The sequence below is a fragment of the Paractinoplanes ferrugineus genome (genome assembly GCF_016862195.1).
Classification (GTDB): Bacteria; Actinomycetota; Actinomycetes; order Mycobacteriales; family Micromonosporaceae; genus Actinoplanes; species Actinoplanes ferrugineus.
The window spans coordinates 55,830-110,661 of sequence record NZ_BOMM01000057.1; the positions used below are offsets into that span (position 1 = coordinate 55,830).

The 54,832-nt window shown below is 71.7% G+C and carries 58 protein-coding genes, 1 pseudogene and 1 riboswitch (2 of these 60 only partly in view); of the genes and pseudogenes, 25 read left to right on the forward strand and 34 right to left on the reverse strand.

Going from position 1 to position 54,832, the window contains the following annotated elements; genetic code table 11:
• The 5 genes in view from Afe05nite_RS32500 to Afe05nite_RS32520 are tightly spaced (at most 54 nt apart) and all read left to right on the forward strand, a layout consistent with a single transcriptional unit that may run on beyond the window.
• On the forward strand, positions 1-275 hold the final stretch of the coding sequence (locus Afe05nite_RS32500; RefSeq protein WP_203821096.1) for a metal ABC transporter ATP-binding protein. It extends 508 nt beyond the left edge of the window; 275 of the gene's 783 nt are visible here — the last part of the coding sequence; its start codon lies beyond the left edge, outside the window; the stop codon is at positions 273-275.
• Position 276: 1 nt separating this feature from the next.
• Positions 277-1,143 carry a metal ABC transporter permease gene (locus Afe05nite_RS32505; protein ID WP_203821097.1) on the forward strand — a complete coding sequence of 289 codons (867 nt, stop codon included), beginning with the start codon at positions 277-279 and terminating at the stop codon, positions 1,141-1,143.
• A 54-nt stretch (positions 1,144-1,197) separates the two neighbouring features.
• Positions 1,198-1,500 (forward strand): ArsR/SmtB family transcription factor, encoded by a 303-nt coding sequence (locus Afe05nite_RS32510; RefSeq protein WP_203821098.1) that lies wholly within the window; start codon positions 1,198-1,200, stop codon positions 1,498-1,500.
• Positions 1,497-1,901 (forward strand): Fur family transcriptional regulator, encoded by a 405-nt coding sequence (locus Afe05nite_RS32515; protein ID WP_203821099.1) that lies wholly within the window; start codon positions 1,497-1,499, stop codon positions 1,899-1,901. The genes Afe05nite_RS32510 and Afe05nite_RS32515 overlap by 4 nt, the downstream gene beginning before the upstream one ends.
• A gap of 27 nt (positions 1,902-1,928) precedes the next feature.
• Positions 1,929-2,543: a hypothetical protein gene (locus tag Afe05nite_RS32520; protein WP_203821100.1), complete on the forward strand. Its 615-nt coding sequence runs from the start codon at positions 1,929-1,931 to the stop codon at positions 2,541-2,543.
• Positions 2,544-2,664: 121 nt separating this feature from the next.
• On the opposite strand, the pseudogene Afe05nite_RS32525 reads toward Afe05nite_RS32520, so the two are convergent.
• Positions 2,665-3,477 (reverse strand): annotated as a pseudogene (locus tag Afe05nite_RS32525) (alpha/beta fold hydrolase); the annotation flags it as partial.
• Between the two features lie 157 nt (positions 3,478-3,634).
• Positions 3,635-3,739, forward strand: a riboswitch (TPP riboswitch).
• A gap of 77 nt (positions 3,740-3,816) precedes the next feature.
• Between Afe05nite_RS32525 and Afe05nite_RS32530 the strand changes: the two are divergent.
• The 3 genes from Afe05nite_RS32530 to Afe05nite_RS32540 are packed head-to-tail and all read left to right on the forward strand — an operon-like array spanning position 3,817 to position 6,634.
• A complete protein-coding gene (locus tag Afe05nite_RS32530; RefSeq protein WP_203821102.1) occupies positions 3,817-4,398 on the forward strand; it encodes an ECF transporter S component in 582 nt (193 codons plus the stop codon).
• Between the two features lie 20 nt (positions 4,399-4,418).
• Positions 4,419-5,852: an ABC transporter ATP-binding protein gene (locus Afe05nite_RS32535; RefSeq protein WP_203821103.1), complete on the forward strand. Its 1,434-nt coding sequence runs from the start codon at positions 4,419-4,421 to the stop codon at positions 5,850-5,852.
• Entirely contained in the window at positions 5,849-6,634 is a 786-nt protein-coding gene (locus Afe05nite_RS32540) for an energy-coupling factor transporter transmembrane component T family protein (protein WP_203821104.1), read from the forward strand. Before Afe05nite_RS32535 ends, Afe05nite_RS32540 begins: the two co-directional genes overlap by 4 nt.
• A gap of 10 nt (positions 6,635-6,644) precedes the next feature.
• Here Afe05nite_RS32540 and Afe05nite_RS32545 read toward each other — a convergent pair whose 3' ends face one another.
• A complete protein-coding gene (locus tag Afe05nite_RS32545; protein ID WP_203821105.1) occupies positions 6,645-7,601 on the reverse strand; it encodes an aldo/keto reductase in 957 nt (318 codons plus the stop codon).
• Between the two features lie 70 nt (positions 7,602-7,671).
• On the opposite strand from Afe05nite_RS32545, the gene Afe05nite_RS32550 reads away from it, so the two are divergent.
• Positions 7,672-8,559 (forward strand): LysR family transcriptional regulator, encoded by an 888-nt coding sequence (locus Afe05nite_RS32550; protein ID WP_239118350.1) that lies wholly within the window; start codon positions 7,672-7,674, stop codon positions 8,557-8,559.
• A gap of 28 nt (positions 8,560-8,587) precedes the next feature.
• Here Afe05nite_RS32550 and Afe05nite_RS32555 read toward each other — a convergent pair whose 3' ends face one another.
• From Afe05nite_RS32555 to Afe05nite_RS32580, 6 genes are all read right to left on the reverse strand, one after another.
• On the reverse strand, positions 8,588-9,931 hold the full coding sequence (locus Afe05nite_RS32555) for an HNH endonuclease signature motif containing protein (RefSeq protein ID WP_239118351.1): 1,344 nt from the start codon (positions 9,929-9,931) through the stop codon (positions 8,588-8,590).
• 160 nt (positions 9,932-10,091) lie between these two features.
• Entirely contained in the window at positions 10,092-11,018 is a 927-nt protein-coding gene (locus Afe05nite_RS32560; protein WP_239118352.1) for a methylenetetrahydrofolate reductase, read from the reverse strand.
• A 28-nt stretch (positions 11,019-11,046) separates the two neighbouring features.
• Positions 11,047-11,547: a hypothetical protein gene (locus tag Afe05nite_RS32565; RefSeq protein ID WP_203821106.1), complete on the reverse strand. Its 501-nt coding sequence runs from the start codon at positions 11,545-11,547 to the stop codon at positions 11,047-11,049.
• Positions 11,544-13,256 carry a CehA/McbA family metallohydrolase domain-containing protein gene (locus tag Afe05nite_RS32570; RefSeq protein WP_203821107.1) on the reverse strand — a complete coding sequence of 571 codons (1,713 nt, stop codon included), beginning with the start codon at positions 13,254-13,256 and terminating at the stop codon, positions 11,544-11,546. The genes Afe05nite_RS32565 and Afe05nite_RS32570 overlap by 4 nt, the downstream gene beginning before the upstream one ends.
• A 111-nt stretch (positions 13,257-13,367) precedes the next feature.
• Complete coding sequence (locus Afe05nite_RS32575) at positions 13,368-14,264, reverse strand: aldo/keto reductase (RefSeq protein WP_239118353.1); 897 nt, start codon at positions 14,262-14,264, stop codon at positions 13,368-13,370.
• 9 nt (positions 14,265-14,273) lie between these two features.
• Positions 14,274-15,008 carry a TetR/AcrR family transcriptional regulator gene (locus tag Afe05nite_RS32580; RefSeq protein ID WP_203821108.1) on the reverse strand — a complete coding sequence of 245 codons (735 nt, stop codon included), beginning with the start codon at positions 15,006-15,008 and terminating at the stop codon, positions 14,274-14,276.
• A 198-nt stretch (positions 15,009-15,206) separates the two neighbouring features.
• On the opposite strand from Afe05nite_RS32580, the gene Afe05nite_RS32585 reads away from it, so the two are divergent.
• Positions 15,207-15,509 (forward strand): MTH1187 family thiamine-binding protein, encoded by a 303-nt coding sequence (locus Afe05nite_RS32585; protein WP_203821109.1) that lies wholly within the window; start codon positions 15,207-15,209, stop codon positions 15,507-15,509.
• The gene (locus Afe05nite_RS32590) at positions 15,506-16,180 is read left to right on the forward strand and encodes an HAD family hydrolase (RefSeq protein WP_239118354.1); all 675 of its coding nucleotides are present in this window, start codon (positions 15,506-15,508) and stop codon (positions 16,178-16,180) included. Before Afe05nite_RS32585 ends, Afe05nite_RS32590 begins: the two co-directional genes overlap by 4 nt.
• 3 nt (positions 16,181-16,183) lie before the next feature.
• Here the strand turns inward: Afe05nite_RS32590 and Afe05nite_RS32595 are convergent, their stop codons facing one another.
• Both Afe05nite_RS32595 and recO read right to left on the reverse strand, forming a co-directional pair.
• Positions 16,184-16,969 carry an isoprenyl transferase gene (locus Afe05nite_RS32595; RefSeq protein ID WP_203821110.1) on the reverse strand — a complete coding sequence of 262 codons (786 nt, stop codon included), beginning with the start codon at positions 16,967-16,969 and terminating at the stop codon, positions 16,184-16,186.
• Entirely contained in the window at positions 16,969-17,748 is a 780-nt protein-coding gene (gene recO, locus Afe05nite_RS32600) for a DNA repair protein RecO (RefSeq protein ID WP_203821111.1), read from the reverse strand. Before recO ends, Afe05nite_RS32595 begins: the two co-directional genes overlap by 1 nt.
• Before the next feature lie 130 nt (positions 17,749-17,878).
• Here recO and Afe05nite_RS32605 point away from each other — a divergent pair, with 130 nt between their 5' ends.
• Together Afe05nite_RS32605 and Afe05nite_RS32610 are read left to right on the forward strand one after the other, a co-directional pair.
• A complete protein-coding gene (locus Afe05nite_RS32605) occupies positions 17,879-18,664 on the forward strand; it encodes a DUF4097 family beta strand repeat-containing protein (RefSeq protein WP_203821112.1) in 786 nt (261 codons plus the stop codon).
• Complete coding sequence (locus tag Afe05nite_RS32610; protein WP_203821113.1) at positions 18,661-19,425, forward strand: thioesterase family protein; 765 nt, start codon at positions 18,661-18,663, stop codon at positions 19,423-19,425. Before Afe05nite_RS32605 ends, Afe05nite_RS32610 begins: the two co-directional genes overlap by 4 nt.
• 48 nt (positions 19,426-19,473) lie before the next feature.
• Here the strand turns inward: Afe05nite_RS32610 and Afe05nite_RS32615 are convergent, their stop codons facing one another.
• The 8 genes from Afe05nite_RS32615 to Afe05nite_RS32650 all read right to left on the reverse strand — a co-directional run bounded on the left by Afe05nite_RS32615 (position 19,474) and on the right by Afe05nite_RS32650 (position 27,606).
• Positions 19,474-20,493, reverse strand: a complete 1,020-nt coding sequence (locus tag Afe05nite_RS32615) for an acyltransferase family protein (protein WP_203821114.1) — start codon at positions 20,491-20,493, stop codon at positions 19,474-19,476.
• A 69-nt stretch (positions 20,494-20,562) separates the two neighbouring features.
• Positions 20,563-21,450, reverse strand: a complete 888-nt coding sequence (gene era / locus Afe05nite_RS32620; RefSeq protein WP_203821182.1) for a GTPase Era — start codon at positions 21,448-21,450, stop codon at positions 20,563-20,565.
• Positions 21,451-22,420: 970 nt separating this feature from the next.
• A complete protein-coding gene (locus Afe05nite_RS32625) occupies positions 22,421-22,804 on the reverse strand; it encodes a cytidine deaminase-like protein (protein WP_203821115.1) in 384 nt (127 codons plus the stop codon).
• Positions 22,797-24,191 (reverse strand): hemolysin family protein, encoded by a 1,395-nt coding sequence (locus tag Afe05nite_RS32630; protein ID WP_203821183.1) that lies wholly within the window; start codon positions 24,189-24,191, stop codon positions 22,797-22,799. The genes Afe05nite_RS32625 and Afe05nite_RS32630 overlap by 8 nt, the downstream gene beginning before the upstream one ends.
• Positions 24,191-24,661, reverse strand: a complete 471-nt coding sequence (ybeY, locus tag Afe05nite_RS32635) for an rRNA maturation RNase YbeY (RefSeq protein ID WP_203821116.1) — start codon at positions 24,659-24,661, stop codon at positions 24,191-24,193. Before ybeY ends, Afe05nite_RS32630 begins: the two co-directional genes overlap by 1 nt.
• 23 nt (positions 24,662-24,684) lie before the next feature.
• A complete protein-coding gene (locus tag Afe05nite_RS32640) occupies positions 24,685-25,761 on the reverse strand; it encodes a PhoH family protein (RefSeq protein ID WP_203821117.1) in 1,077 nt (358 codons plus the stop codon).
• A gap of 115 nt (positions 25,762-25,876) precedes the next feature.
• Complete coding sequence (locus Afe05nite_RS32645; protein ID WP_203821118.1) at positions 25,877-27,256, reverse strand: serine hydrolase domain-containing protein; 1,380 nt, start codon at positions 27,254-27,256, stop codon at positions 25,877-25,879.
• The gene (locus Afe05nite_RS32650) at positions 27,253-27,606 is read right to left on the reverse strand and encodes an HIT domain-containing protein (RefSeq protein WP_203821119.1); all 354 of its coding nucleotides are present in this window, start codon (positions 27,604-27,606) and stop codon (positions 27,253-27,255) included. Before Afe05nite_RS32650 ends, Afe05nite_RS32645 begins: the two co-directional genes overlap by 4 nt.
• 23 nt (positions 27,607-27,629) lie before the next feature.
• Here Afe05nite_RS32650 and Afe05nite_RS32655 point away from each other — a divergent pair, with 23 nt between their 5' ends.
• Positions 27,630-30,011, forward strand: a complete 2,382-nt coding sequence (locus Afe05nite_RS32655) for a beta-glucosidase H (RefSeq protein WP_239118355.1) — start codon at positions 27,630-27,632, stop codon at positions 30,009-30,011.
• Positions 30,012-30,048: 37 nt separating this feature from the next.
• On the opposite strand, the gene Afe05nite_RS32660 is transcribed toward Afe05nite_RS32655, so the two are convergent.
• On the reverse strand, positions 30,049-31,773 hold the full coding sequence (locus Afe05nite_RS32660) for an ABC transporter ATP-binding protein (RefSeq protein WP_203821120.1): 1,725 nt from the start codon (positions 31,771-31,773) through the stop codon (positions 30,049-30,051).
• Entirely contained in the window at positions 31,770-33,305 is a 1,536-nt protein-coding gene (locus Afe05nite_RS32665; protein ID WP_239118356.1) for an ABC transporter transmembrane domain-containing protein, read from the reverse strand. Before Afe05nite_RS32665 ends, Afe05nite_RS32660 begins: the two co-directional genes overlap by 4 nt.
• A 275-nt stretch (positions 33,306-33,580) precedes the next feature.
• Here Afe05nite_RS32665 and Afe05nite_RS32670 point away from each other — a divergent pair, with 275 nt between their 5' ends.
• On the forward strand, positions 33,581-33,988 hold the full coding sequence (locus Afe05nite_RS32670; RefSeq protein WP_203821121.1) for an S-adenosylmethionine decarboxylase: 408 nt from the start codon (positions 33,581-33,583) through the stop codon (positions 33,986-33,988).
• Positions 33,989-33,990: 2 nt separating this feature from the next.
• Positions 33,991-34,815 carry a hypothetical protein gene (locus tag Afe05nite_RS32675; protein ID WP_203821122.1) on the forward strand — a complete coding sequence of 275 codons (825 nt, stop codon included), beginning with the start codon at positions 33,991-33,993 and terminating at the stop codon, positions 34,813-34,815.
• Between the two features lie 68 nt (positions 34,816-34,883).
• Here the strand turns inward: Afe05nite_RS32675 and Afe05nite_RS32680 are convergent, their stop codons facing one another.
• From Afe05nite_RS32680 to Afe05nite_RS32695, 4 genes are all read right to left on the reverse strand, one after another.
• On the reverse strand, positions 34,884-35,612 hold the full coding sequence (locus Afe05nite_RS32680) for a 16S rRNA (uracil(1498)-N(3))-methyltransferase (RefSeq protein ID WP_203821123.1): 729 nt from the start codon (positions 35,610-35,612) through the stop codon (positions 34,884-34,886).
• 15 nt (positions 35,613-35,627) lie between these two features.
• Positions 35,628-37,055 (reverse strand): serine/threonine-protein kinase, encoded by a 1,428-nt coding sequence (locus Afe05nite_RS32685; RefSeq protein ID WP_203821124.1) that lies wholly within the window; start codon positions 37,053-37,055, stop codon positions 35,628-35,630.
• Positions 37,056-37,166: 111 nt separating this feature from the next.
• A complete protein-coding gene (locus tag Afe05nite_RS32690) occupies positions 37,167-37,832 on the reverse strand; it encodes a hypothetical protein (protein WP_203821125.1) in 666 nt (221 codons plus the stop codon).
• Between the two features lie 33 nt (positions 37,833-37,865).
• Positions 37,866-38,324, reverse strand: a complete 459-nt coding sequence (locus Afe05nite_RS32695; RefSeq protein WP_203821126.1) for a carboxymuconolactone decarboxylase family protein — start codon at positions 38,322-38,324, stop codon at positions 37,866-37,868.
• A gap of 81 nt (positions 38,325-38,405) precedes the next feature.
• Here Afe05nite_RS32695 and Afe05nite_RS32700 point away from each other — a divergent pair, with 81 nt between their 5' ends.
• Complete coding sequence (locus Afe05nite_RS32700; protein WP_203821127.1) at positions 38,406-39,254, forward strand: sigma-70 family RNA polymerase sigma factor; 849 nt, start codon at positions 38,406-38,408, stop codon at positions 39,252-39,254.
• A 154-nt stretch (positions 39,255-39,408) separates the two neighbouring features.
• On the opposite strand, the gene Afe05nite_RS32705 is transcribed toward Afe05nite_RS32700, so the two are convergent.
• The 5 genes from Afe05nite_RS32705 to Afe05nite_RS32725 are packed head-to-tail and all read right to left on the reverse strand — an operon-like array spanning position 39,409 to position 43,409.
• Positions 39,409-40,272 carry a quinone oxidoreductase family protein gene (locus Afe05nite_RS32705; RefSeq protein WP_239118357.1) on the reverse strand — a complete coding sequence of 288 codons (864 nt, stop codon included), beginning with the start codon at positions 40,270-40,272 and terminating at the stop codon, positions 39,409-39,411.
• Positions 40,269-40,631 carry a hypothetical protein gene (locus tag Afe05nite_RS32710; protein WP_203821128.1) on the reverse strand — a complete coding sequence of 121 codons (363 nt, stop codon included), beginning with the start codon at positions 40,629-40,631 and terminating at the stop codon, positions 40,269-40,271. Before Afe05nite_RS32710 ends, Afe05nite_RS32705 begins: the two co-directional genes overlap by 4 nt.
• Positions 40,628-41,491 carry a DODA-type extradiol aromatic ring-opening family dioxygenase gene (locus Afe05nite_RS32715; protein WP_203821129.1) on the reverse strand — a complete coding sequence of 288 codons (864 nt, stop codon included), beginning with the start codon at positions 41,489-41,491 and terminating at the stop codon, positions 40,628-40,630. Before Afe05nite_RS32715 ends, Afe05nite_RS32710 begins: the two co-directional genes overlap by 4 nt.
• Positions 41,492-41,493: 2 nt before the next feature.
• Positions 41,494-42,273: a citryl-CoA lyase gene (locus Afe05nite_RS32720; RefSeq protein ID WP_203821130.1), complete on the reverse strand. Its 780-nt coding sequence runs from the start codon at positions 42,271-42,273 to the stop codon at positions 41,494-41,496.
• Entirely contained in the window at positions 42,258-43,409 is a 1,152-nt protein-coding gene (locus Afe05nite_RS32725) for a CaiB/BaiF CoA transferase family protein (protein WP_239118358.1), read from the reverse strand. The genes Afe05nite_RS32720 and Afe05nite_RS32725 overlap by 16 nt, the downstream gene beginning before the upstream one ends.
• Positions 43,410-43,574: 165 nt before the next feature.
• Between Afe05nite_RS32725 and Afe05nite_RS32730 the strand changes: the two genes are divergently transcribed.
• From Afe05nite_RS32730 to Afe05nite_RS32740, 3 genes are read left to right on the forward strand one after another with little or no spacing between them, the layout of a single operon-like run.
• Positions 43,575-44,981 carry an amidohydrolase family protein gene (locus tag Afe05nite_RS32730; RefSeq protein WP_203821131.1) on the forward strand — a complete coding sequence of 469 codons (1,407 nt, stop codon included), beginning with the start codon at positions 43,575-43,577 and terminating at the stop codon, positions 44,979-44,981.
• 20 nt (positions 44,982-45,001) lie between these two features.
• On the forward strand, positions 45,002-45,805 hold the full coding sequence (locus tag Afe05nite_RS32735; RefSeq protein ID WP_203821132.1) for an IclR family transcriptional regulator domain-containing protein: 804 nt from the start codon (positions 45,002-45,004) through the stop codon (positions 45,803-45,805).
• A 53-nt stretch (positions 45,806-45,858) separates the two neighbouring features.
• Positions 45,859-46,179 carry a hypothetical protein gene (locus tag Afe05nite_RS32740; RefSeq protein ID WP_203821133.1) on the forward strand — a complete coding sequence of 107 codons (321 nt, stop codon included), beginning with the start codon at positions 45,859-45,861 and terminating at the stop codon, positions 46,177-46,179.
• A gap of 18 nt (positions 46,180-46,197) precedes the next feature.
• Here Afe05nite_RS32740 and Afe05nite_RS32745 read toward each other — a convergent pair whose 3' ends face one another.
• Positions 46,198-46,584, reverse strand: coding sequence for a nitroreductase/quinone reductase family protein (locus Afe05nite_RS32745; protein WP_239118359.1), 387 nt, complete (start codon positions 46,582-46,584; stop codon positions 46,198-46,200).
• A complete protein-coding gene (locus tag Afe05nite_RS32750) occupies positions 46,581-47,108 on the reverse strand; it encodes a MarR family winged helix-turn-helix transcriptional regulator (protein WP_203821134.1) in 528 nt (175 codons plus the stop codon). The genes Afe05nite_RS32745 and Afe05nite_RS32750 overlap by 4 nt, the downstream gene beginning before the upstream one ends.
• Before the next feature lie 94 nt (positions 47,109-47,202).
• Here Afe05nite_RS32750 and Afe05nite_RS32755 point away from each other — a divergent pair, with 94 nt between their 5' ends.
• A complete protein-coding gene (locus Afe05nite_RS32755; protein ID WP_203821135.1) occupies positions 47,203-47,835 on the forward strand; it encodes an FMN-dependent NADH-azoreductase in 633 nt (210 codons plus the stop codon).
• 439 nt (positions 47,836-48,274) lie between these two features.
• On the opposite strand, the gene dnaJ is transcribed toward Afe05nite_RS32755, so the two are convergent.
• Entirely contained in the window at positions 48,275-49,417 is a 1,143-nt protein-coding gene (dnaJ, locus tag Afe05nite_RS32760) for a molecular chaperone DnaJ (RefSeq protein WP_203821136.1), read from the reverse strand.
• Positions 49,418-49,451: 34 nt separating this feature from the next.
• Positions 49,452-50,474: a heat-inducible transcriptional repressor HrcA gene (hrcA, locus tag Afe05nite_RS32765; RefSeq protein WP_203821137.1), complete on the reverse strand. Its 1,023-nt coding sequence runs from the start codon at positions 50,472-50,474 to the stop codon at positions 49,452-49,454.
• Between the two features lie 199 nt (positions 50,475-50,673).
• Here hrcA and Afe05nite_RS32770 point away from each other — a divergent pair, with 199 nt between their 5' ends.
• Positions 50,674-51,348 carry a DUF4870 domain-containing protein gene (locus Afe05nite_RS32770; protein WP_203821138.1) on the forward strand — a complete coding sequence of 225 codons (675 nt, stop codon included), beginning with the start codon at positions 50,674-50,676 and terminating at the stop codon, positions 51,346-51,348.
• A gap of 31 nt (positions 51,349-51,379) precedes the next feature.
• Here Afe05nite_RS32770 and hemW read toward each other — a convergent pair whose 3' ends face one another.
• Entirely contained in the window at positions 51,380-52,582 is a 1,203-nt protein-coding gene (hemW, locus tag Afe05nite_RS32775; RefSeq protein ID WP_203821139.1) for a radical SAM family heme chaperone HemW, read from the reverse strand.
• Positions 52,583-52,613: 31 nt separating this feature from the next.
• Here hemW and Afe05nite_RS32780 point away from each other — a divergent pair, with 31 nt between their 5' ends.
• The 3 genes from Afe05nite_RS32780 to Afe05nite_RS32790 form a co-directional block, all read left to right on the forward strand.
• Entirely contained in the window at positions 52,614-53,381 is a 768-nt protein-coding gene (locus tag Afe05nite_RS32780) for an enoyl-CoA hydratase-related protein (RefSeq protein ID WP_203821140.1), read from the forward strand.
• A 60-nt stretch (positions 53,382-53,441) separates the two neighbouring features.
• The gene (locus Afe05nite_RS32785) at positions 53,442-54,308 is read left to right on the forward strand and encodes a hypothetical protein (protein WP_203821188.1); all 867 of its coding nucleotides are present in this window, start codon (positions 53,442-53,444) and stop codon (positions 54,306-54,308) included.
• A gap of 141 nt (positions 54,309-54,449) precedes the next feature.
• On the forward strand, positions 54,450-54,832 hold the start of the coding sequence (locus Afe05nite_RS32790) for a PAS domain-containing protein (RefSeq protein WP_203821141.1). The gene runs 1,312 nt beyond the window's last position; the window shows 383 of its 1,695 coding nt (coding positions 1-383); its start codon is at positions 54,450-54,452; its stop codon lies beyond the right edge, outside the window.

Below are 54,832 nucleotides of genomic sequence, written 5' to 3' on the forward strand. Positions count from 1 at the left end.
ACGCGGCCAGCCAGGAGGCGTTCGCGGCGGCGCTGGGCCGGTTCGCGACCGACGGCGGCACGATCGTGCTGGTGCTGCACGAGCTGGGCCCGCTGCGCCCGCTGATCGGCCGCACCGTGGTGGTGCACGAGGGGGCGATCGCCCACGAGGGCGCGCCACCGGAACCGGCCGGCCACCACGCCGACCCCGGCCACGACCACGTGCACCCGCACGCCGACCTGGCGAAGGCCGGCATCTGCGAGTGGGCGCCGGCCGACCGGACGGCGGCCCCCTGACGTGGACCTTTTCCAGTACGACTTCATGCTCCGGGCGCTGACCGGCGCGCTGGTGATCGGCCTGGCCGCCCCGGCCCTCGGCATCTACCTGGTGCAGCGGCGGCTGTCGCTGATCGGCGACGGCATCGGCCACGTGGCGCTGACCGGGGTCGGGGTGGGACTGCTGCTGCACCACTCCCCGGTGATCAGCGCGGTGCTCGTGTCGGCGGCCGGCGCGGTCGGCATCGAGCTGATCCGCCAGCGCGGCCGCACCTCCGGCGACCTGGCCCTGGCGTTGCTGTTCTACGGCGGCATCGCGGGCGGCGTGGTGCTCGTCGGGCTCTCCGACGACAGCAGCAACGCCAACCTGATGCAATACCTGTTCGGCTCGCTGATCACCACGTCACCGCAGGACGTGGTGGTGATCGTGGTGCTCGGCGTCGCGGTGCTGCTCGCCATGACGATCTTCCGGCCGGCGCTGTTCGCGGTCTGCAACGACGAGGAGTACGCCAAGGTCAGTGGCCTTCCGGTGCGTACCCTCAATCTCCTGATGGCGGTGACGACCGCGGTGACCGTGACCATCGCCATGCGGACCGTAGGTCTGCTGCTCGTCTCCGCGCTGATGGTGGTCCCGGTCGCCGCCGCCCAGCAGGTCACCCGCGGTTTCGTCAAGACGATGGTGCTGGCGATGGTGATCGGGCTGGCCGCCGCCGGCGCCGGGGTCGCCGTCTCCGCCGAGATCAACACCGCCCCCGGCGCCACCACGGTGATCCTCGCCCTGGTCGCCTTCGTGGCCATCGCCCTGGGCAGCGGTGCCGCCCGAGTCCTGCGCCGCCGCGCCCATCAGCCCCGAGAGGTGGAGCCGCCAGATGTCGTCCTCCAGAGTTGAGTCGTCCGCCGGAGTTGGCCGGGCGGGCGGGACCCGGCCGGCGCGGGCACCGCGATGACCACGACAACCGGTTACGAGGCGTACGAATCGGCCGGGGAACTCCTGCGCGCCCTGTCCGCGCCGATCCGGGTCGCGATCGTCGCCGAGCTCGGGGTGGGGGAACGCTGCGTGCACGAGTTGGTGGAGAAGCTGGGCGCGCCCCAGCCGCTGGTGTCGCAGCACCTGCGCGTGCTGCGCGGAGCCGGCGTGGTGCGGGGTGCCCGCCGTGGCCGGGAGATCGCATACTCGCTGGTGGACGATCACGTCGCGCACATCGTCGCCGACGCCGTCAGTCACGCGAGGGAGGTCCGATCGTGAACGCCGAGTCGCCGGCGCAGCGAACCACCAAACAGCGCAGCGCGGTGAGCGCCGTGCTCAACGAGACCGAGGGCTTCAACAGCGCCCAGGATCTGCACGCCATCCTGCGCGAACGGGGCGAGAGCGTCGGCCTGACCACGGTCTACCGCACCTTGCAGGGCCTGGCCGACGCCGGCGAGATCGACGTGATGCGGCCGCCGGACGGCGACTACCTCTACCGCCGGTGCAGCCAGGGCCACCACCATCACCTGGTCTGCCGCTCGTGCGGACGGGCCGTCGAGGTGGAGGGCCCGGCCGTGGAGTCCTGGGCCGAGAAGGTCGCCGCCAAGCACGGTTTCAAGGACGTCTCGCACACCGTGGAGATCTTCGGCACCTGCCCGGAGTGCGCGGCCAAGCATTAGCGAGATCCACGTGGGACGCTGTGCGCCATGAGGCTCTATGCCGAGCGGATCCCCACCGCCATCCGCCAGCTGCTCACCGACATCATCGTCGTCCTCTGGATCTACCTGTGGATCCGGGCCGGCCTCTGGGTGCACCAGATGGTCGAGAAACTCGCCGTGCCCGGCCAGAAACTGCAGAGCGCGGGCGGCGGCATCGCCGAGAATCTCGCGGACGCGGGCGGCAAGGTCGGCCGGCTCCCGCTGGTCGGCGACCAGCTGGTCAAGCCGTTCAACGGGGCCGCCGACGCGGCCCGCTCGCTGGCCGAGGCGGGCGCGCAGCAACAGGAGATCGTCGATCAGCTGGCGCTGATCATGACGATCCTCGCCCTGTCGGTGCCGCTCGCGCTCGTCCTCTTCCTCTGGCTTCCGCTGCGGTTGCGGTGGATGCGCCGGGCCGGGGTGGCTTCCGCCGTACGGGGTCAGCCCGCCGGCCGTGACCTGCTGGCCCTTCGCGCGCTCGCCAGTCAGCCGCTGAACGAGCTCGCGAAGCTGGGTCCCGACATCGCGCAGAGCTGGCGCAACGGCGACGCCGAGGCGGTCGACGCGCTCGCCGCCCTGGAACTGCGCAAGCTGGGCCTCACGGCGTCCGCCCGCCGCCGCTGATCCCGCCGCTGCCCGCGCTGCCGCTGCCCTCGTCGCTGTCGCTGCCCTCGTCGCTGTCGGTGCCCTCGCCGCTGCCGCTGCCCTCGCCGCTGCCGCTGCCCTCGCCGCTGCGCGTGCCGCCGCCGGCGATTCGGGCCAGGGCGGCGTCGGCGAGGGCCGTGGGGGCCTGCTCGGGCACCCAGTGACTCACCCCACGCAGCACCACGAGCTGGTAATCGGCCTCCACCCAGTCCCGGGTGCGCAGGGCGGCGGTGCGGGCGACGACACCGTCGCGGTCACTCCAGACGTACGTCGTCGGCACCGTGATCACGCCGACGCCGCCGAGGTCGCTGCCGTCGAGCCCGCGGTACCAGTTGAGGCCGCCGGTCAGGCGTCCCGGCTCGCGCATCGCGTCCACGTAGAGCGCGGCGCGGTCACCGATCGGGCTCAGCATCGCCTTGAGCACGGCCGCGCCCCCACCCAGCAGGACCCGCTCGGCGACCGCACTGCGGAACAGGGCGAAATAGGCGAACCGCGCCCGCTGCGTCGGGCGAACCCGCATGGCCAGGCGCAACGCCCGCGGATGCGGGACGGAGACCGCGGTGAGCGTGCTCACCCGGTCGGCGTGCCGGGCGGCCAGCAGCCAACCCACCTGCGCGCCCCAGTCGTGACCGATGACGTGCGCCTTCTCGATGCCGAGCGCGTCGAGGACGGCGATCGCGTCGGCCGCCGGCTCGGTGATCCGGTAGGCGCCGGGGTGCTGCGGACGTGCGCCGGGGCTGTATCCACGCTGGTCGAGGGCGTACGTGCGGAGGCCCGCCGCGTGCAGGCGGGGCAGGATGAGATCGAACTCGCGGTGGTCCTGCGGGAAGCCGTGCAGCAGGAGGACCGGCTGACCGTCGGCCGGACCACCCTCGTACACGTCGAAGGTCAACCCGCGCGCCTTGATCTCCATGTGATCACTCCCTCGCTGTCCCGGCACTCACATCGGTGTTAGCGTCATCGAAACATAAGCAACGAAGCTTGTTCGCGACGGCGCGGGGCAATCGATCTTCGGGCCGGGATTCAGTCCTCGGCGCGGTCGCGTCGGTCAACGCGGTCACGAACAAGTTTCGATCCGACAGGGGAGCGCACAGCGCTGAGAGTGCGGGGCAACTCGCAGACCCTCGTACCTGATCTGGGTAATGCCAGCGCAGGAAGCTCGGTCTTTTCTCCAGCCGCGCCGTGATTTTCTCACGGCGTGCGTCTCCTCCCGCTGGGCCTGTTCGACAAGGTCAAACTGGGAGGCACACCAATGGCAACCAATCCGAACCGGTGGCGCACGATCGACATCGTGATCGCGTCCATCATCGCGGTCGCGTTCGGCGTCATCTTCTGGGCGTGGGGTCTGCTCTGGAACGGGCCGGCCGACGCCATCCCGCTGCCGGGCCGCGCCGTGCTCTACGGGATGTGGCTGGTCCCGGCCGTGCTCGGCGCGCTGATCGTGCGCAAGCCCGGCGCCGCGTTCTACACCCTCACCCTCGCCTCGCTGGTGTCCGTCGCGATCGGCACGAGCTGGGGCTGGACCCTGGTCGTGCAGGGACCGCTGGAGGCGCTCGGCGCCGAGGTGGTGTTCGCGGCGTTCGCCTACAAGCGCTACAACCTGCCCACCGCCCTGCTCGCCGGCACCGCCGCCGGCATCGTGGCAGCCGTCTACGACGCGGTCGTCTGGTACCCGGAGACGTCCTGGACCAGCATGCGCCTCCCCTACATCGCGATCACCGCGGTGTCGGCCCTGGTGATCGCCGGTCTCGGCAGCGTGCTTCTGGTCCGGGCGCTCGCCCAGACCGGAGTTCTCGACCGGTTCGCGGCGGGGCGCTCGCGCGCGCTGGTCTGATCCTTGATTCCCTCTGAATCATGAGCACGGTCGTCCTTCGTGGTTTCGGGTGGCGGCATGCGGGCCGCCGCGCGTGGGCGGTCCGCGACGTCGACCTGCGCATCGAACACGGCGAGCGGGTGCTGCTGCTCGGTCCCTCCGGGGCCGGCAAGAGCACCCTGCTCGCGGCGCTGGCCGGGCTGCTCCCCGACGACTCGGGTGAGCAGGCCGGCACCGTCGAGATCGACGGCCGCTCCCCCGCCGACGCCCGCGACCACGTCGGCATCGTCTTCCAGGACCCGCAGACCCAGCTGGTGATGGCCCGCAGCGGCGACGACGTCGCGTTCGGCCTGGAGAACCGCGGGGTGCCGGCCGGCACGATCTGGCCCCGGGTCAGCGACGCCCTCGACCGGGTCGGCTTCCCCTACCCGATCACCCGGTCCACCGCCGCGCTGTCCGGCGGCGAGGCGCAGCGGCTCGCCCTCGCCGGGGTGCTCGCCCTCCGGCCCGGCCTGCTGCTGCTCGACGAACCGACCGCCAACCTCGACCCGGTCGGCGCGGAACTGGTACGGGACGCGATCACCCGCGCCCGCGCCGACGACACCACCCTGATCCTGGTCGAACACCGGGTCGCGGAGGCGCTGCCACTGGTCGACCGGGTCGTGGTGCTCGAGGCGGGCGGCGGGATCCGGGCCGACGGCGCACCCGAGATGGTGTTCGCCGCCTACGGCGACCGGCTCGCCGACGAAGGGGTGTGGGTGCCGGGATTCCGCGTACCGGCGCTGAAATCCCCGGCCGCGGCGGGCAACGAGGTCCTGCGCGCAACCGAGGTGAGCGTGGCGAACCGCCTGTCCGGGGTGTCGATCGGCGTCGGCGAGGGCGAGGTCCTGGCCGTGACCGGGCCCAACGGTGCCGGGAAGTCGACGCTGGCGCTCGTACTGGGCGGCCTGCTCGCGCCCAGCGGCGGGCAGGTGTCGGCGTTCGGTGACCCGAAACCGCCGCACAAGTGGCGGGCGGCGACGCTGACCACGCGGATCGGATCGGTCTTCCAGAACCCGGAACACCAGTTCGTGACCTCGCGGGTGGCGGACGAACTCGCGGTCGGGCCACGGCGCACCGGCCGCACCCCGGCGCAGATCAAGGAAATCGTGGACTCGCTGCTGGACCGGTTGCGGCTCACCAAACTCGCGGCCGCCAACCCGTACACCCTCTCCGGCGGCGAGGCCCGCCGGCTGAGCGTCGCCACCGCCCTGGCCACCGCGCCGCGCCTGCTCGTCCTCGACGAGCCGACCTTCGGCCAGGACCGGCGCACGTGGATCGAACTGGTCACGCTGCTCGCCACACTGCGCGACGAGGGACACGCGGTGGTCGCGGTCACCCACGACGACGACTTCGTGCAGACCCTCGCCGACCGTACGTTCCCGCTCGGCTCGTCGCGGCCGGGCGAGCCGCTCCCCCGCCGGCGCCGCTCATGACCACGTTCGCGTCGCCGCCGGTCACCAACCCGTCCGCGCTGCTCGCCCGGCGCAACCCGGTCGCCAAGCTCGCCGCCGCGCTGCTCTTCTCGCTCCCGCTGCTCGCCACCCTCGACCCGCTCACCCCGGCGATCGCGCTCGTCGTCGAGCTGACCCTGCTGCCCCTGTTCGGGCTGCGCCACGCGGTACTGGCCAAACAGGTGTGGCCGCTGCTGCTGGCCGCGACCGGTGTCCTGATGACGATGGTGCTGTTCGCGGCCGACCGGAGCGGCACCGTCCTGGTCGGACTGGGCCCGTTCGACGTCACCACCGGTGTGCTCAACTCGGCGCTCGGCCTCATCCTCCGCCTGTTCGCGATCGCCCTGCCCGGCGTCATCGTCTTCGCCACCACCGACCCGACCGACCTGGCCGACGCGCTCGTGCAGAACGCCAAGGCGCCGGCCCGGTTCGCGATCGGGGCGCTGGCCGCGTTCCGGCTGCTGCCACTACTCGGCGCCGAATGGCAGATGCTCACCCTGGCCCGCCGGGCGCGCGGCGTCGACACCGGCGTGCGCGGCTTCCCGGCCACCGCGTTCGCCCTGCTGGTGGGGGCCCTGCGGCGGGGCACCCGGCTGGCGGTGGCGATGGACGCGCGCGGGTTCGACTCGGGGGTGCCCCGCACCTACGCCCGGCGGCAGGTCTTCACCCGGGCGGACGTCGCGCTCATGGCCGGCGCGATCGGGCTGGCCGCGCTGATCCTCGGCACCACGATCACCCTCGGCCTTTTCCGATCCATCATCTAGTGCGGGTCCATCATCTAGTACGGGCGGTGCCGTGTGCCGCGAACGACGTACGGTCGCCCCGCCACGCCTCGCGTGGAACCAGGTCGTCCGGCGCGATCCGCAGCCCGGCCGCCGCGACGTTCTCGGCCAGGCGCGACCGGTTGCGGGTGCCGGGAATCGGGACGACGTCGTCGCCCCGGGCCAGCAGCCACGCGAGTGCCAGCTGACCGGGTGTCACCCCGTACACCGTCGCCTTGCTCTTCAGAATTTCGACGAGATCGAGGTTGGCGGTCAGGTGCGCATCATTGAAGCGGGGGTCGTCCCGGCGGAAATCGCCCGCCGGGAACGGTCCCCGCGGCAGGGCTCCGGTGAGCAGACCACGACCGAGCGGACTGTACGGGACCAGGCCGATGCCCAGCTCGCGCGCGGCCGGCACCACGTCGTCCTCCGGTTCCCGCCAGGCCAGCGACCACTCGAACTCGACGGCCGCGATCGGATGCGCCGCGGCCGCCTGCGCCAACTGCGCCGGGTTGACCTCGCAGACCCCGAGGTGGCGCACCTTCCCGGCGGTGACCAACTCGGCCATGGCGGCGACGGTCTCCCCGATCGGCACCATCGGGTCGACCCGATGCAGGTAGTAGAGGTCGATGACGTCGACGCCGAGCCGCCGCAGGGACGCGTCGCAGTAGCCGCGCACGTTCTCCGGCCGCCCGTCGATCCGCACCCCGTCGTCATCGCGCACGATGCCGAACTTGGTGGCCAGCACGACGTCGTCGCGCCGCCCGGCGATCGCCCGGCCGACCAGCCGCTCGTTGTGTCCCTGGCGGTAGCTCATCGCGGTGTCGATCATGGTGATGCCGTGGTCGAGCGCGTCCCGGATGACGCCGATCGACGTGTCGTCGTCGGCCGGCCCGTACGCCTGGGAGAACCCCATGCAGCCGAGCCCGATCGCGGAGGTGGTGAGGTCGCCGAGCTTTCGCTGTTCCATGCGTTCAGCGTCGATCGGCGGCGCTGATAAGTCCAAGACGGAGTTGCGCTGCCATTCATCTGCTTTCAAGATGAGTGGCGTGGAGCTGCGGCAGCTGCGGTACTTCGAGGCGGTGGCCCGGCTCGGCAGCTTCACCCGGGCGGCCGAACAACTGCACGTCGCCCAGTCGGCGGTGTCGGCGCAGGTCCGTGCGCTCGAGTCCACCTTGAAGGTCGAGCTGCTCACCCGGACCACCCGGCGGGTCGCCCTCACCGAGGCCGGTGAGCTGTTCCTGGCCCGATGCCGGCGGGTGCTCGACGAACTCGACAGCGCCCGCGACGACCTGGCCGACCTCGCCGCCGTGCTGACCGGCCGGGTCGCGGTCGGCGCGACCGCGGTCGTCGGCGGCTACGACCTGCCCGGCGCGCTGGCCCGCTTTCACACCCGCTTCCCCGGTGTGACGCTGAACCTGCGCTCGGGGCTGATCGCGGAACTGCTCACCGACCTGGACGAAGGCGTCGTCGATCTGGTGGTCGGCCCCGTCCACACCGACCTGCCGTCCCGCTTCTCCGCGCACCGCATAGCGCAGGAGCGGGTCGTGCTGATCGTTCCGCCGGCGCACCGGCTCGCCCGCGGGAAGGGCCCGGTGCCGCTCGACGACCTACGCGACGAGCCGTTCGTCTGTCTGCCGGCCGGCAGTGGCCTGCGCTCGATCCTCGACGAGGCGGCCCCGTTCCCGCCACGGGTGCCGTTCGAGACGCATTCGCCGGCGAGCATCCGCGATCTGGTCGCGGCCGGACTCGGGGTGGCGCTGCTGGCCGGCACGGCCGCCGAAGCCCCGGGCGCGGGCGTCGTGATCCGTCAGTTGCAGCCGGCGCCGGCGCACCCGGAGATCGGCGTCATCCACCACCGCGACCATCGGATGTCCGCGGCCGCGCGGGCATGCCGCAGTCAGCTCACCGAGCTCGGCGCCGGCTGAACCGGCTGAAGTCCACCACCGGGTCCGCTCATCGGCGGCGGTGGAAGATGTTGCGAAGGGGTCTTCGTGACGGATCGATACTCGCGGGCGGCAGGAATTCCGGGTTGCCGTCCTCGGCGATCCGCACCTGCCAGTCGGTGTGGTGTATGACCCCGTGGTGGTACCGGCAGAGCAGGCAGGCGTTGGACAGCGCCGTGGGTCCGCCGTCGGCCCACGGCTTGATGTGGTGTCCGTCCGTCCACCTCGCGGGCCGGTCACAGGACGGGAAGGCGCATCCTCGGTCGCGGAGGATCATCGCCCGGCGGATCGCACCGGTGAACGGGCGTTTGGCCCGCCCTATGTCGAGGACCTGCCCGTCGGTGCCGAGCACCGACGGAATGATCTGGGCGTCGCAGGCGAGCATTCGCGCCTCGGCGGCGCTGATCGGCGCGTCGGTGTCCAGCAACCCGCCGCGGCTCGGCTGTCGTCCGCCCGCTCGCCCGGGCCCCGGCTCGCGCGCTGGCCCCTGCGCCGGCCCCTGCGCCGGCCCCTGCGCCGGTTCGGTCCGGAGGTCGTCGATGGGAATGGTCACCACCACCTGTGCCGCGTCGCCGCCGGAGACCGGCAGTTCACCGTCACGCAGGACGCGGTTGCAGATGTCGACCAGGGCGTCGGCACGCCGCTGCATCGGAGTGCGTTTCGGCTCGCCTTCGATCTCGGCGTCGCGGCCGGGACGGCACAGCGGGTCCAGGGCGGCGTTGACGGCCGCCGCTGCGGCCTCACCCAGCCATCCCGACAAGCGGACGAGGCCGTCGCCGCGCGGGCTGAGGCTGAATCCGCGCATCCGGCGGGCCCGTTCCTCCTGCCGTTTCAAGGCTTCGGCGTCGTGCCGGTCGGCTGCCTCCGGGTCCACGTGGGCCAGGATCCGGGCGCCGATCCTGGCGAGCGGCAGGGGGTCGAACCGGGCGGCGTAGGAGATCAGCAGGGACTCGGACTTCTCCTTGGCGTCGGCGCTCGTGTCGGAGGGCAGTTCGGTCACCGCGTCGCCGATCACTGTCGCCTGCTCGGTGGAGACCTCGCCGACGCTGACGGCGACGTCGAGCGCCGGGTAGTCGCGCAGCACGGCAGCGAGTTTCGCGAGCCGGCGGCCTTCCCACATGCTCGTGCGGATCCGCTGGCGCAGCCACACGGGGGTGTTCGAGGCGGCTTCCTTCTTCGGCAGGCCGCGGGCTTCCGCCTCGCTGATCAGGTTCGCCACGACCCCCAGCGACTGCTGGGCGCATGCCCAGGCCTGCAGCAGCGCGTCACCGACCTGGGCGTCGGAGGATGACCACACCGGGACGTCGGCGCACTCGGCGAGCGCGCCACGGACCTGAGCCAACCCCTCCAACACCCGGACAGGCTTGCACACCCCGAGGCCCCGGGAAGAGCCAACTTTCCCGCCTGTGGATAACCACTGCCGGGCCGGCACAACCACGGCCGGGCCGGCACAACCACGGCCGGGCCGGCACAACCACGGCCGGGCCGGCACAACCACTGCCGAGCCGGCATCACTACGGCCGGGCCGGTCCGAGCAGGCGTCCGAGTTCCTCGGCGAGGGTGACGGCGGCTTCGATCTCGGCCTTGCGGATCGACACCGACTCGACGTGGAAGCCGTACGGCATGCCGAGGTGTTCGCAGTAGGCGCGCAAGTCCTTGGCGAGGGCGAGCACCTCGCGGTAGGACTCGGCGAGCGGGTCGTCGGCGTGGGTCAGGCAGTTGTCGAGCCAGCGTGGCACGTCGACGCCCAGCCATTTGAGGAAGGCCAGCGTCTTGGCGGAACCGCAGAGCGAGAGCGTGAAGATCACCGGCCGGGGTTGTACGCCACCGGCGCGGCAGGTGTAGAAGTAGTCGGAGACCAGGTTCTTCGTCTCGCCGGCGTCGTAGATCACCTGGGAGATGAAGAAGTCGCAGCCACGGTCCTGTTTGGTGAGCATGCGCAGGTGTTCCTCGCCGCCCCGGGCGTGACGTTCGGGGATGACGACCGCGCCCATCGAGAGCTCCGGGCGTACCTCGGCTCGTAATGCCTGCGCCCGGCGCAGGTCGGTCCGCACCGGCTTGTCCCCCGAGGAGGCTCCGACGAAGACGCTCAGCACGCGGTCGGGGTCGGCGGTGGACATCCAGGACCGCAGGTCGTCCTCGGCGTATTTCCCGACGCAGCGGTAGACCACCACCGGGCGCCGCCAGTCACCGAGGTGGGACACGAACTCGGCGGGGTCCATCGTCGGGAGGTAGGGGAACGGCCGTTCGCCCTCGACGCGGTCGGACTCGTCGTCGATGTCGTACAGGAGCAAGCCGTCGAGGTCGAGGCCGCTCAAGCGGCCGATCGTGACCGCGGCGATCTCCCTGACCTTCTCGGGGGTGGCGCTGCGGCGCGGCGGGGTGATGCCGAAGAGCAACACCCCGCCGCGCGCCTGCGCCAGCTTGGAATGCAGAGTCACCGACTCAGGGTAGGGGCCGGCGGGTAGGTCAGTGGCCCGCGCAGCAGGGAGTGGGAGTGCTCGTCTCGAACGGGACGAGCACTCCCCCGGCCGCCGGGGTGGTGGTGAGGACGAGTTCGCCCGCCCGGAACTGCGGGCGGACGAACTCGCGGGTGTCGACCGGGGCGTCGTCCGCGGCCGCGCCGGAGCCGAGCACCTCGACGCGGTCGATCGCGCTCAGTTCCTTGATCCGCGCGACGGTCAGGGTGCCGATCAGCTTCTCCACGCCGGGGAAGACGACCGCGCGGCCGCATTCGCCGTCGGCCGCCGCGGTGGCCGCTTCCCGCAGCTCCGGCGCGGTCGGCGGCACCGGGCCGGACGTGGTGAGGCTGATCGCCACGTGCCGCACCGGGACCGGGACCAGGTGGGTGCAGGCCAGCCGCGGACGGTCGGCCAGCCCGAGGATCCAGTGGTCGGCCTCGGCCAGGGTGCGGTGGCCGAGGCTGACCCCGGTGGTCGTCGAGGAGGACACCGAGCGGTACAGCGTCACTTCGGCAGAACCCAGATCGGGTTGGTGTAGAACCACAGGTCGCCCCACGGGTCGGCGTCGCCGACGACATCCAGTTCCGGACCGTACGGGTCGACACCCGGCCCCATCAGGCCGGGCTGGGTGCGGTTGCCGTCGGTGCCGCGAAGGCGCACGTAGAACGGCTTGTCGAGGCGGCCGAACGAGTAGGTCACCGAGACGGTCCGGGCTCCGGCGTTGACCTCGTACGACTTGACGACCTTGGTGTCGGGCGCCTTGAAGGTGTCCTTGTCGGCGACCGGTCCGGTCACGGTTCCGACGATCACATCGACCCGCTTGAGTACGGGCACGAACGCCGCGAAGTTGGGCACGTCCTGCAGGTCGATGTCGAGGGTCAGCTCGGTGCTGGTGCCGCGCCGGACCTGGACGACGCCGCCGAGCGGGGTGCCGGTGTTCCAGCGGCGGTCGCCGGCGACCCGGACCCGGGCGTCGAGGCCCTTGATCAGGCGGCCGTGGTCGACCCAGACCCGGCCGGCCCGCAGCCCGTCCATGACGGCTTTGTACGAGAACGAGCCCGCACCCACGTTCGTCCGGCCGTAGTAGCCGGGCCAGAAGTCACCGGCTGTGGTCAGCGTCTTGCCGCTGTAGACCGGGTCGTTGTATTTGCCGTTGGTGGCGAAGTCACTGCCGGGGCCCCGCTCGGACTGGTCCAGGTAGTTGACGTGGGAGTCCGAGTTGACCGTGATCCACCAGGCTTTGCCCTCGGCGAGCAGGCTGTCCCAGAGGCCGCCGACGGTGGCGGTCATCCAGTCGAAGCCACCCCAGGTGCGGTAGCTCTCCAGCGGGTAACCGGCGTACGACGCGGCCGACGGGCTGTTGTCGTAGTAGCCACGGGCGCCGCCACGGCCGTACGCGGCCGGGATGCCGGCGGCCTGGTGGCCGGGCGCCCCCTCGAAGCCGATGGCCACGCTCGGGTCGGCGTCGCGCCAGTTGCGGATCTCGTGCGGCGAGTCGATGCCACGGCGGGCCGGGTGGTTCGCGAGGAACAGTGCCCCGTCGACCTTGCGCGCCTTGACCTGGGCGGCGAGGAATTTGATGCCGGCGATCGCGGTCGCCTCATTCTGCGCCTCGGTGTTGGTGGCGGGCTGCTGTGAGCCGTCGTAGGTCTGCTCGAACTGCTTGAGCACCGCCACCTCGTTCTTGCCCGGGTGCACGAACACGGTGGCGTGCTCGGCGGCCGGGATGTTCCATTCCAGACCTTGGAAGGTGAGTAGCCCCTTGAGTTCCTCGCGGGTCTTGCGGATGTCCGGGTTGACCTTCTCCACCCCGATCTTGGCGTGTTCGTTGCTGCCGTGGTCGGTGATGACGAGCCAGTCCAGGCCGTACGCGTGACCGTGTTTGGCCTGGTCGAGCACTCGGTACTGGGCGTCGGAGCTGTACTGGGTGTGGATGTGGTGGTCGCCGGCGAGCCATTGGAATCCGCCCTTGTCGCGGCCACCACCGACCGGTCCGTGGCTGTGCGACAGGCCGGCGGCCTCGGCGGCACCGGGCGCGGCGAGCACGGAGGCGGCCGCCCCGGCGCCGAGCAGGCCGGCCCCGCGCAGGAAGCCGCGGCGGGACACGTCGGACGGCGACAGCTCGCTGTCCGGGATGCTCAGGTCCATGGCCGGCGACACGGCTGCGCCGGTGGCCTCGTGGGTGTGGTCGTGCTCGTGGTCGTGGCCGTGACCCATTCGTATTGCTCCCGACGAAAGTTCGACATGTGCGCTACCGGCGCTACGTTCGCGGGAGGACCTCAACGGCCGTTGTCGATCCAGTGTCCGGACGGCGAACAGGTCTTGTTATCAGGAGTTCCGGAGGGCCGCCAGGTCCTGGTCGGTCAGGCGCAGGGCGGCGGCCGCGACGTTGGCCTCGAGGTGCCGCACACTGCCGGTGCCGGGGATGGCGAGCACGTGGTCGCCCTGGTGCAGTGTCCACGCCAGCCGGACCTGGGGTCCGCTGACGCCGTGCCGGGCGGCGACCGCCTCGACGGCCGCGTCGTGGTCCGCGCTCGCCCCGTTCTCCCGTCCCGTTCCCGCGATGGCGAAGAACGGCACGAAGGCGATTCCCCGTTCGCCGCACACCCGCAGCATTTCGGCGTTGTTCGGGAGATCGATGGCAAAACTGTTCTGTACGCACACGACGGGCGCCACAGTCGACGCCTCGTCGAGTTGTTCCATGCTCACGGTCGACAACCCGAGGTGCCGGATGAGCCCTTCGGCGCGCATGTCGGCGAGCGCCGCGAACCGTTCCGCGATGGCGTCCTTGGATCGGAAGACCCGCAGATTGACCAGGTCGAGCCGGTCCACCCGGAGCCGCCGCAGATTCTCCTCGACCTGATACCGCAGCTCCGCCGTCGTGCGGGCCTCACCCCACTGCCCATCGGGCAGGATTCCGGGCCCCACCTTGGTGGCGAGGAAAAGACCTTCCGGGTACGGGGTGAGCGCGCGCCGGATGAGCTCGGTCGCATATCGGGCGGGCCCGTCGTGGCCGTCCAGAATCCCGCCGGGCGAGAAGTAGAAGGCCGCGGTGTCGAGGTGATCGACGCCGAGTTCGACAGCCCGCCGGAGCACTCGCACTGCCGTCTCCGGGTCCGGGTCGACGGTGAGCCGCATGGACCCGAACCCCATCCGCCGCACCTGTTGGTCCCCGAGCACCCATGTGCCGGCCGCCGCAGCGGCCGTTTTCTCCCCGTTGAGCATCGGCGAACCCTACCCGGCTTCGGTCGCCGCCCCGTGCAGGAACACATCGACGAGCATCTCGATCGACACGTCGGCGTCCGCTGCGCCGGTGCCGTGCCGGGGGAAGAGCATGCCGAGGAAGATCGTGGCGACCTGCTCGACCGGAAGCCGCAGCTTGTCCCGATCGGGTTCCAGCAGCCGCACCACGGCCGCCCGGGTGCGCGCCACCGCCTCGTCCCGCCCGCCGGGCACAGCTCCCCCGCGCTCCCCCCGCTCCCCGCCACGAGCCGGCGCGTGCGCCGCCCCGCCATCCGCAGCGTGCCCCGCGCCGCCATCCCGGGCGGGGGCGCCGCCATCCGGGGCGTGCGGCTCGGCTTCGGGGGATGCGCGTCGTTCCAGGCGGCGGCCGCCGGCCGCGTGCACCGCGCCGATCACCGCGCCCATCCGGTCGAGGTAGGCGCGCAGCGTGCCGGCCGCCTCATTGAGCCGGGCGTCGAGCGGCTGGTCGAGCGGCACGTCGTCGAGCTCGGCGAGAACCCGGTCGTTGCGCAGCACGGCGGCGACGCACGCGCTGAGCAGCTCGTCCTTGTCGGCGAAGGCGCGGAAGACGGTGGCCTCGCCGATGCCGGCCGCCTTGGCGATCTGGTGGGTGCTGACGGCGGCACCGTGCTCCATGAGGAGCGGCACCGCGGCCGCCACGATCATTTCGCGGCGCTGGTCAGGGCTCATGCCCGGCGCTCGACGCCGGGGTGCTGTGTCGGTCATGCCCCCAACATACGGAGTGAGCATTCACTCCGTCAATGGCATTATCTGCCGGGAAGCGCGATCCGAGATGGCCGCTGAGACCGGCCGCCGAGATCGGCCGCCGGACCGGCCGGTCCACCTGAGAGCGCTCTCTCGGGTCGGCCACAGATCGGCCACGGCACTTGCGCCGCACCCCGTCCGGGCTGCGACCATGACCGCATGCTGGTTGCGTTCTCGGTAACTCCTATCGGCGTCAGTGAATCCGTGGGCGACCTCGTCGCCGAAGCCGTGCGGGTGGTCCGGGCCTCCGGGCTGCCCAACCGGACGGACGCCATGTTCACCACCATCGAGGGTGAGTGGGACGAATGCTTCGCCGTCGTGAAACAGGCAGTGGAAGCCGTGGGCAAGGGAGGGCATCGGGTCAGCGTCTCGATCAAGGCGGACGTGCGGCCCGGAGTCACCGGTGCGCTGACCGCCAAGGTGGCGCACATCGAGCGCGCGCTCGGCGAGTCGGCCCCGTGAGACGCCTGGTCATGTGGGACATCGACTACACCCTGCTGCGTGGCGGCGGGGTGACGACACGGGCGTGGCGCGCCGCGTTCACCGAGGTCACCGGCAAGCAGTGGCTGGCGACGCCGCTCTTCGGCGGGCGCACCGACCTGGACATCTGCGCCGAGGTGTTCGCCCGGCACGAGGTCACCGACTGCACGCCCGAGGCGTTCTTCGTGCGTTACGTCCAGCACGTGCGGGCCATCCGGCACGAGTTCAGCGAGCAGGGTCATCTCATGCCGGGGGTGCGGGACGTGCTCGACCGGCTCGGCGAGAACCCCGGCGTCGTGCAGACACTGGTCACCGGCAACGTGCCCGAGGTGGCGGCGGTCAAGGTGGCCGCCTTCGGGCTGACCGGGGCCTTCGACGCCGAGGTCGGCGGTTACGGCACCGACGACTCGGTGCGGGCCACCCTCGTCCGCCGCAGCCTCGAACGGGCGCGGGCGAAGTACGGCGAGTCGTTCGCCCCGGTCGTCATCGGGGACACGGTGCACGACGTGACGGCCGCGCTGGCCAACGGTGCCCGCGCGGTGGGTGTGGCCACCGGGCGCACCAAGATGGCCGACCTGGCGCTCGCGGGCGCGCACGCCGTGCTCCCCGATCTGTCCGACACCGACGCCACGGTGCGGATCCTGACGACCTAGGGCCTAGCCGATCCTGGGCGCGACCGGGTTGGGGAGGGCACCGCCGAACCGCCGGTCACGCGAGGCGTAGAGCTCGCACGCGTACCAGAGGTGGCGGCGGTCGAAGTCGGGCCACAGGGTGTCGAGGAAGACCATTTCGGCGTACGCCGTCTGCCAGAGCAGGAAGTTGGACGTGCGCTGCTCGCCGGACGGGCGCAGGAACAGATCGACCTCGGGGACCTCGGGGTGGTAGAGGTATTTCGCGATGGTCTTCTCGTTGACCCGGTCGGCCTTGAGCTTGCCGGCGGCCACGTCCCGGGCGATGGCGGCGGCCGCGTCGGCGATCTCGGCCTGGCCGCCGTAGTTGACGCAGAACTGCAGGGTGAGCGTCGAGTTGTCCTTCGACATCTCCTCGGCGGTCTGCAGCTCGGAGATCACGCTCTTCCACAGCCGCCCGCTGCGGCCCGACCAGACCACGCGCACCCCGAGGTCGACCAGCTGGTCGCGGCGACGGCGGATGACGTCCCGGTTGAAGCCCATCAGGAAGCGGACCTCCTCGGGCGAGCGCTTCCAGTTCTCGGTGGAGAACGCGTACGCCGAGAGGTAGGGGATGCCCAGCTCGATGGCCCCCTCGATGGTGTCGAACAGGCTGTATTCGCCCTGCTCGTGCCCCTTGGTGCGGGACAGGCCGCGCTCCTTGGCCCAGCGCCCGTTGCCGTCCATCACGATCGCCACGTGTTTCGGCAGCGCCGCCTTGGGCAGCTCCGGCGGGCGGACCCCGGACAGGTGCGGGGTGGGTGGACGCGGCATCAGGAACTCTCCCGTCGATCGACAAGCGGCAGCGAGCGCAACGCCCGCTCCATGTGCCATTGCAGGTGGGCGGCGACCAGTCCGCTGCACTCCCGGCGGACCGGCGGCTCGGACGCGTCGGCGACCTGCCAGTCGCCGGCGGTGAGCGCGCTCATCAGGCCGAGCGTGGCCGGGCTGGGGTGGGCGGCGCCGGGCGGCCGGCAGTCGGGGCAGACCGCACCGCCGGCCGGGACCGAGAACGCCGCGTGCTGTCCGGGGGTGCCGCAGACCGCGCACTCGCTGGTCGCGGGCGCCCAGCCGGCCGTGGCCATGGCCCGCAGGAGATAGGCGTCGAGCACCAGGGGGCCGGCGTGTTCGCCCGCCGCGAGGGCTTTGAGGGCGCCCAGGGTGAGCTGGAACAGCCGCAGTGACGGCTCCCGCTCGATCGGGGTGAGCCGCTCGGCGGTCTCGGCGATGGCGCTGGCGGCCGTGTAACGCGGGTAATCGGTAAGGAACTGTTTGCCGTAGAGCGCGACCGCCTCGACCTGGCTCACCGAGTGCAGGGAGCTGCCGACGCCCTCGGGCGAGCCGGCGAGCTGCAGGTCGATGTGACCGAACGGCTCGAGGCGCGCCCCGAAGCGGGAGTTGGTGCGGCGCACCCCGCGGGCGACCGCGCGCAGCCGGCCGTTGCGCCGGGTCAGCAGCGTGATGATCCGGTCGCTCTCGCCGAGTTTCTGCACGCGCAGGACGACCGCGTCGTCGCGGTAGAGCTGGCGGCGGTAGCCGGATTCGGTGGGCACGGACTCATTCTGCCTCGGCGGGCCGAATTTCCCGCTCGCCGGGTGCCGGGCTGACCCTGATCCCGTCTCAGGGTCATCTCCGGGGGAGGACCGATAGTGCCGGTCAGGGCCCCCGAATAGCGTCTGAGCCATGACCTCGACCCTGATCCGGCGCGCCGCAGTCCTCGCCCTCGTCGCCGCGTCGACGACCGCCTTGACCGGCTGCGCCGGTGTGATCGGGGCGAAGATGACCTACGACGACACCGAGAAGGGCAAGATCACCGACATCGTGCTGACCGGGGGCGGCGGCGATGTGACGATCACGTCCGGTGCCGTCGCCGAGACCTCGGTGCGCCGGGTGATCCGCCGGTCCAGCAATCCTGGCAGCCCCTACAAGCTGGACGGCACGACGCTCACCATCGACACGACGTGCGGGCGCAACTGCTCGGTGTCGTACGAGATCACCACCCCGGCCGGGGTGAACGTGCGCGGCCAGGAGCGTTCCGGGGACATCCGGCTCAAGGGGGTCGGCAGCACCGATCTCCAGCTGACCTCGGGCGATGTCCTGGTGTCGGGCGCGACCGGCCCCGTCTCGATCAAGGCGACGTCCGGCGACATCCAGGTGACCGACGCGAAGAGTTCGGTCAAGGTGCACTCGACCTCGGGCGACGTCCAGGCGACCAGGGTGGTCGGGCCGGTCGATCTGCAGGTCACCTCGGGCGACATGCACGTCGAGCTGACCGCGCCCAACTCGGTGACCGCGAAGGCGACGAGCGGCGACGTCTGGGTGGCGGTGCCGGAGAGCAAATACCGGGTGACGGCCGACTCCAGGTCGGGCGACGAGCGCCTGGAGGGCTTGTCGAGTGACGCCACGGCAACGAATGTGATCGACGTACGGGTGACGAGCGGGGACATAACCGTAGCCTCGACATCGTGAGCTTCTACCGACCACTGGGTGACGACCGTTACGAACCGACCGAATTCACCGAGAGTCCGTGGGACAGCGCGATGCAGCACGGTGGCCCGCCGGCCGCTCTGCTCGGGCACATGATGCGGCTGGACGGCATGCGCCTGGCCCGGATCTCGGTGGACTTCCTCGGCCCGATACCGCGCCGGGTGTCCCGGGTCGAGGTGTCGCCGATCAAGCCCGGCCGGCTGACCGCGCTGAACGAGGCCCAGATGGTGATCGACGGCCGGGTCGCGGTGAGCGCGCGGGCGTGGCACATCACGCCCGGCCCTCCCCCGCCGGCGGCGGCGCTCGAGCCGACCCCCGCCCAGCAGACCCACGCCGAGCCGCTCCCGGAGACCGCGGACACGTTCAGCGGCAGCTGGGGTTACGGCCGGTCGATCGAGTGGCGGTGCACCAGGGGCGGTCTCGACGAACTGGGTGAGACGCACGTATGGAGCCGGGTCCGGATGCCGTTGATCGACGGCGTCGAGCTGGACGGCCAGGACCGGGCGCTGATCGTGGCCGACTCGGCGAACGGACTGTCCGCCGTGCTGCCGTTCGACAAGTGGCTGTCCATCCCGCCGACCATGACGGCGACGCTGCTGCGCCCGGCCGAGGGTGAATGGGTGCACCTGGCCGCGCGCACCACGATCTCGCAGGACGGACTGGGCCTGGCCGAGGGCGACATGTTCGACCAGGCCGGAAAGATCGGGCAGGTGGCTCAGCCACTGCTGGTCCGGCAGCGCTAGGCGGCGAACAGCGCGACCGGCCCGGCCGTCGGCCCCGCGAAGCCGGGCTCAGGCGTTGGTCGTGGCCATGGCCGGGGCCGGCGACACCGGTACCTGCTTGCGGGAGACCCCGGGCACGAGCCGCGGCCGCCGCCCCGCCGCCCAGTCCTCGACCCAGCCGACCGCCAGCACGATCACGGTGAGGGCCAGCGCGACCACCACGAGCCGCCAGCTGATCCCGACCCACCCGAAGATCGGCAGACCCGACCACAGGGCGAACCGGGACAGCGCGATGATGATCGGCACGTGCCAGAGGTAGATCGTCAGGGCCCGCGAGTTGAGGACGGTCAGGATCCGGCGTGGCCGCACCATCGGCGAGACACCGAGGGCGACCATGATGAACGCGGCCGACCAGAGCGCGTTGCCGAGCGGGATGTCGTTGAGGTCGAAGCCGCGGGGCCCCGGGTGGGTCATCGTCCAGGCGGCACCGGTCACGGCCAGCGCGCCGATCAGCCACCAGCGTCGCCTGCTGAGCTTGAGCATGCCGTCGTGGTGGGCGAAGCCGAGCAGCCACGCCCCACCGTAGAGGGTGAGGTCGTGCAGCACCGCCGGCGGCGTCACCCCGGCGAAGGTGGTGCCGGCCAGCGCCACGTACGGAATCATGATCGTCACCACCGGCCCCCGCCGGAACAGGGGCAGCACGATCGGCGACAGCAGCACCAGCCAGAGGAAGTCACGCAGGTACCAGGTCGCGGCGAGCCCTTCCAGCCAGAAGCCGGTGGCCGGGGGACTTTCGATCGGGAACGCCCAGAGCAGGATCTTCCAGTCCCAGGCGAGCCCGGTGAGCAGCATGGCCGGCACCGCGACCGCGGCGATGACCCACAGCGAGGGCAGCAGCCGGTGCAGGCGGCGCTCGACCGCCCACGGCCCGTACTTGTCGAGGGAGGCCGCCATCAGCGAGCCGGCCAGAGCGAACATGACTGACATCGCCGGGAAGACGATGGTCAGAGCCGTCCACCCGGAGCAGTGATAGACCACCACGCGCAGGGTCGCGGCGGCTCGTAGCGTGTCCAGGTACTGGTTCCGCATAGCCTTCTGAGTTACCGAACCCCCGCATCCACCCGCAAACCAGCGTGAATTATCCCATAATTCGCAATATCAGAATCCCAGCTTGCGCAATTGACGAGGATCACGCTGCCATTCCTTGGCGACCCGAACATGCAGATCCAGGTAGACCCGCGCACCCAGAAGCTGCTCGATCTCACCCCGGGCCTGGCTTCCGACTTCTTTCAGTCGTGCTCCGCGCGCCCCGATGACAATCGATTTCTGCGAGTCGCGCTCCACGTAGAGATCCGCGTAGATCTTGGTGAGACCGCCCTCGACGATCATTTCCTCGACGAGTACCGCTATCGAGTGAGGCAGTTCGTCGCGCACACCCTCCAGCGCCGCCTCCCGGATCAGCTCGGCGATCAGCACCTGCTCCGGCTCGTCGGTCAGCACGTCGTCCGGGTACAGCTGCGGCGACTCCGGCAGATGCTTGACGATCACGTCGACGAGCGTCCGCACCTGATGCCCGGACACCGCGCTCACCGGCACGATCTCGGCGAAGTCGTACAGCTCGCTGACCGCCAGCAGATGCTCGGCGAGGCGCTGCGGCGAAACCAGGTCGACCTTGGTCACCACCGCGATCACCGTCGCCTTGAGCTCGGCCATCTCCGCCGAGATGAACCGGTCACCGCGCCCCACCGGCTCGTCCGCCGGGAAGCACACGCCGATCACGTCGACCTCGCTCCAGGCCTCCCGCACCAGATCGTTGAGTCGCTCCCCCAGCAGGGTCCGCGGCCGGTGCAGTCCCGGCGTGTCCACCAGCACGAGCTGCGAGTTCTCCTGGTGCAGAATGCCCCGGATAACGTGCCGAGTGGTCTGCGGTTTGTTCGAGGTGATAGCGATCTTCTGCCCGATGATCGCATTTGTCAGCGTGCTCTTACCGGCGTTCGGCCGACCGACAAAACAGGCAAAACCGGCGCGATAGACGCCATCATTCACCCCGCTGGGCGCCGCCTCAGCATGCCGATGCACCCGCCGGCCGTGTCCGTCCCGCTTCTGCGGGGTACGCCCGGAACCCGCCCCCGCCGACCCAGCCGGCCCTGCCGCCCCAGCCAGCTCCGCCGACCCCGACTTCGCCGGCCCAGCCAGCTCCGCGGGCCCTGACTTCGCCAGCCCTGACTCCACCGATCCGGCCGGCTCCACCGAACCCGGCCCCACCGGCCGAACGGCCTCTGCCGCCCCCCGGCCGCGCTCGACCCGCCCGTCGCCAGGCCCACCAGCACGACGCGCACCGCTCGGAACTTCCGGCGACCCGGCAGCACGTCGCCCGGCGCCGGTCTGCCCACCCCGGGAGCCGCCATCACGCCGCGCCCCACCGGGCCCGCCTCGCAACCCACCGTCACGCTGCGCCGCGACCGGCCCGCCCCGCGACCCAGCATCACGCTGCGCCGCGACCGGCCCGCCCCGCGACCCAGCATCACGCTGCGCGCCCCGCGGCGCCGACTCACGCTGCGACCCGGCCTGACCGGTGCGCGAGCCGCCTTCGCCGCGCCGCTCGGTGCCGCCTCGGCCGGCCCCAGAACCACGACCGGCCGAAGAGCCACGACCCGCCACAGCGCCACGGCCACCGGCGGAACCGCTACCGCCCGCGGAACCGGAACCGCGCTGCGCGCCGGAACCGCGGCCGTCGCCGGTCGCTTCGGTACGGCGGGCCGCTCGGCGTTCCTGGCGGCGCAGCTCGTTGCGTTCGCCGGCGGTGAGCCGGCGTTCGGCCGCACTGAGCCGGCGTTCGCCGTCGGCTCCCGCTCCTGACTGGGTCACGCCGCCCCTCCCCACGTGCCGATCTTGATGACGTTCGAACGGCTCAGCGGGACGGGTCGGACGACAACCTCACAAGAATGCGTCCGGGAAGCCGACAACGGCAGGCTCCCGGGCCGGGCGACGGGGAAGGGCGGCACGTCGAAGTCGGTCATTCGGTGACCGTGCCGAGCAGGGAAGCGTCGGGGGCGGCCACGTGGATGGGCGCGCGGGTCGCGAGATCGCGTACGGCGGCGTGGCCGGCGCCGTCGAGCTGGGAGGCCTCGGTGACGACCGCGGCCGCTTCGATGGTGACGGCGCCGGACGAGACGGCCAGGGCGACGGCCAGCTGCAGCGCGGTCACCGAGAGGCTGGGCAGCGAGACGGTGGCGCCGTTGTAGGTGCGGCCGTCCTGGTCCCGTACCGCAGCACCCTCGACCGCACCCACCCGGGCGCGTGCGCTTCGGGCCAGGGTGACCAACTTGGTGTCCTCGGCGCTCAGGGCGCCGCCGTCGGTGGCCGGCACGGTCGCGCCGGCGAAGGTGGGGTCAGGCATCCGCGGTCAGTCTTTCCTCGGTCTCGGATTCTCCGGATTTGTCGGAGTTGTTGGTGGGCTCGTCGGAGTCGGCGGGCTGTTCGACCCGGCGCACCAGCACCGAGTCGATCCGGTTGCGCCGGCCCGTGGTGCCTTCGGCGATCAGGTGCAGGCCGCCCACATCGACCTGCGCGCCGGGGATCGGCACCCGGCCCAGCGTCTGCGCGAGCAGGCCGCCCACGGTCTCGACCTCGTCGGCGGGCAGCTCGACGCCGAACAGCTCGCCCAGGTCCTCGATCGGCAGGCGGGCGGTCACCCGCACCGCGCCGTCGTCGAGGTGTTCTACCGGCGGGCGCTCGACGTCGTACTCGTCGGTGATCTCGCCGACGATCTCCTCGAGGATGTCCTCGATCGTGACCAGGCCGGCCGTTCCGCCGTACTCGTCCACCACGATCACCAGGTGGGTGCGCGCCGCCTGCATCTCGGAGAGCAGGTCGTCGACCGGTTTCGACTCCGGCACGAAGGTGGCCGTACGCATCAACTCGGCCACCGCCTGCGCCGTGGCCGCCGGGTCGCCCGACTGGGTGCGGCGGATCACGTCCTTGAGGTAGAGCACGCCGAGCACGTCGTCGACGCTCTCGCCGATCACCGGGATGCGGGAGAAGCCGGAGCGCAGGAACAGGTAGAGCGCCTGCTGGAGGGTCTTCGGCGCCTCTATCCACACCATCTCGGTGCGCGGCACCATCACCTCGCGGGCGATCGTGTCGCCGAGGGCGAACACCGAGTGGATCATCTCGCGTTCGCCGTGCTCGACGACGCCGCGCTGCTCGGCGAGGTCGACGAGCTCACGCAGCTCGACCTGGCTGCCGAACGGCCCTTCCGGGAAACCCCGGCCGGGCGTCACGGCGTTGCCGATCAGGATCAGCAGCGACGCGAGCGGATTGAGCACCTTGCCGAGCCAGCGCACCAGCGGCGCGGCGGCGCGGCCCACGGCGTACGCGTGCTGGCGGCCGACCGTGCGCGGCGCGACCCCGACGACCACGAAGCTGACCAGGGTCATCGCGCCGGCCGAGACGAACGCCGCCTGCCAGCCGATGCCCCAGCTGTCCACCGCGACCAGGGCGATCATCACGGTCGCCGAGAGTTCGCAGAGCAGCCGCAGCAACAGCAGCAGGTTGAGGTGGCGCACCACGTCCTGGGCCACGGCGGCCAGGGCGGCGGCGCCGCGCTCGCCCTCGCGGGCCATCTCGGCCGCGCGGGCGGCGGACACGGTGCCGAGCGCCGCGTCGGCCATCGAGGCGAGCCCGGCCAGCAGGACCAGGACCACCGCGAGGGTGATCAGCTGCACGTCCGGCAGACCCGACGAGGCGGAACCGGCCGCCAGCAGAGGAGCGGGGTCCACGGAGATCAGCCGGCTGTCCGGCCGGCGCGCCAGCTCTGCAGCAGACGGTTCTGGAGCGCGAACATCTCGCGCTCCTCCTCCGGCTCGGCATGGTCGTAGCCGAGCAGGTGCAGGGCGCCGTGCACGGTGAGCAGGTGCAACTCGTCGGCGGCGCTGTGCCCGGCCGCGGCGGCCTGTTTCCCGGCCACCTCGGGGGCGAGCACGATGTCGCCGAGCAGGGCCGGCTCACCGGAGCCGGCCTCGCCCGGACCGTGGTCGACGCTGCCCTCGTCCATCGGGAACGCGAGGACGTCGGTGGGCCCGTCACCACCCATCCAGCGGTGGTTCAGCTCGGCCATGTAGTCGATGTCGACAAGCAGGATCGACAGCTCGGCGAGCGGGTTGACCCCCATCTCGTCGAGTGCGTACCGGGCCACCGCGAGGATCGCGTCGGTGTCGACCTCGACTCCCGACTCGTTGGCGATCTCGATGGACATGTGGTGCTCAGTACCCCTTTTGATTAGCGCCGACGCCCGGTGCGGCCGCCGGATGCGGCCCGGCCCGGAACGGCGTGGACGGATTGGGTGGCGAGCTGTTCCTGCTCGGTGTCGTAACGCTCGTAGGCGTCGACGATCTCGGCGACCAGCCGGTGCCGGACGACGTCGGCGCTGGACAGCTCCGCGAAGTGCACGTCCTCGACGTTCTGCAGGATCTGCCGCACGATGCGCAGCCCGCTGGTCGTGCCGCCGGGCAGGTCGACCTGCGTGACGTCACCGGTGACGACGATCTTGGCACCGAACCCGAGCCGGGTCAGGAACATCTTCATCTGCTCGGGCGTGGTGTTCTGCGCCTCGTCGAGAATGATGAACGCGTCGTTGAGGGTGCGACCACGCATGTAGGCCAGGGGCGCGACCTCGATCGTGCCCGCCGCCATGAGGCGCGGGATCGACTCGGGGTCGAGCATGTCGTGCAGCGCGTCGTAGAGCGGACGCAGGTAGGGGTCGATCTTCTCGTTCAGCGTGCCGGGCAGGAAGCCGAGTCGCTCGCCGGCCTCGACCGCCGGGCGGGTGAGGATGATCCGGCTGACCTGCTTGGCGGTCAGTGCCTGCACGGCCTTGGCCATGGCGAGGTACGTCTTACCCGTACCGGCCGGGCCGATGCCGAAGACGATCGTGTTCTGGTCGATCGCGTCGACGTAGTGCTTCTGGCCCAGCGTCTTGGGGCGGATGGTGCGCCCGCGCCGCGACAGGATGTTGAGGGTCAGCACCTCGGCGGGCCGCTCGGAGGTGTTCTCCTCGAGCATGTGCGCGGTGCGCCGCACGGAGTCGACGGTGAGCGTCTCACCCTTCTCGATGAGCTCGATGAGCTCGGAGAAGAGTCGCTCGGCGATGGCGTTCTCGGCCGGATCACCGGTGATGGTGATCTCGTTGCCGCGAACATGGACGTCGCTCGCGAGAGTTCGCTCGATGAGCCGCAGGATCTCGTCCTTGGCACCCAGCAGGTTGACCATGATCTTGGGGTCGGAAACCGAGATCTTGGTCTGCACCCGCGCCGCGCCGCTGGAGCCCGCGCTGGAAGGGTTCGGCGTACCGGTCATAGGGCGGCCGTAAGGCCTCCGCACCTGCTCTCGTTCTTGGGCGTCACCCGGGGTGGGCGGCGTGCGTAAGGATCGTGCCATCGTATCCGCTACGCCGCCCGACCGCCGATGCCATTTACTCCGAGCCGTCGGAGGCGAGACCCCCGTCGAAGGCGTCCTGCAAACGGGTGAACCGGTAGGTCGCCCAATGCATCGACGAGACCGCGCCGCTCGCGTCCCGGGTCAGCCGCAGTTGCTCCCCGGCCTCCCGGCCGGACACCGTGCGAAGCACGTCGGGCTCACCCGGCCGTGGCGCGAAGATCGACGGCGGCGCGTCCGCCGGCGCCTCGGCGACCCGGGCCTGCAGCGCGCCGTCGTGCCAGGAGAAGACGAAGGGCGAACCCTCACTCCACCACAGGCCGAGCACCGAGCGGTATTCGCGGGGCGCCGGCGGGGCGGGGCGCCACTGGCGGATCTCGGCCGGGTCGAGCTCGACGGCGAGCCGCAGCAGCTCGTGCGCCAGTTCGATGGTCTCGCCGGCGGTACCGGCGGAGCCGAGCACCGCGACGCCGAGCCCGTCGGGGGTGTCCTCACCGCCGCGCCGGCCGTGCACGCCGGCGAGGAAGCCGGGCATGGCGCCGTTGTGGCCGATGTGCATGGCGCGCTTGCCCTGCGGGGCGAGCATCAGCCCGAGACCGAAACCGCCGGCCCAGACGTCCTCCTCGCGGGTGGTGTGCGGCCAGCGCATCTCGTCGAGGGTGGCGGCGGCGAGCACCTTGCCGTCCGGGTCGACGGTTTCCGGCGACACCAGGAACGACGCCCAGGTGGCCTGGTCGGCGGCGGTGCTCCAGAGCTGGGCGGCGGGTCCGGCGCCGGCCGCGTCGAGGTTGGGTTCGGGCCGGGCGGCGTCGGAGTACGCGTCGACGACGTAACCGACGGCCGCCTGCGCGGGTGGCCGCACCGTGGTGGCGTGCAGGCCGAGCGGTTCCAAAACGCGGTCGGTCAGCAGCCGCTCCCAGGTGGTGCCGTTGAGGTGGGCGGCGAGCTGGCCGAGCACGGCGAACGCGAGGTTCGAGTAGTGGAAGCGGCGCGCGTTGGGCAGCACCCGCTCGGCCTTGCCGAGGTCGGCGATCAGCTCCGCGGCGGACGGTGAGACGAGGGTGTCCCACAGGTCGCCGAACGGCTCGCGCTGGAACCCGGCGGTGTGCGAGAGGAGCCGGCGGACGGTGGCGTCGCCGTGCGCGGGCACGTCGAGGTAGGCCGAGATCGGCTCGTCGAGGTCGAGCAGGCCGTCGTCGCGGGCCTGCATGACGAGGACGGCGGTGAAGGTCTTGGTGACCGAGCCGATCCGGAAGCGGGTGTCGGGGCTCAACGGGAAGTCGGCGTTACCGGAATCGCCGACCGTGAAGATCCACGGTTCGCGGTCGGCCCGGCGCAGCGCCACCGACAGGGCCGGGACGCGGCCCGTCGCCTGGGTGCGGCGGGCGGCCCGCTCGTACCGGGCGGACGCGCTCACCGGGGGGCCAGCATGGGACCGAGCGGCGCCCCGCCGAGCACGTGGGCGTGCACGTGGAACACCTCTTGGCCGGCGTACCCGCCGCTGTTGAAGAGCAGGCGGAAGCCGTCCGCGCGCAGGCCCTCGGCCTCGGCCACCGCGGCGGCCGCGGCCAGCAGGTCGGCGGAGCCGGCCGGATCGGCGGTCGCCAGAGCGACCACGTCGGGGTGATGGTCCTTGGGGATCACCAGGACGTGCACGGGCGCCTTGGGGTCGATGTCACGGAACGCGAGGGTGGTTTCGGTCTCGTGCACGACCGTCGCGGGAATCTCACCGGCCACGATGCGGCAGAACAGGCAGTCGTTGTCCACCTCGACGATCTTAGGGTGGGCGTATGAGTACGCGAGCGATGCCCGATGTCGACCACCTGTTGAACCAACTGAGCCTGGCCGAGAAGGTCTCCCTGCTGGCCGGGCAGGATTTCTGGTCCCTGCCCGCGATCGAGCGGATCGGACTGCGTTCGCTGGTGATGTCGGACGGCCCGATCGGCATCCGGGGGGTCGGCTGGGCGCCGGACGACCCGTCGGTGGCGCTGCCGAGCCCGACCGCCCTGGCCGCGGCCTGGGACCCGGAGCTGGCCGAGACCGCCGGGCGGTTGCTCGGCCAGGAGGCCCGGCGCAAGGGCGTGCACGTGGTGCTGGGGCCGACCGTCAACCTGCAGCGCACCCCGCTGGGCGGCCGGCACTTCGAGTGCTACTCCGAGGATCCGCTGCTCAGCGGCGAGATCGCGGTCGGTTTCGTGCGGGGCGTGCAGCGGCTCGGGGTCGGCACGACGGTGAAGCACCTGGTCGGCAACGACTTCGAGACCGACCGCATGGAGGTCGACGTGCGGATCGGTGAGCGGGCGCTGCGGGAGATCTACCTGCCGCCGTTCGAGCGGGTCGTGGCGGCCGGCGGGTGGGGCGTGATGAGCGCCTACAACGGGGTGAACGGCGCCCCGATGGCGGCCAACGGCCGTCTGCAGGACGAGGTGCTCAAGCAGGAATGGGGCTTCGACGGGGTGGTCGTGTCGGACTGGCGGGCCGCCCGCTCGACGGTCGGGGCCGCGCTGGGCGGCCTGGACATCGCGATGCCGCAGCTGGAGAACCCGTGGGGGCAGGCGCTGGTCGACGCGGTCAACGCGGGCGAGGTGCCGCCGGAGGTGGTCGACGACAAGGTACGCCGGGTGCTGCGGCTGGCCCGGCGGGTCGGGGCGCTGGGTGACGACGTACCGGCCGACCTGGACGAACTGGCGGAGCTGGACGGGGAGGCCGTCGCGCGGGAGCTCGCGGCCCGGTCCTTCGTGCTGGTCCGCAACGAGAACTGGACCCTGCCGCTGGAACCGGCCGGGCTGAGCCGGGTCGCGGTCGTCGGCGCTCTCGCGATGGACGCCCGGGTGCTCGGCGGCGGCAGCGCCCAGGTCTCCCCGCCGCACGCGATCTCGCCGCTGGACGGCCTGCGCCTGGCCCTGGGCGGCACCGACGTCGAGTACGCGGTGGGCGCCGACCCGCGCCCGTTCCTGCCGGCCCTGCACCGGCCGGCCACCGTGACGATCGCCGACCACGAGTTCGAGGTGGAACCGGCGGCCGTGCGGTGGATCGGCTCGCTGCCCGGCGGCCTCGACCCGGCCGGCGTCGACGGCCTGCGGCTGGCCACGACGTTCACCCCGGACGCCGACGGTGAGCACACGTTCGCGGTCTCCGGGTTCGGCACCTTCCGGCTGACGATCAACGGCGACGAGAAGTACGCCGGCACCCTGCACCCGCCCGGCACCGGCCGCGCCGACCTGCTGCTGTCCCCGCGTGAGCAGCGGGTCACGGCCGTGCTCACGGCCGGCGAACCCGCCGAGATCGTGCTCGAGCAGACCATCGTCCCGGGGGCCGGGCACTCCGTCGCCACCACGCTGGGTCACCGCCCGCCGTCGCCGGACGAGGACGGGATGATCGAGGAGGCGGTCGCCCTGGCCGCCGTGTCCGATGTGGCGGTCGTCGTGGTCGGCACCACCGAGCAGGTCGAGTCGGAGGGCTTCGACCGCACCTCGCTGGCCCTGCCGGGCCGGCAGGACGAGTTGGTGTCCCGGGTGGCCGCGGCCAACCCGCGCACGGTGGTGGTGGTCAACGCCGGTTCACCGGTGCTGATGCCGTGGGCCGACGAGGTGGCGGCGACGCTGCTGACCTGGTTCCCCGGCCAGGAGGGCGGGGCCGCCCTGGCCGACGTGCTGCTCGGGGTGACCGAGCCGGGCGGCCGGCTGCCGACCACCTGGCCGCGCCGCGAGCGGGACTGCCCGGTCCTGGAGATCGCCCCGAAGGACGGCGTGGTGGCCTACGACGAGGGGGTGTTCGTCGGCTACCGCGGCTGGCTGCGGCAGAAGACGGCGCCGCTCTACGCGTTCGGCCACGGACTCGGCTACACGACGTGGCACTACGAGGAGATGACTGTCGACGCGACCGAGGCGGTGGTCACGCTGCGCAACGCGGGCGCGCGCTCCGGGCGAGAGGTGGTGCAGGTGTACGTCGCCCCGGTCACGCCCGACGACCGGCGCCCGCCGCGGTGGCTGGCCGGGTTCGCGAACGTCGCGGCGCACCCGGACGAGACCGTGACGGTGCGGATCGCGCTGCCCGCGCGCACATGGACGATCTGGGACGGGGGCTGGCGCACGATCCCCGGCGACTACCGGGTGATCGCCGCGCACGCCGTCGACGACGACCGGCTGACGGCCGTGGTGACGATCTCCTGAGCACCGGGACACCGGAGCCGGGCGGGCCGGGCGGCGGCTAGAAGCGCGACTGCCAGGCCCGCCACAGCTCGGCGTACCGGCCGCCGGCCGCCACCAACTCGTCGTGGGTGCCCTCCTCGAGCACCGCGCCGTGTTCGAGGACGACGATGCGGTCGGCCGAGGCGGCCTGGGTCAGCCGGTGCGCAACCAGCAGGGTGGTGCGGCCCTTCGTCGCGGCCAGCGCCGACTCCTCCAGGGTCCGCGCGCCGGCGCTGCCGGCCTCGGCGGTGGCCTCGTCCAGGATGGCCACCGCCGGGTCGAGCAGCACGAGCCGGGCCAGCGCGAGCTGCTGGCCCTGCGCGGCGGTGAGCGGATGACCGCCCTCCCCGACCAGGGTGTCGAGGCCGTCGGGCAGGGCGCGCGCCCATTCCAGCGCCCCGACCGTCTCCAGGGCCTCGCGCACCAGCTCGGCGGAGGCCTGGGGGCGGGCCAGCCGGACGTCCTCGATGAGCGGCCCGGCGAACACGTGGGTCTCCTGACTGATGATCGCCACGACACCGGGGGCCAGCTCGTCGACCGGGATCCCGCCGGCCGAGGCCGTACCGCATCGGGGGCGCAGGATGCCCGCCGCGATGGACGCCACGGTGGTCTTGCCGGCCCCGGTGGAACCGACGAGCGCGACCCGCTCGCCCGGCGCCACCCGCAGGTTGACGTCCTGCAGCACCGGCACCCGCTCGTCGTAGGCGAAGCCCACGTTGGTCAGCGTCAGGTCGGTGCGGTCCAGCCGGACGGTGCCGGCCGGCACGATCTTGAGGGTGCCGACCCCGACGAGCCGGGCCAGTCCCGTGCCGGCCTCCTGGATCTCGTCGAAGGTGAACAAGATCATGCCGATCGGGTTGAAGAGCCGGTGGAACAGGACGGCCGTGGCCGCGGTCTCGCCGACCGTGACCCAGCCGGAGCGCACGAACCAGAAACCGGCGACCAGGATCGTGCCGAGACCGACCAGCTCGGCCCGGTTGATCCGCCCGACGAAGCGGGTGAACAGGGTGAACACCCCGATCGACAGGTCCCGGGCGTGGGCCGAGGCGGCGTCGATGCCGGTGAGGTGCCGCTGTTCAAGGCGGTACGCATGGACCGTGCGTACCCCCTGCAGGCTTTCCATCAACAATTGGCTTCGATCCGCCACGGCGGTGCGTTCCCGGGCGTACACCGGGGCGGACCGCGGGAGGTACCAGCGCAGCGCGACCAGATAGAGCGGCAGCGAGGCGAGGCCGGCCAGGCCGAGCCGCCAGTCGAGGCCGAACATCGCGGTGACGCTGAGCGCCCCGAGCAGGGTCGCCGAGATGACGGTGGGCAGCACCTCGGCCGCCGCGGCACCGATCGCCGCCACGTCGGCACCGACCCGGGACAGCAGGTCGCCGCGCCCGGCCCGGTCGAGCACGGTGGCGGGCAGCCGCAGCGCGACGCCGACGGTCTGTTCGCGCAGCGCCGCCAGGATGCGCTCGCCCAGCCGGCTGACCAGAGTGGTGGTCGCGCCGGTGGCGATCCCGCCGATCACCGCGGCCACCCCCACGACGGCTGCGATCGGCACCAGCGACGACGGTGCGGCGCCGTCGCGGACCAGGTCGACGAGCTTGCCGAGGGCGGTCACCGGCACCACCGACGCGGTCGCGGCGATGAGCCCGGCGGCACCGGTGACGGCCAGTTCGAGACGGCGCGAGCGCAGCTCGGTGAGCAGCCAGCGGCCGGTCTGCCGGGGCGTGGCCACCGGCAGGCCGGTCATCGCAGCACCGCCGCGCGGTAGGCCGGGTCGAGCGCGGCCAGCGACGCGTGGGTGCCGGTGGCGACGATCCGGCCGTCGCGCAGCACCACCACCCGGTCGGTGACGGCGAGCAGGGCCGGGCTGGTCGTGACGATCAGCGTGCCGAGCCCCGAACCGGGACCGTGCCGCAGGTCGCGGATGCCCCGGGCGATCGCGTGCTCGGTGACCGCGTCGACGGCGGTGGTCGGGTCGTGCAGCACCAGCAGTTTCGGCCGGGCGAGCAGCGCCCGGGCGAGGGCGAGGCGCTGCCGCTGCCCGCCGGAGAGGGCCGACCCGCGCTCGGCGATCGAGTGGTCGAGTCCTTCCGGGTGGGCCCGCACCACGTCGTCGGCGGCCGATGCCCGCAGCGCCTCGGCGAGCTCGTGGTCGGCGGCCAGCACGATGTTGTCCCGGATGGTGCCCGAGAACAGCTCCGGGTGGTGCGGGGCGACGAGCACGTCCGGCGATCCGTCGTCGTACAGCTGCACGATCGTGGCGGCGTCGGTCTCGGCGACCACCCCGAGGCATTCGCCGGCGGCGGGCCGGATCGGTGGCGTCCCGGTCGGCGGCGGGGCGGGGGTGCTGCCGAGCAGCTCGGCGATCCGGTCGGCCGAGGCCCGCGCGGTCGCGATCCAGCTCGGCGCGGCCGACAGCGCGCCGAACGGCTCGGTCAGGAACGCGGCGAGCCCGATCACGGTGATCAGCTCGCCGGGGCTGATCCGGCCGGTCAGCGCGAACCAGCCGGCCAGGATCGCGATGCCGCCGGCGAGCAGGGTGCTGACGCTGTTCGAGGCGGCCAGGAACACGCCCTGGGTGCGGGCGGCGGCCAGGGTGGCGCGCAGCGACTCGTCGCTGACCTCGCGGTAGCGGGCGTCGGCGGCTTCCTGCGCGCCGATGCCGCGCAGCGGCCGCAGCCCGGTGACGAGGTCGGTGGCGAGCGACGAGGCGCGCCCGGCGACCTCCTGCCGGGTGGCGACACGCCGGGTGATGCCGGGTGCGGCGCGCTGCAGCGCGATCAGCACGAGGGGGGTTCCGATCAGGACGACCAGGCCGAGGGGTACGGAGATGAGGCAGAGCCCGACCGCACTGACGGCCGTGGCGACCAGCGCACCGACGATCCGGGGCACGTAATCGAGCAGGTACGACGCGTGGTCGGCGTCGGTGGTGGAGATGGTCAGCACGTCGCCCGTACGCACCTCGGCCCGCGGGTCGAGCACCTTCGCGGCGACTTCGAGCCGCAGCGCGTGCGACTCCTCGGCGAGGGCCCGCATGAGTTGCCGGGCACCGTTGCGGTACGCCGTGGTGAGCAGCAGGTAGAGCCCGCAGAGCAGCCCGATCCAGGTGATCAGCCGGGCCGGCGAGCCGGTCGCCACGGCCAGGTCGACGGTCTCGCCGATGACGATCGGCACGACCGCCTCACACGCCTGGTGCAGGGCGATCAGCAGGCAGCCGGCGAGCAGTCGCCAGCGGTGCCGGACGACGGCCCGCCACCGGATGTTGATCCGTGCCGACACCACCGCCTCCTCATCGGCCGCGGTCCGCGCTGAATCGGGTTCTGCTGCGGGAACCGGGCACGAACCACCAAATCTGCCACGGCGCTCCCGGCCGCGGCGATCGACGATTGCGGCAGGAGTCCGAGCCGTTTGGCCCCCTGGTTCGCGGGCTCGCCGGGCGCCGTCCGCCCTGTGTCATAACTCTCTGTAATGTCAGCCGGATTGACTCTGCGTAGTTTCTGGCTAAAGTCGGATGAGTCCGATTCACCCGATACGCCAGGCTAGGAAGAGTTCAGATGTCGCTTGCGCTCCCGACCACCGCCACTGTCCGTGACGACGCCGTCGCCCTCGACTCCGCCGCGTACCGTGACCTGGCACCGATGATCACCCGGCAGCGCCTCGTGGTGGAGGGCTACCCGACGTTCGTGATCACCGACGAGCACATCAAGGACTATCTGTCCAAGCTCTCCGTGGTGACCGACATGATCACGCTGATCGAGCCGGTGACCCACGTCAGCGACCTGTACGGCTGGGCCGGCTGGATCCACTGGGAGACCTCGGGCGCGCACTTCTACTCCTGGGAGCGCCCGCTCTCCTTCTTCAGCGTCGACATCTACACCTGCAAGGCGTTCGACCCGGCCAAGGTCGTCGAGTTCACCGAGCAGTACTTCCGGACCACCGAGATCGTGGCGAAGGAATTCTGAGCATGACGTACGAGCTGTCCCCCGCCACCGTGCGGCAACGCACCGCCGCCGCCCTCGACGCCCACCACTCCACCGCCCGGTTCGTGGCGCTGGCCGTCGGCTCGGCCTCCGCCATGGCCGACGTGGCCCGCGACCTCGAACGGCAGGTCTTCGACCAGGCGTTCGGCAACGACACCGCCGCGATGACCGCCGAGTACCGCCGCTACGAGGACGATTCGCTGTTCTTCATCGTGCTCGACCGCCGCACCGGGATGCCGGCCGGCGCCGCCCGGGTCGTCGACGGCGGCGGCAAGACCCTCGACGACGCCCCCGGCCTGATCGGCGTCCCGCTGGCCACCGTCGTCGCCCGGCACGACCTGGCCCACGGCCGGATCTGGGACTTCGCGACGCTCGCGGTGCTGCCCGCCTACCGCGGCGGCACGGCGGGACCGGCGGTGAGCTCGCTGCTCTACCGCACCTTCCTCAACGCGGGCCGGCTTGCCGGCGTACGCCATGTGGTGGCCATGCTCGACGCCCGCGCCCACCGCAACCTCAAGCTCCTCGGCGTCCGATTCTCGCCGCTCGCCGGCTCGGCACCGTTCGCCTACCTCGGCTCGCCGTCGACCGAGGCGCTGCACGTCCCGTTCGACGAGATCCTCCCGTCGCTGGCCCGGCAGGCCGCGCGGCTCGGCCGGCGCGGCGCCGAGCACGACGGCGAGATCCGCGGCAACATCCTGCGCCGCCTGGTCATCCGCCACGTCGCCGCCCGCATCGCCACCGGCGACGGCCTCGACGAGCACATCACGCTGCCCGGCCTCGACCGCCGCGAGCTGATCCGCCGGCGCTGACCCACCCCGGCGGCCCTACCGCGCCGCGGCCTGAGGTCACCAGCGGCCTGAGGTCACGCGGCTTGCCGTCACCAGCGGCCGAGGCGGGCCGACAGCACGGCGAGTGCGGCGACGCCCGCCGTCGAGGTGCGCAGCACCTCGCGGCCCAGCCGCACGGCGGTCGCCCCGGCGTCCTCGAAGGCGGCCCGCTCGGCGTCGCTGATGCCCCCCTCCGGGCCCACCACCAGCACTATCTCGCCCGATACCGGCAGTTCGGCGGTAGCCAGCCGCTCGGTTGCCTCCTCGTGCAGCACGAACGCGTGCCCACCCAGGCGCGCCGCCACCTGCTTCGTCGAGCAGTCCGGATCGCCGCCCACCAGCGGCAGCCACGACCGGCGGGCCTGCTTGGCGGCCTCCCGGGCGGTCGCGGCCCACTTGTCCCGGGCCTTGAACCCGCGGTCGCCGCGCCACTGCGCCACCGACCGCGACGCCGCCCACGGCAGGATCTCGTCGACCCCGATCTCGGTCATCGCCTGCACGGCCAATTCGCCCCGGTCGCCCTTGGCGATCCCCTGCACCACCACGAGCCGCGGGTCGGGGGCCGGCACCAGCTCGCGCCCGGTGATCCGCACCTCGACGCTGCCCTTGCCGACCGTGACGACCTCGGCGGTCGCGCTGCCGCCGCGCCCGTCGGCGAGGATCAGCGCCTCACCAGCCCGCAACCGCTGCACGGTGGCGGCGTGATGGCCCTCCGGCCCGTCGAGGGTGCAGGTCGGGCTTGCCGGCAGGTCGTCGACCAGGAACAGGGGTGCGGACATCCCGGGACCCTATCGTCAGCTGCCCGGGGGCGGCTGGAAACTCTCCACGATGGTGTGGAAGCGCGGCAGCTCGACCGCCCAGGTCGCGACCGGCACCTCCCAGCGGATCCGGTAGAACTTCCCGTTCGCGAGGAGAATCCGCTGGATGCCGTGCAACTCGCCGCCGAGCAGGCTGTTCGAATATTGATATTCCCAGTCGGCGGTGCCGTCCGGGTTCGCCGAGAGCCGGAACCGCCGGTAACCGCCGGCCGCCCGAATCGCGGACTCCGCCTCGGCGAGCGTCCCGAGCAGGGTGCGGCCCCCGAGGTCGCCGGCTTCGATGTCGAGCTGGGGCTGATCGAGCCGGCCACCGGCGGTCACGTCACCCGACGCCGCGAGCTCGTTCGGCAACATCACCCGCGAGCCGCCCGGCGACGAGTACCAATACCAGCCGCCGGGGGGCGCCGCGCTCGCCGCCGAGGCCGGGATGCCCGCCTCGTCGTCCGGGTGGAGCAACGCGACCACGGCGACCAGCACGCCCAGCACACCGACGAGGGCCGCGATCATCGCGAGCCGGCGCCGGCCCCGGCCCGGCTTGTCGTCAGCGCGGGCCGGGGCCTTCGCCGGCGGCAGCTCCGGCCGGCCGGCCGGCTGACCGGTCACCGCCCGCAGCGCGTGCTCGACCATCGGCGGCTCCGGCCGGTCGGCCGGGTTGCGGCTCAGCAGCGCCACGATCACCTCGGTGAGCGGCCCGGCCCGGGCCGGCGGCTCCGGGGTCAGTTCGCTGACCGCCTGCAGCGTCTCGGCGGTGGTGGCCCGCACGAACGGCGGCCGGCCCTGCACCGCGTGGTAGAGCGTCGCGCCCAGCGACCACAGGTCGGACTCGGGCAGCGCGATCCCGTCGAGCAACCGCTCGGGGGCCAGGTATTCCGGCGAGCCGAGGACGATGCCGGCGAGCGCACGCACGCCCTCGGACGTGACCGCCGGGCCGAAATCGCTGAGCATCACCCGGCCATCGGTGGCGATCAGCACGTTCGACGGTTTCACGTCGAGGTGGAGCAGTCCGGCGCGGCGCACCGCGAGCAGGCCCTCGAGCACCGCCAGGCCGATCCCGGCGACCCGGGCCGGCGGCAGCGGGCCGGACTCGTCGAGCACCTGCTGCAGCGAGTGCGACGGCACGAACTCCAGCACGATCCAGGGCGCGTCGTCGTCGTGCAGCACGTCCAGCGTGCGAACCACGTTGGGATGGTCGACCAGGGTGAACGAGCGCGCCTCGCGGGCGGTCCACACCCGGAAGACGTCTTCCTCGTCCGGGGTCAGGCCGGCCGGCAGGGTGCACTTCTTGAGGGCCACCGGGCTGTCCTCGAGCTCGTCGCGCGCGAGCCACACCCGGCTCATCCCACCGTCGGCGAGCGGGTGGAGGACTCGGTAACGCCCGGCGACGAGTTGTCCGACCGTCACCATCAGGCCACCTCGAAGAATCGCGAACTGTCACCCGGACCCCGGACGGTAGCGCAGAAACACACCGTACGGGGGGCGTCGCTCTCCGGAATTGCGCCCCACGCCGGGCGCCGGTCACGACTCGTCGGCGGCCCGGTGCCGGCGGGACTGCTCGCGCACCCGGGACAGGGCGGAGTCCCAGGCGTCGGGCGGGGCGTCGACCGCACGGCCGCCGGTGTAGTAGTCGCCGTGCGTGATCACCGCCCAGGCGAGGGCGGCGAGCGCGGCCAGCGACAGGATCACCTGAAGACCCTGGGCGAGGTCCTCCAGCCACGGATACCAACTCGGGTAGAGCAACGCTTCCACCTGCGGGATCCGGTCGCCGATCACCGAGCCGTGGAGCTTGGCGAAATAGTCGGCCAGGGTGTGCGACTCGGTCGAGTCGGCGCCCACCCCGATCAGGCCGGCCAGGGCCGCCACCACCCCGCCGACCACGGCCCAGGTGCGGGCCCAGAGCCGGCCGCGCAACAGCCAGATGCCGAACGTCGCGTAGGCCAGGCAGAAGAGGCCGAGGAAGATCAGCTCCCACGCCCCCTCCTCGTGTCGCAGCAGGGCGGGCGGCGTGATGCCGTACTCGTTGTTGATGCCGTCGAGCACCGTCCTCAGCTGTTTCGCCTCCCCGCTGCCGAACCAGCGCAATTCCAGGATGCCGTCGAGCACGAGCAGCAGCCCGGCCGGCGCCAGGGCCAGCGTCAGCAAGGCCGCCGCTCGTACGATTCTCGGCTTGTCGGTCCCCGTCATGCCGCGGATGCTAGACCCGCACCGCGGCAGACTTCATCCCCAATTCTGCGGAGCGGGCTGCGCCGTGGCCACGTTCACCCGGTTGAAGAAGTTGGTGGTCGCGATCCACAGCACGATCGCCGCCAGCTGCTTGTCGTCGAAGTGCGCCGCCGCCGCGGCCCAGACGTCGTCCGGCACCGGGTCGGGCCGGTCGGCCAGCCGGGTCGCCGCCTCGGCGAGGGCCAGGGCGGCCCGCTCGGCCTCGGTGAAGTACGGCGTCTCCCGCCACACCGCGATCGCGAACAGCCGTTCCTCGGTCTCGCCGCTCTGCCGGGCGCTGCGGGCGCCCGAATCGACGCACGGCGCACACCCGTTGATCTGGCTGGCCCGCAGGTGGACCAGCTCCAGGGTGGCCGGCTCGACCCCGGCCGAGTGGGCCTGTTGGTAGAGCACGTTTATCGCCTTCATCGTCTCCGGCAGCAGGCTGGCCGGGTTCTCGATACGAGCCTGCATGTTTTCTCCCTCCGGCGCCGTCACATCGGCGCGCTCTGGTCCGTCGGTGGGGTGACGAAGATGGAAAGGTGGATGTGACCGATGTGGCGTAGGCAACAGGACGACGTGCTGGCGGCCCGCTTCGAGGCGAACCGGCCCCGGCTGCGGGCGGTGGCGTTGCGGATGCTCGGCTCGGCGGCCGAAGCCGACGACGCGGTGCAGGAGGCGTGGCTGCGCCTGAGCCGCACCGACCAGGACGGGCTCGACAACCTCGCCGCGTGGCTGACCACCGTGGTCGGCCGGATCTGCCTGGACATGCTGCGCCGGCGCACGTCGCGACGCGAGGACTCGTTCGAGTCGGAGCCCGCGGCCGCCGCCGCCGACCCGGAGCAGGAGGCGCTGCTGGCCGACTCGGTCGGGCTCGCCCTGCTGGTCGTGCTGGAGACGCTGACCCCGGCCGAGCGGCTCGCGTTCGTGCTGCACGACCTGTTCGCCGTCTCGTTCGAGGAGATCGCCCCGCTCGTCGGCCGTTCCCCCGACGCCGCCCGGCAGCTGGCCAGCCGCGCTCGGCGGCGGGTGCGGGCGGGTTCGGACGCCGAGGCGCCGGCCGGCCGGGCGGTGGTGGACGCGTTCCTGGTCGCGGCCCGGGGCGGTGACCTGGCCACCCTGCTGACGCTGCTCGACCCGGACGTCGAGATGCGTGTCGACGAGGTGGTGCGGAACCGGGGCGCGGAGTCGGTGGCAGCGTTCTTCGACGGTCGCGCCCGGACCGCTCGCACGGCGCTGGTCGACGGCCGGCTGGGCATCGCAGTAATGGCCGGCGAGCAGGCGACGGTGGGCGAACAGGTGACGGTGGCGGCCCGGGTGACCATAGTGGACGGTCGGATCGCCGGGCTCGACGCGACCACCGACCCGGCCGAGCTGGCCGGCCTGGCGGTCACGCCGATCTAGGCCGGCCTGGCGGGCACGCCGAACTGGGCCGGCCGAGCGCCGACAACCGGCCCGGCGATCGGTCAGAGGGCCAGCACGATACGGCCGGCCGTGTCGCCCACGGCCTGCCGGGACCACGCCTGCTCGACATCGGCGAACGGCACCACCTCATGCGTCACGGTGAGCCGGCCCTCGGCCGCGTACGCCGCGATCTCGGCGACTCGGCCCGCTGCGCCGTGGACAGCCCGTTGTTGGTGTAGCCGAGGATCCGCAGGGCGCCGCCGCGCAGCGTGGCCGAGTCGATCGGGGCGGTCGGCGACGCCGAGCTGCCCAGGTTGACCAGGCGGCCGCCGGGCCGCAGCACCCGCAGCGCGGCTGCCGCCGGCACCCCGAAGACCGGGTCGAGCACCAGGTCGACCGGGCCGGACACGGCGCGCAGCCGGTCGGCGAGCGACTCCGGGTCGTCCGCCGGCCGCAGCTCGACCGCCTCGTCGGCACCGAGCCGCCGGACCTGCTCCCGAGCTTGCGCCGAGCGGCACACGGCGATCACCCGGCCGGCCCCGCAGAGCCGCGCCAGCTGGACGGCGGCCTGACCGACCACTCCGCCGGCGCCGAGCACGAGCACCGTCTCGCCCGGGGTGAGGCCACCGGTGCGGGTCAGCGCCGAGTGGGCGGCCACCGCGGACAGGCCGAGGGCGGCGATCAGCGGCAGCGGCACGCCCCGCGGCAACGGCACCACGTCGGCGAACGGCACCGTGACGAGGGCGGCCATACTGCCGTCACCCGGTCGCATCCCGGCCGAGGTGGCGAACCAGACGGGCGTACCGTCCTCGCGGTAGCCGACCCCCTGCACCCCCGGCACGTACGGCGTGGCCGGCGTGCCGAAATAGCTGGTGCCGGAGGCGCACAGCAGGTCGAGCGGGGTGATCGGCGCCGCCGCCACGGTGACCGCGACCTCGCCCGCGCCCGGCTCCGGCGCCCGCCGCTTCGCCAGCTCCGGCGGCCGGCCGCAGACACGCAGCACGGCCGCGGGGATCATGTCGCGATGTCCGGGTACGGCATGGCGAAGTGGGCCATGCGGGCGCCGTACGCCTTCTGATATTCGAGGGGTTCGTTGTTGTCCCGTTCGAACATGGCGATGAAGAGCGTCAACGTGAGGAACGGATGCGCCCCGAGCTCGAAGAGCTTGCAGTGATCGTGATCGATCAGCGCCGCCCGCTCCTCGGCGGTGAACCGCAGCCAGGTGGACGCCTCGTCGGTGTGGCAGTTGAGCAGCGTGTTGGCCACTGTGGACTCCCACCAGGTGACCAGTTCGTGCGGCTCGGAGCGGTAGCGCTCGACCAGCGTGGGGTCGCGGTCCACCGTGAACAGGAACTTGTTCAGCAGGTACTTGCTCATGCCGGCGCTCCGTTCGGATACCAGGTGAAGTACGCCTCCATGGTGTGGAACAGGTCGAGCGTGTCGACGTAGTCGGCCTTCGCCCCCGCCCCCGCGACGCCCATCATCAGCATGAAGTCCATGAAGCCGTGGGTCGCGTTGCCCGGCGAGTGCAGGCTCTCGAGCGACACCTCGCGCAGGCAGTTGTCGATGTCGCCGGTGGCGATCCACTCGACGGCGCGCCTGTCGAACTCGGGGTCGGGCCCGTGCGGACCGAACTGCCGTGGGCCGCCCAGCTCGAGCGACAGGTGCCCGGTGCCGATGACCGCGACCCGCAGGTGCGACGGCCACTGTTCGACGATCTGCCGGATCGTCTCGCCCAGCTTGACGAAGCGGGACGGCTGCGGCAGCGGCGGCGCGAAGATGTTGGTGTAGATCGGCACGATCGGCAGGTCCGCCTCGGGCCGCAGCGTGATGATCGGGCAGGTGACGCTGTGGTCGATCCGCAGCTCGTTGCTGAACGCCAGGTCGAAACCGGCGTCGAGCCCGGCCCGCAGGATGTGCGCGGACAGGTCTTCCTGGCCCTTGAGCAGCATCTTCGGCAGGCCGAACTCGCGCTCCTCGTTGTACCAGTTGGCGTCGTAGAACGGCGCCTTGCCGACCAGGAACTGCGGCATGTTGTCCAGCCACAGCTGATGGAAGTGGTCGGAGCCGACCATCACGAGGACGTCGGGGTTGGCCTTGGTGAGCGTCTCGCGGAAGGCGGTGATCTTCCGGACCCACTCGTCGGCGAACGGCGGCCGGTCCTCGCCGGTGGCCGTGCTGGCCTTGTAGTAGAAGGGGTGATGGGTGGAGGCGATGACCGCGACGATGCTGGCCATAGTCAGTCCTCTCGGGGTTCGTAGACGGCGTTGCGATCGACGGTGCGATAGATGTCGTTGGCGATCGGCCGGCGCCGCTCCTCGGCCAGTTGCCCGAGCAACCCGGCGGCCCGCGCCAGCAGCGCGAACCCGCGCAGCAGGTCGGTCGGCAGGCCCAGGTCGGCCAGGGCGGCGCCGCACACGCCGGCACCGTTGAGCGGCAGCTTCTTGCCGAGCACCTGCGGGTGCACCCGCCCGATCGCCTCGAACAGCCGCAGGTGCGGGCCGCGCAGCCCCTCCTGTTCGGCGATCGCGATCAGCACCGGGGTGCGCGGGTCCTGCTCCTTGTGCACCGGGTGACCGAGGCCGGGGACGAACTTCTTGGCCTCGCGCGCCTTGCGCACCGCTTCCAGGGCGATCACGTCGTAATCGCGTTCGGTGCCGGCATCGACGAGCGTGTCGGCGAGGAACCGGCCGCAGTCCTCGGTCACCCCGAGGAAACGGGAGCCGCCGCCGAGAAGACCGGCGGCGAGGGCGCCCTGCAGGGAGTCCGGAGCTGAGAGGTACGTCAGTCGCGCCGCGATGGCGGTCGGGGTGAAGCCGTGGTCGGCCAGGGCGACCAGCACCGCCTCGAACAACCGCACCTCCCCCGCCGTCGGCCGGCGTCCGGCGACCAGCCAGAACGCCAGTTCACCGAAGCCGACCTTGCCCATCAGGTCGGCCGCCAGGTCCTTGCCCAGCAGCGAGATGGTCTCGGGCGTCGACGTGCCGAGGCCGGTCGGGAAGCTCAGTTCTTCAGCCACGCGCGGATCTCCTCGCCGTGTTCGTCGAGACCGGGTGGCGGCAGCTGATAGGCCGCCGGGGTCTCGGAGAAGGTGATCGGGTTGCGGACCGCCGGCACGCCGGCCGCGTCGATCACCGGGTTCAGGCCCAGTTCCTCGGCGAGCGCGACGCCGCCGTCGATCGTGTTGATCGGCGCGCACGGAACGCCGGCCGCGAGCAGGTCACGGAACCATTCGTCCTTGCCCCGCCGGCTCAGCCGGTCGACCAGGATCGGCCGCAGTTCCGCCCGATTCGCCGTACGGTCCTGATTACGCCCGAAACGCGGGTCGTCCGGCAGTTCCGGCAGGTCGAGCACCTGGCAGAGCTTGCGGAACTGGCCGTCGTTCCCGGCGATCACGATCAACTCGCCGTCCGCGCAGGGCAGCGGCTCGTACGGGAAGAGGCTGGGATGCGCGTTGCCCATCCGGAACGGGATGGTTCCGCCCGCGACGTAGGCACTGGAGTGGTTGACCAGGCCGGACAGCGCCGAGCTGAGCAGGTTGACCTCGACGTGCTGGCCCCGGCCGGTCTCGCCGCGATGCCGCAGGGCGGCCAGGATGCCGATGGTGGCGTGCATGCCGGCCATCACGTCGAAGACCGAGATGCCGGCGCGGTAGGGCGAGCCGTCCGGGTCGCCGGTGAGACTCATCAGCCCGGAGATCGCCTGCACCATCAGGTCGTAGCCGGGCAGGTCGGCACCCGCGCCGGAGCCGAAACCGCTGATGCTGGCGTAGACGATCTTCTCGTTCACGGCCGAGACCGAGGCGAAGTCCAGGCCGAACCGGGCCAGCCCGCCCGGCTTGAAGTTCTCGATCATGATGTCGGCCCGCCCGGCCAGCGCCCGCGCGACCTCCTGGTCGCCCGGGTCCTTCAGGTTCAGGGCGATGGACCGCTTGTTGCGGTTGATGCCGAGGTAGTAGGTCGACACGCCGTCGCGGACCGGTGGCATCCAGGTACGGGTGTCGTCGCCGCCCGGCCCCTCCACCTTGATCACCTGCGCGCCGAGGTCGGCGAGCAGCATCGTCGCGTACGGCCCGGCCAGGATCCGCGAGAAATCCGCCACCAGCAGACCGTGCAGAGGGCCCTGCGTCATCATCACCGCCCGTTCTACGGACACCTGTCCGCCGAAACAGCTTCGACCCCAGCAAGGGGCCCTGTCAATGGCCGGTTAATCCGACCGAAACATGGTCTTGACGCTACACGTGACCGAGAGCACACTGGCGCCATTCGCTCTGTCCGCTAGGCGGACAGTGGTCCGAAGAGGCAATCGAAGGGATGCGCGATGACCGAAAGCGACCGGCCGGTAGTCCTCCGCAACGGCCTGGTACTCACCATGGACGACTCGCACACGGTGCTCACCGACGCCGACGTGCTGGTCGTCGGCGACCGGATCGCCGAGGTCGGGCACGGCCTGACGGCACCCGACGGTGCCCTCGAGATCGACGCCGGCGGCGGGATCATCATGCCCGGCATGGTCGACACCCACCGGCACATGTGGCAGACGGCCATGCGCGGGTACGGCGCCGACTGGACCCTGACGCAGTACTTCGTCTGGTACTACCTCGAGTCCGGCAAGCTGTTCCGCCCCGAGGACGTGCACGCCGGCAACCTGCTCGGCGCGATCGAGGCCGTCGACTCCGGGGTCACCACCACCGTCGACTGGTCGCACGGCCTGCAGACCATCGACCACGCCGACGCGGCGGTCGACGCCCTGGAAGCGGTACCGGGCCGGTTCGTCCTCGCCTACGGCAACATCCAGCAGGGCCCGTGGCAATGGTCGACGACGCCGGAGTTCCGCGACTTCCACGCGCGGCGCATCGACGGCGGCAAGCTCGCCGGCTTCCAGCTCGCCTTCGACGTCCCGGGCGACCCGGCGTTCCAGGAGAAGGCCGCCTTCGAGGTGGCCCGCGACCTCGGCGTCACCGTCACCACGCACGCCGGCGTGTGGGGCGCCACCAACGACGACGGCATCCGGCTGATGTACGAGAACGGCTTCATGACGCCCGGCACCGTCTACGTGCACGCGGCCACCCTGAGCAGCGACTCGTACCACCGGATCGCGGCCACCGGCGGTTCGGTGAGCGTCTCGACCGAGAGCGAGCAGAGCGCCGGCCAGGGCTACCCGCCCACCTGGATGCTGCGCAAGCACGACATCCCGGTGTCGCTGTCGATGGACACCAGCGTGTGGTGGAGCGGCGACCTGTTCTCCGCGATGCGCTCGACGCTGTCCGCCGACCGCTCCCGGGAACACCTGGAGGCGCACGGCGCCAAGGAGACCATCACCCACCACCACCTGCGCGCCGAGCAGGTCGTCGACTGGGCCACCCGGGGCGGCGCCAAGGCCCTGGGCATGGACTCCGAGATCGGCGCGATCACGCCGGGCCGCAAGGCCGACGTGGTGCTCATCAAGAACGACGACTCGCCGGCCATGTCCCCGGTGCTGCACCCCTACGGCCACGTCGTCTACCAGGCCCAGCGCGGCGACGTGCACACGGTGCTGGTCGGCGGCAAGGTCGTCAAGACCGACGGCAAGCTGGTCGGCGTCGATCTGGCCGCGGCCCGGGCCAAGGTCGGCAGCACCGTCGACTACCTGCGCGAGACCATGGGTGAGGATCTGTGGCAGCGCGGCATGAACCCGGAGATCCCGGAATCCCGGATCCTGCACAACCCGTATCAGTACACCAAGTAGACGAATGAAAGCATGAGGTCATGACCGACATCGGAAGGGGCGCGGGGCCGGATTTCATCGAGGCGCTCGCCCGCGGCCTCGACGTCCTGCGCTCCTTCCGGCCGGGCACGCCGGCCATGACACTCAGCGAGATCGCCGGCCACACCGGCCTCGCCCGGCCCACCGTGCGCCGCATCCTGATCACGCTCGAGGCGCTCGGCTACGTCCGCCAGGCCGACCGGGGCTACGCGCTGACCCCGCGCGTGCTGGAGCTCGGCATGGCCTATGTGAACTCGCTGAGCATGTGGGACGCCGCCCGCCCGCACATGGAGAAACTGGTCGCCCAGACGAACGAGTCGACGTCGATGGCCCAGCTCGACGGCTCCGACATCGTCTACGTGGCGCGGGTGGCCGTACCCAAGATCGTGACCCTCTCCGTCACCATCGGCACCCGCTTCCCCGCTGCCGCCACCAGCATGGGAAAGGTGCTGCTGGCGGCCTTGCCGCCGGCCGCGCTGGCGGAGCTCCTCGCGCAGAGCTCACGCTCCGGGATCACCCCCCGCCGGCAGCCGTCGGCCGCCGACCTCGAGGCCGCGCTGCGGGAAGTACGCGCCAAGGGCTGGGCTCTGGCCGATCAGGACCTGGCGCCCGGCGTCCGGTCGGTCGCCACCGGGGTCCGCGACGGCGACGGCAACGTGGTCGCCGCGATAAACGTGACCGTCCACGCGGCCGAGACCACAGTGGAGACCCTCCTCGAGGACCACCTGCCCAAACTTCTGCGCACCGCGGCCGACATCAGCCACGACTGGGCCCTGACCGCCGCCGTCCCGGCCGTCACCGTCTGAGCCTCGGACTCCCCCGGCCGGCCGGCGTGCGTCCCGGGGCCGGGAGGATCAGAATGATCCGCATGAAGGCGATGGCCGACCTTTTCGACCCGGAGCCGGCGCGCTGGGGTCTGCGCGGCGATCCATGGGTCTGGCAGGCGATGCGGGACCACCTGGGCGAGACCTACCTGCCGCCCACGCTCGGCGAGGCCGAGGCGATGCTCTACAACGCCTTCAACCGGATCGTCGGCGTCGACCTCGCCGCCGAACCCGAGCCGTCCGTCTACCGCCCCGAGTTCGCCCACGGCGGCCTCTCCAGCGGCCACATCCACCTGCTGACCTGGCGTCTCGAGCTCCTGCCACTGCTCGTCGACCGCGCCCAGGCCCGCCTCTGAGGCTCCGCTGAGGACCGCTCAGCCGGATGCGGCCACCCGCAGCAGCCGGAAGTCGCGGCGGCGCAGCAGGCGCAGGACCACCGCGGCCGGGTTACCGAACGCGCGCAGCCCGGCGGCGGTGGGAAACGTCTCGATGCGGTCGATCTCGTAGGTCACGCCGCCGGCGACGACCTCGCAGCGGCCCGCGGCCTGGACGTTGCGGTGCCAGTCGACGTTCGGGCCGTAGGTCAGCTCGGCCACGAAGTCGTCGCCGTACCGGGCCAGCAGCAGCGGCGTCTCGTAGCACCGGCCGGACCGGCGGCCGACGTGCCGCACCAGCGCGAACGGGCCGTGACCCGAGCGGGCCAGCGGCACCGTGACCCGGTTGAGCGAGTGCTTCAGCAGGCCGAGCCAGGCCGCTCTCAAGCCATCTTCCCCAGGTTGATCTCGTCGAGGGTGGCCGCGGACCCCGGGTCGGTGACACCGACGATCTCGCGGCAGGCCTTCTGCAGCTGCTTGACCTGAGCCGCCGTCAACGGGTCGAAGACCAGCCGGCGGGCCTCCCGCACGTGCCCCGGGGCGGCCGCCACCAGCACCGCCAAGCCGGCCTCGGTCAGCTCGGCCGAGACACAGCGCGGCTCGCCGTCGGCGGCCACCCGGCGCACCCAGCCCTGTCTCTCGAGGCGGCTCACCGCGTGCGACAGCCGCGACATCGAGCCGCCCGCCATCATCGCGAGGACGCTCATCCGCACCTTGTGGTTCTCCGGCCGCTCCAGCGAGACGAGTATCGAGTACTCGAAGAAGTTCAGCCCGGAATCACGCTTGAGCTGGGCGTCGATAGCTGCGGGCAGCGTCATCAGCATCGCCGTCAGGGACAGCCAGGCGGCTTTCTCGTCGTGCGACAACCAGGGGACCTCGTCCGGGTCCGGCGGCGGGGTGGCGCTGTTCACAACCGAACTGTAACCCAGTCACGCGACTTGAATATTCAATACAAGCCGTGCAACCATCGTATTGAACATTCAATTGCCCTACCTAGGGAGAACCGTGACCGTTCTGCGCATCGACGCCAGCATCCAGGGCCCCAACTCGGCCAGCTCCGAGCTCGCCGACGTGGCCGAGGCCGAGTGGCTCGCGGTCCGTCCGGGCGACGAGATCATCCGCCGTCACCTCGGCTCCGAGCCGCTGCCCGCGGACGCCTGGCAGAACGCCATCGGCGGCGCCTTCACCCCCGAGGACCAGCGCAACGAGAAGCAGAAGGCCAGTGTCGCGCTCGCCCAGCAGCTCAACAACGAGGTCCGCAACGCCGACGCCCTGCTCCTCGCCCTGCCGCTCTACAACTGGGGCGTCTCCCAGCACGCCAAGATCTGGATCGACCTGGTCCTGGCCGGTGGCCCCAACGGCGAGCGACTGTTCGACGGCAAGCCGGCCATCGTGGTGACCACCCGCGGCGGCGGCTACGGCCCCGGCACCCCGCGCGAGGGTTGGGACCACAACACCGCGTTCATCCGCCGCATCGTCGAGGACGTGTGGGGCGCCGAGCTGACCCTGGTCGAGCGCGAGCTGACCCTGGCCCACCACAACCCGGCGATGGAGTCCCTCCGCGACGCCGCCGACCTGCTCAAGAAGGCCGCCCACGAGGCCGCCGCGCACGCCGGCCGCACTCTCGCCGGCCGCTGAGAAAAGCCGCCTGCTGGGAAGCCGGCCGCTGAGAAGCCGGCCGCTGGGAAGCCGGTGATCAGGAATCGGCTCCGGCCGCCCGAAGATCGTCTCTACCCGGCACGCCGCCGGCGTGCAGTACTCCATGGTGCTGCTCGCCGGCGGCCGCCGCACGCCGTCCTCGACGTCGCCCTCGCCGACGGTTTCGTCGGCCTGAGCCGCCTCCCGCCAGGAATGGCGGAGATCCCGCGAGGGTGACCTCTTCCCGCGCGAGGCACGCTTCCTCCGCGGTACGACGCAGCGAACCGTGTCGCCGCCGCCGCGCATGCCGATCCCCGCGTTCGGTGCGTGGCAGACCCTGCTGAAGTTCGCCGGCGACGGCCGTCCCGAGACCGCCGAGGCCAGGACCGGCCGCTGCCGGTACGCCGCCGAGCCACGACATCCGGAACTTGATTTTGACCTAGTGGCCGTTGAAGGCGTCACGCATGCGGCTGAAGAAGCCGCCCTGCTTGCTCAGTTCGGCCACGTCCTCGCCGCGGGTCTTGGCGAAGTCGCGCAGCATGCGCTCCTGGTCGGCGGTCAGCTTGGTCGGCGTCTTGACGTCGAGGTGCACGAATAGCTCGCCGCGGCCCTGGCCGCGCAGGTGCGGCACGCCCTTGCCGCGGATGCGCAGCGTGCTGGCCGGTTGGGTGCCCGCCTTGACCTCGATCGCCTCCTCGCTGTCGAGGGTCTTGATCGTCAGGCGGGTGCCGAGGGCGGCGGCGGTCATCGGCAGGGTGACCCGACAGTGGAGATCGTCGCCCTTGCGGGAGTAGACGTCGTGCGGGCGCTCGCTGATCTCGACGTAGAGGTCACCGGCGGTGCCGCCACCGGGGCCGACCTCGCCCTGCTGGGCCAGCCGGATGCGCATGCCGTCCTCGACGCCGGCCGGGATCTTCACGGTGAGTGAGCGGCGGGTGCGCACCCGGCCGTCACCGGCGCACGTCGGGCAGGGCTGCGGGATGACGGTGCCGTGGCCCTGGCAGGTGACGCAGGGGCGCGACGAGACGACCTGACCGAGGAACGTGCGCTGCACGCTCTGCACCTCGCCGCGGCCGCCGCACGTCTCGCAGGTGGCCAGGTGGGTGCCGGGCGCGGTGCCGGCGCCGGAGCACTGGGTGCACAGCACCGCGGTGTCGACGGTGATCGGGGCCTCGACCCCGAATGCCGTCTCCACCAGGTCGAGTTCGAGACGCAGGATGGCGTCGGCGCCGGGGCGGGTGCGTGGCCGCGGGCCGCGGGCGCCACCACCGGCGGCGGTGCCGAAGAACGCGTCCATGATGTCCTGGAAGCCCACGAACGGCCCGCCCGGGCCGCCGGGTCCGCCCGGGGCCCCACCGCCGCCGGGCGCGAGCGGGTCACCGCCCAGGTCGACGATCTGCCGCTTCTGGTCGTCGGACAGCACCTCGTACGCCGCGTTGATGTCCTTGAACTTCTCGGCCGCGTCCGGATCGGGGTTGACGTCCGGGTGGAACTGCCGAGCCAGCTTCCGGTAGGCGCGCTTGATCTCGTCGTCGGTTGCCTCCCGGCTCACGCCGAGAATGCCGTAGTAATCCTTGGCCACGGGGTTTGGAGTCCTCAATGTCAGCGCGGTTCCGTCAGTTCTGTGCCAGCAGGTCGCCTACGTAGCGTGCCACCGCTCGCACCGTGGCGATGGTGCCGGGGTAGTCCATGCGGGTGGGGCCGAGCACACCGAGCCCACCAACGATCGTCGCGCCTGGTCCGTAACCGGTGCTGACCACGGACGTCGAGCGCAGGTTGTCTATCTCGTTCTCGTCGCCGATGCGCACCCGGGTCTTGCTCGGCTCCAGGTCGCCGATGAGCTTGAGCAGGATGACCTCCTCCTCGAGGGCCTCGAGCACGGGACGAAGTGTGCCCTGGAAGTCCAGCACACCTCCCCGAGTCAAGTTCGCCGTTCCGGCGAGCATGAGGCGTTCCTCGCTGCGTTCGACGAGGGTCTCGAGCAGCACGCTGGCCAGGCAGGCCATCGTGCCGCGGCGGTCGGGGGCGCATTCGTCGACCAGTGCCTGCACCAGTGGCGGGGTGTCGACGAGTCGCTGACCAGCGAGTTTCTCGTTGGTCTTGCGGCGCAGCTCCATCACGTCGTCGTTGCTCGCCGGGCCCGGCAGCTCGACCAGGCGCTGCTCGACCCGGCCGGTGTCGGCGATCATCACGAGCATGATCCGGGTCGTGGAGATCGGGACGAGTTCCAGATGGCGAACGGAAGAGCGCGCCAGCGACGGATACTGCACGACCGCGACCTGGCGGGTCAGCTGGGCGAGCAGGCGAACGGTGCGGTGCACCACGTCGTCGAGGTCGACGGCACCGAGCAGGAAGCGCTCGATCGCCCGGCGCTCGGCTGGGCTGAGCGCCTTGACCTTGGAGAGGCGGTCGACGAACAGGCGATAGCCCGCGTCGGTGGGCACCCGGCCGGCGCTGGTGTGCGGCTGCCGGATGTAACCCTCCTCCTCGAGCACCGCCATGTCGTTACGCACCGTAGCCGACGACACGCCGAGCTGGTGACGCTCGACGAGGGCTTTGCTGCCGACCGGCTCCTGCGTCTCGACGTAGTCCTCGACGATCGCCCGCAGCACCTCGAGCTTGCGGTCATCCAGGCTCAAGACGACCCCTCCCTCCGGCACTCGGCAGGCAAGCACCCGGCACGCACGCCGGCGGAACTTGTCTGGCACTCATCACAGCAGAGTGCCAGTCTACGTCGCGGTGGCCCGCAGCGCGATGATCGAGTGTGTCTGTCTATTCCTCGACTCCGAGTGCATGTCGCTCTGTACCCGGTTGAGCTGCGGTCCTACGGTGTCAGCCATGACTGAACCACCGCGCCCGCCCGGTGAAGGCAACGCGAACGACCCGACCACGCCGTTCAACCCGTACGCGGCCAGCGACCCGACTTCCGGTTCGACCCCGCCGCCCCCGCCGGACGGCTACGCTCCCCCGCCCAGCTACTCCCCGCCGCCCAGCAGCGGCAGCGGCTACGGCACCCCGCCCCCGCCGACCAGCGGCAGCGGCTACGGCACCCCGCCGCCCAGCAGCGGCGGCGGCTACGGCACCCCGCCGCCGGCCGGGGGCTACGGTCCGCCTCCCGGCGGGTACAACCAACCCCCGCAGCCGGGGTACGGGTACGGCGCACCCGCCGCCGGCCAGGAGGACAAGACCTGGATCGCCGTGGCGCACTTCGGAGGCGCGGCCGGCGCCTTCATCAGCGGCGGGGTGGCCGGCTGGATCGCGCCGCTGGTCGCCTTCCTCGCCCGGGGCCCCCAGTCACCGGCGGTGCGGGCGGAGTCGGTCAAGGCCCTGAACTTCCAGATCCTGTGGTCGATCATCGGCCTCGTGGGCTGGATCACGGCCTGCATCCTCATCGGCTGGCTCGCCGTGGCCGCCGCGTGGATCGTCGGCACCATCTTCGGGGTCATCGCGGGCATCAAGGCCGGCAACAACGAGCCGTACAACTACCCGATGACCGTTTCGCTCATCAAGTGAACTCGGGCGCCGGGTCGGGGGCCCGGCGCACTCACACGACGTCACGGATGACGGCGTCGGCAAGCAGGCGGCCGCGCAGCGTCAGCACCAGCCGCCCGGCGGCGTAGGCCGCCGGCTCCAGCAGGCCGTCGGCGAGCGCCTGCTCGGCCCCGGCGGCGTCGAGCCGGTCGAGCGGGATGCCGTCGCGCAGTCGCACCCGCAGCATGATGTCCTCGACCCGCCGGTCGTCCGCGGAGAGGATCTCCCGGGCCTGGCCGGGCGAATGACCTTCGGCAAGCCTTTTCGCGTACGCCGTCGGGTGCTTCACATTCCACCAGCGCACCCCGCCCACGTGGCTGTGCGCGCCCGGGCCCAGGCCCCACCAGTCGGCGCCGGTCCAGTAGAGCATGTTGTGCCGGCATCGGGCGTCGTCCCCGCGCGCCCAGTTGGACACCTCGTACCAGCCGAAACCGGCCTCGGTCAGGGCCTGCTCGGCGGCCAGGTAGCGGTCGGCCGCCACGTCGTCGGACGGGTAGGGCAGCTCGCCCCGGCGCATCCGGGAAGCCATCCGGGTGCCGTCCTCGACGATCAGGGCGTACGCGCTGACGTGGTCGACCCCGGCGTCGACGACCGCCCGCAGGGAGGTGGCGAAGTCGTCCGCCGTCTCCCCCGGGGTGCCGTAGATCAGGTCGAGGTTGACGTGCTCGAAGCCGGCCTCGCGGGCCTCCCGGGCGGCCTGCGGGGCCCGTCCCGCGGTGTGCCGGCGGTCGAGGATCCGCAGCACGGCCGAGCTGGCCGACTGCATGCCGAGGCTGATCCGGGTGAAGCCGTTGCGCCGGAGCCGGCGCAGGTATTCCGGGGTCACCGATTCGGGGTTGGCCTCGGTGCTGATCTCGGCGTCGGGGGCCAGGCCCCATGCCTTGTCGACGCCTTCCAGGATGCGGCCGAGGTCGTCGGCGCCGAGCAGGGTCGGGGTGCCGCCGCCCACGAACACCGTGTCCACCTTCGCGGGGTGCACGGTGTCCTGCGCGATCCGAAGCTCCCGGAGCACCGTGTCGGCATATTCCGCCTGGCTGGCGCCCCCGCCCAGCTCACTCGCGGTGTAGGTGTTGAAGTCGCAGTAACCGCAGCGGGTCGCGCAGAACGGCACGTGGACATAGACCGCGAAGCCGTCCGCACCCACCCGGGCGGTGGCGGCGGGCGGGAGCGACCCGTCCAGCGGAACGGGATCACCATCGGGAAGTGCGCCGGCCATCCGCCAAGTGTGCCTGGTTATCGTTCCCGCCATGGATCTGGTCCGGACCGCCACAGCCGCCGGGGTGACCACCCTTACCCTGGACAGCCCCGCCAACCGCAACGCCCTCTCCACGCCCTTGATGAACCAGCTCCTGGAGGCCCTGTCCAGCGCGCTCACCGACACCTCGGTGCGAGTGGTGGTGCTCTCGCACACCGGCCCGGTCTTCTGCTCCGGCGCCGACCTCAAGGAGACCGCCGAGGCGCGCGAGGCCGGCCGGGTGCCCGCCGAGAAGCTGGCCGACGTGCTGGCCGCGCTGTGGGAGTTCCCCAAGCCGGTGGTCGCCCGGGTGGGCGGGCCGGCGCGGGCCGGCGGCCTGGGCCTGATCGCGGCGGCCGACGTCGCGGTCTGCACCCGCGAGGCGTCGTTCGCGTTCACCGAGGTACGGCTGGGCGTCATCCCCGCCGTGATCAGCGCGACCGTCCTGCCCCGCCTGACCCCGCGGGCGGCCACCGAGCTCTACCTGACCGGCAACGTCTTCGACGGGGTGCGGGCGGCGGAGGTCGGACTGGTCACGGCGGCGGTCTCGGCCGAGGGCCTCGACGCCGCGGTCGCGGGCTACTGCGAGGCACTCGTGCAAGGCGGTCCGCTCGCGCTCGCGGGCACCAAACAGCTTCTGCGGCGTACGCCGGAAGCCTCGATCCGGGCTGAACTCGCCGATCTGGCCGAACGCTCCGGGGGCTACTTCCGATCGGCCGAAGGCCGCGAGGGGGTGACCGCGTTCCGCGAGAAACGCCCCGCTTCCTGGATCCCGCGGTGACGCCGCCGAGATGCGGTCGTTGATTACCCTTGTCGTGCACGGGCTTTGATCATCGAGGAGGTGTGCGTGCGCACGACACCGATCGTGGTGATCGCGTTGCTCGCGCTGCTCGGCACCCTGGGCGTCGTCGTCGTGGTGGCCGGCCTGCCCGGCGACCTCAAGCTGCCGCAGATCATCGGCCCGGAGTGCACCGTGCGGGCCGACGGCGAGGTGACCCTCGACCTGGTGCAGATGGCCAACGCGGCCACCATCACCGCGGTCGGGGTGCGGCGCGGCATGCCCGAGCGGGCTGTGGTGATCGCCCTGGCCACCGCGTTCCAGGAGTCCAAGCTGGAAAATCTGGACGACGGTGACCGCGACTCGATCGGCCTCTTCCAGCAGCGGCCGAGCCAGGGCTGGGGCACCTTCGAACAGATCAAAGATCCGCGTTATGCCGCCGACAAGTTCTACACGGCCCTCAAGAAGGTCAAGAACTATCAGAAGATGCGGGTCACCGACGCGGCCCAGCGGGTGCAGCGCTCGGCCTACCCGAACGCCTACGAGAAGTGGGCGGACGAGTCGGCCGTGCTGGCCCGCGCCCTGACCGGCCGGGCGACCGGGGCGGTGGCCTGCACGGTCACCGGCGCGCCCGCCCTGCGGGGCGCGGCCGCGGCGGCCGCCCTGCTCAAGGGGCTGAAGCTGGACTGGGGCAAGGGCCTCGCCAAGACCCCGGCGGCCGCGCAGGCGGCCGGTCTCACGGTCGTGGTCCCCGATGCGAGTACGGGCTGGCGGTACGCCCACTGGCTCGTCTCGCACGCCTCGGCCACCGGTCTCGAACGGGTACGTTTCGCGAATCTCGAGTGGCACGCGCCCGATGGCAAGTGGCAGTCGGTGACCCCGGACAGTGCCGCCGGCGAGCGTCAAGTGGTCGCCCAGGTGTTCAGCTGACGTCCGGATTCGTTCTTGTCGAGCACCAGCCGCGTTCCCCAAGAAGGTTGCTCAGCGTGATGTCGACCGATTCCATGAGTTAATTGCTGAGCGTATATGGACACATGGACAGACAGCTACCGCCCTGGTACTAAGTAGGGCGTGTCGAGGGCGATCGAGTGGATTCTGCTGGGTTCCGTTAGCTGTCTGGCGATCGTCGTAGGCGTCCGGTGGCACCGGCCGACCCGCGTCGGCCCATGGATGCTGATCGCCGCTTCGGTGGCCGCCCTCGCCGTCGGCGACATCTTCTACGCGATCGACGCCGAGGACGTCGCCGAGGCCTTCTACCTTTCGATGTTCCTGCTGATCGCGGCCGCGCTGCTGCAGTTCACCCGGTTCGGCTCGCTGCTGCGTGACCGGGCCCGGCTGATCGACCTGCTGGCCGCCCTGTGCACCACCCTGCTGGTGGTGTGGGTCTTCCTGGTCGGCGGTCAGCACACGGTCGGCAAGATCTCGGGCGCCGACGTGATCGGCGACCTGGTCGT

Bases quoted from the DNA above. Each gene is read 5' to 3' on its own strand.
- Afe05nite_RS32690 (WP_203821125.1), bottom strand. From the start codon at position 37,832: ATGACGGGGACCGACAAGCCGAGAATCGTACGAGCGGCGGCCTTGCTG.
- Afe05nite_RS32510 (WP_203821098.1), top strand. From the start codon at position 1,198: ATGACCACGACAACCGGTTACGAGGCGTACGAATCGGCCGGGGAACTC.
- ybeY (WP_203821116.1), bottom strand. From the start codon at position 24,661: ATGTCCATCGAGATCGCCAACGAGTCGGGAGTCGAGGTCGACACCGAC.
- Afe05nite_RS32545 (WP_203821105.1), bottom strand. From the start codon at position 7,601: ATGGAACAGCGAAAGCTCGGCGACCTCACCACCTCCGCGATCGGGCTC.
- Afe05nite_RS32585 (WP_203821109.1), top strand. From the start codon at position 15,207: ATGCTGGTTGCGTTCTCGGTAACTCCTATCGGCGTCAGTGAATCCGTG.
- Afe05nite_RS32615 (WP_203821114.1), bottom strand. From the start codon at position 20,493: ATGCGGAACCAGTACCTGGACACGCTACGAGCCGCCGCGACCCTGCGC.
- Afe05nite_RS32730 (WP_203821131.1), top strand. From the start codon at position 43,575: ATGACCGAAAGCGACCGGCCGGTAGTCCTCCGCAACGGCCTGGTACTC.
- Afe05nite_RS32605 (WP_203821112.1), top strand. From the start codon at position 17,879: ATGACCTCGACCCTGATCCGGCGCGCCGCAGTCCTCGCCCTCGTCGCC.
- Afe05nite_RS32595 (WP_203821110.1), bottom strand. From the start codon at position 16,969: ATGCCGCGTCCACCCACCCCGCACCTGTCCGGGGTCCGCCCGCCGGAG.
- hemW (WP_203821139.1), bottom strand. From the start codon at position 52,582: ATGGCCGGCGCACTTCCCGATGGTGATCCCGTTCCGCTGGACGGGTCG.
- Afe05nite_RS32660 (WP_203821120.1), bottom strand. From the start codon at position 31,773: ATGACCGGCCTGCCGGTGGCCACGCCCCGGCAGACCGGCCGCTGGCTG.
- Afe05nite_RS32550 (WP_239118350.1), top strand. From the start codon at position 7,672: ATGAGTGGCGTGGAGCTGCGGCAGCTGCGGTACTTCGAGGCGGTGGCC.
- Afe05nite_RS32680 (WP_203821123.1), bottom strand. From the start codon at position 35,612: ATGTCCGCACCCCTGTTCCTGGTCGACGACCTGCCGGCAAGCCCGACC.
- Afe05nite_RS32540 (WP_203821104.1), top strand. From the start codon at position 5,849: ATGACCACGTTCGCGTCGCCGCCGGTCACCAACCCGTCCGCGCTGCTC.
- Afe05nite_RS32780 (WP_203821140.1), top strand. From the start codon at position 52,614: ATGGATCTGGTCCGGACCGCCACAGCCGCCGGGGTGACCACCCTTACC.
- Afe05nite_RS32705 (WP_239118357.1), bottom strand. From the start codon at position 40,272: ATGATCCCCGCGGCCGTGCTGCGTGTCTGCGGCCGGCCGCCGGAGCTG.
- Afe05nite_RS32535 (WP_203821103.1), top strand. From the start codon at position 4,419: ATGAGCACGGTCGTCCTTCGTGGTTTCGGGTGGCGGCATGCGGGCCGC.
- Afe05nite_RS32735 (WP_203821132.1), top strand. From the start codon at position 45,002: ATGACCGACATCGGAAGGGGCGCGGGGCCGGATTTCATCGAGGCGCTC.
- Afe05nite_RS32770 (WP_203821138.1), top strand. From the start codon at position 50,674: ATGACTGAACCACCGCGCCCGCCCGGTGAAGGCAACGCGAACGACCCG.
- Afe05nite_RS32520 (WP_203821100.1), top strand. From the start codon at position 1,929: ATGAGGCTCTATGCCGAGCGGATCCCCACCGCCATCCGCCAGCTGCTC.
- Afe05nite_RS32700 (WP_203821127.1), top strand. From the start codon at position 38,406: ATGTGGCGTAGGCAACAGGACGACGTGCTGGCGGCCCGCTTCGAGGCG.
- Afe05nite_RS32580 (WP_203821108.1), bottom strand. From the start codon at position 15,008: ATGACCGACACAGCACCCCGGCGTCGAGCGCCGGGCATGAGCCCTGAC.
- Afe05nite_RS32710 (WP_203821128.1), bottom strand. From the start codon at position 40,631: ATGAGCAAGTACCTGCTGAACAAGTTCCTGTTCACGGTGGACCGCGAC.
- Afe05nite_RS32575 (WP_239118353.1), bottom strand. From the start codon at position 14,264: ATGCTCAACGGGGAGAAAACGGCCGCTGCGGCGGCCGGCACATGGGTG.
- Afe05nite_RS32570 (WP_203821107.1), bottom strand. From the start codon at position 13,256: ATGGGTCACGGCCACGACCACGAGCACGACCACACCCACGAGGCCACC.
- Afe05nite_RS32715 (WP_203821129.1), bottom strand. From the start codon at position 41,491: ATGGCCAGCATCGTCGCGGTCATCGCCTCCACCCATCACCCCTTCTAC.
- Afe05nite_RS32695 (WP_203821126.1), bottom strand. From the start codon at position 38,324: ATGCAGGCTCGTATCGAGAACCCGGCCAGCCTGCTGCCGGAGACGATG.
- Afe05nite_RS32625 (WP_203821115.1), bottom strand. From the start codon at position 22,804: ATGCCTGACCCCACCTTCGCCGGCGCGACCGTGCCGGCCACCGACGGC.
- Afe05nite_RS32530 (WP_203821102.1), top strand. From the start codon at position 3,817: ATGGCAACCAATCCGAACCGGTGGCGCACGATCGACATCGTGATCGCG.
- Afe05nite_RS32670 (WP_203821121.1), top strand. From the start codon at position 33,581: ATGTCGCTTGCGCTCCCGACCACCGCCACTGTCCGTGACGACGCCGTC.
- Afe05nite_RS32640 (WP_203821117.1), bottom strand. From the start codon at position 25,761: ATGACCGGTACGCCGAACCCTTCCAGCGCGGGCTCCAGCGGCGCGGCG.
- Afe05nite_RS32740 (WP_203821133.1), top strand. From the start codon at position 45,859: ATGATCCGCATGAAGGCGATGGCCGACCTTTTCGACCCGGAGCCGGCG.
- Afe05nite_RS32675 (WP_203821122.1), top strand. From the start codon at position 33,991: ATGACGTACGAGCTGTCCCCCGCCACCGTGCGGCAACGCACCGCCGCC.
- Afe05nite_RS32655 (WP_239118355.1), top strand. From the start codon at position 27,630: ATGAGTACGCGAGCGATGCCCGATGTCGACCACCTGTTGAACCAACTG.
- Afe05nite_RS32685 (WP_203821124.1), bottom strand. From the start codon at position 37,055: ATGGTGACGGTCGGACAACTCGTCGCCGGGCGTTACCGAGTCCTCCAC.